The 57,554-nt window shown below is 63.6% G+C and carries 48 protein-coding genes, 2 tRNA genes, 2 rRNA genes and 1 riboswitch (2 of these 53 running past the window's edge); of the genes, 28 read left to right on the top strand and 24 right to left on the bottom strand.

Annotated elements, in window-relative coordinates:
• A protein-coding gene (gene lysA, locus CO675_RS21925; RefSeq protein ID WP_097673945.1) for a diaminopimelate decarboxylase crosses the window boundary here: on the top strand, positions 1–1,189 show its 3' portion. It extends 77 nt beyond the left edge of the window; 1,189 of the gene's 1,266 nt are visible here — the last part of the coding sequence; the start codon falls outside the window, past its left edge; it ends in the stop codon at positions 1,187–1,189.
• Positions 1,190–1,373: 184 nt separating this feature from the next.
• Here lysA and CO675_RS21920 read toward each other — a convergent pair whose 3' ends face one another.
• Positions 1,374–2,285 (bottom strand): NAD(P)-dependent oxidoreductase, encoded by a 912-nt coding sequence (locus CO675_RS21920; RefSeq protein ID WP_097673944.1) that lies wholly within the window; start codon positions 2,283–2,285, stop codon positions 1,374–1,376.
• 190 nt (positions 2,286–2,475) lie between these two features.
• Positions 2,476–2,859, bottom strand: a complete 384-nt coding sequence (locus CO675_RS21915) for a carboxymuconolactone decarboxylase family protein (RefSeq protein WP_018268955.1) — start codon at positions 2,857–2,859, stop codon at positions 2,476–2,478.
• Between the two features lie 185 nt (positions 2,860–3,044).
• On the opposite strand from CO675_RS21915, the gene CO675_RS21910 reads away from it, so the two are divergent.
• Complete coding sequence (locus CO675_RS21910) at positions 3,045–5,663, top strand: TIGR02302 family protein (protein WP_198964698.1); 2,619 nt, start codon at positions 3,045–3,047, stop codon at positions 5,661–5,663.
• A 145-nt stretch (positions 5,664–5,808) separates the two neighbouring features.
• Here the strand turns inward: CO675_RS21910 and CO675_RS21905 are convergent, their stop codons facing one another.
• Both CO675_RS21905 and CO675_RS21900 read right to left on the bottom strand, forming a co-directional pair.
• Positions 5,809–6,186, bottom strand: a complete 378-nt coding sequence (locus CO675_RS21905) for a response regulator (protein WP_097674090.1) — start codon at positions 6,184–6,186, stop codon at positions 5,809–5,811.
• Positions 6,187–6,223: 37 nt separating this feature from the next.
• Positions 6,224–7,090, bottom strand: a complete 867-nt coding sequence (locus tag CO675_RS21900) for an MJ0042-type zinc finger domain-containing protein (protein WP_097673943.1) — start codon at positions 7,088–7,090, stop codon at positions 6,224–6,226.
• A gap of 166 nt (positions 7,091–7,256) precedes the next feature.
• Here CO675_RS21900 and ftsE point away from each other — a divergent pair, with 166 nt between their 5' ends.
• The 5 genes from ftsE (at position 7,257) to CO675_RS21875 (ending at position 11,374) form a co-directional block, all read left to right on the top strand.
• Positions 7,257–7,916 (top strand): cell division ATP-binding protein FtsE, encoded by a 660-nt coding sequence (ftsE, locus tag CO675_RS21895; RefSeq protein WP_063695512.1) that lies wholly within the window; start codon positions 7,257–7,259, stop codon positions 7,914–7,916.
• Positions 7,909–8,880: a cell division protein FtsX gene (locus CO675_RS21890; RefSeq protein WP_097673942.1), complete on the top strand. Its 972-nt coding sequence runs from the start codon at positions 7,909–7,911 to the stop codon at positions 8,878–8,880. The genes ftsE and CO675_RS21890 overlap by 8 nt, the downstream gene beginning before the upstream one ends.
• A 159-nt stretch (positions 8,881–9,039) precedes the next feature.
• The gene (locus CO675_RS21885; protein ID WP_097673941.1) at positions 9,040–9,759 is read left to right on the top strand and encodes a YdcF family protein; all 720 of its coding nucleotides are present in this window, start codon (positions 9,040–9,042) and stop codon (positions 9,757–9,759) included.
• A 1-nt stretch (position 9,760) separates the two neighbouring features.
• Positions 9,761–10,519, top strand: coding sequence for a lysophospholipid acyltransferase family protein (locus tag CO675_RS21880; RefSeq protein WP_097673940.1), 759 nt, complete (start codon positions 9,761–9,763; stop codon positions 10,517–10,519).
• 285 nt (positions 10,520–10,804) lie between these two features.
• Positions 10,805–11,374, top strand: a complete 570-nt coding sequence (locus CO675_RS21875; RefSeq protein ID WP_158231288.1) for a MarR family winged helix-turn-helix transcriptional regulator — start codon at positions 10,805–10,807, stop codon at positions 11,372–11,374.
• Here the strand turns inward: CO675_RS21875 and CO675_RS21870 are convergent.
• Positions 11,367–12,014 carry a c-type cytochrome gene (locus CO675_RS21870; protein WP_097673938.1) on the bottom strand — a complete coding sequence of 216 codons (648 nt, stop codon included), beginning with the start codon at positions 12,012–12,014 and terminating at the stop codon, positions 11,367–11,369. The two genes, CO675_RS21875 and CO675_RS21870, sit on opposite strands and share 8 nt — an antisense overlap.
• 337 nt (positions 12,015–12,351) lie before the next feature.
• On the opposite strand from CO675_RS21870, the gene CO675_RS21865 reads away from it, so the two are divergent.
• From CO675_RS21865 to CO675_RS21850, 4 genes are read left to right on the top strand one after another with little or no spacing between them, the layout of a single operon-like run.
• Positions 12,352–13,851 (top strand): cytochrome C, encoded by a 1,500-nt coding sequence (locus CO675_RS21865; RefSeq protein ID WP_245452851.1) that lies wholly within the window; start codon positions 12,352–12,354, stop codon positions 13,849–13,851.
• A 21-nt stretch (positions 13,852–13,872) separates the two neighbouring features.
• On the top strand, positions 13,873–14,676 hold the full coding sequence (locus CO675_RS21860; RefSeq protein WP_097673937.1) for an outer membrane protein: 804 nt from the start codon (positions 13,873–13,875) through the stop codon (positions 14,674–14,676).
• Positions 14,677–14,695: 19 nt separating this feature from the next.
• Entirely contained in the window at positions 14,696–15,328 is a 633-nt protein-coding gene (locus CO675_RS21855) for a c-type cytochrome (protein WP_245452850.1), read from the top strand.
• Positions 15,325–15,933, top strand: a complete 609-nt coding sequence (locus CO675_RS21850; protein WP_245452849.1) for a c-type cytochrome — start codon at positions 15,325–15,327, stop codon at positions 15,931–15,933. Before CO675_RS21855 ends, CO675_RS21850 begins: the two co-directional genes overlap by 4 nt.
• 67 nt (positions 15,934–16,000) lie before the next feature.
• Here the strand turns inward: CO675_RS21850 and CO675_RS21845 are convergent, their stop codons facing one another.
• Together CO675_RS21845 and CO675_RS21840 are read right to left on the bottom strand one after the other, a co-directional pair.
• Entirely contained in the window at positions 16,001–17,482 is a 1,482-nt protein-coding gene (locus CO675_RS21845; protein ID WP_097673936.1) for an aldehyde dehydrogenase, read from the bottom strand.
• A 109-nt stretch (positions 17,483–17,591) separates the two neighbouring features.
• Positions 17,592–18,059, bottom strand: coding sequence for a peroxiredoxin family protein (locus CO675_RS21840; protein WP_097673935.1), 468 nt, complete (start codon positions 18,057–18,059; stop codon positions 17,592–17,594).
• A gap of 390 nt (positions 18,060–18,449) precedes the next feature.
• On the opposite strand from CO675_RS21840, the gene CO675_RS21835 reads away from it, so the two are divergent.
• Positions 18,450–18,854, top strand: a complete 405-nt coding sequence (locus CO675_RS21835; protein WP_097673934.1) for a carboxymuconolactone decarboxylase family protein — start codon at positions 18,450–18,452, stop codon at positions 18,852–18,854.
• Positions 18,855–18,969: 115 nt separating this feature from the next.
• On the opposite strand, the gene CO675_RS21830 is transcribed toward CO675_RS21835, so the two are convergent.
• The 3 genes from CO675_RS21830 to CO675_RS21820 form a co-directional block, all read right to left on the bottom strand.
• Positions 18,970–22,263, bottom strand: coding sequence for an efflux RND transporter permease subunit (locus tag CO675_RS21830; protein ID WP_097673933.1), 3,294 nt, complete (start codon positions 22,261–22,263; stop codon positions 18,970–18,972).
• 167 nt (positions 22,264–22,430) lie between these two features.
• Complete coding sequence (locus CO675_RS21825) at positions 22,431–24,242, bottom strand: caspase family protein (RefSeq protein WP_158231287.1); 1,812 nt, start codon at positions 24,240–24,242, stop codon at positions 22,431–22,433.
• Positions 24,243–24,359: 117 nt separating this feature from the next.
• On the bottom strand, positions 24,360–24,968 hold the full coding sequence (locus CO675_RS21820; protein ID WP_097673931.1) for a gamma-glutamylcyclotransferase: 609 nt from the start codon (positions 24,966–24,968) through the stop codon (positions 24,360–24,362).
• A 176-nt stretch (positions 24,969–25,144) separates the two neighbouring features.
• Between CO675_RS21820 and CO675_RS21815 the strand changes: the two genes are divergently transcribed.
• Positions 25,145–26,332: a DUF2125 domain-containing protein gene (locus tag CO675_RS21815; protein ID WP_097673930.1), complete on the top strand. Its 1,188-nt coding sequence runs from the start codon at positions 25,145–25,147 to the stop codon at positions 26,330–26,332.
• A gap of 19 nt (positions 26,333–26,351) precedes the next feature.
• Here the strand turns inward: CO675_RS21815 and CO675_RS21810 are convergent, their stop codons facing one another.
• Positions 26,352–27,398 (bottom strand): FRG domain-containing protein, encoded by a 1,047-nt coding sequence (locus CO675_RS21810; protein WP_158231286.1) that lies wholly within the window; start codon positions 27,396–27,398, stop codon positions 26,352–26,354.
• A 131-nt stretch (positions 27,399–27,529) separates the two neighbouring features.
• On the opposite strand from CO675_RS21810, the gene CO675_RS21805 reads away from it, so the two are divergent.
• Together CO675_RS21805 and CO675_RS41060 are read left to right on the top strand one after the other, a co-directional pair.
• Entirely contained in the window at positions 27,530–28,069 is a 540-nt protein-coding gene (locus CO675_RS21805; protein ID WP_097673928.1) for a hypothetical protein, read from the top strand.
• Positions 27,984–28,184 carry a DUF2125 domain-containing protein gene (locus CO675_RS41060; RefSeq protein WP_198964697.1) on the top strand — a complete coding sequence of 67 codons (201 nt, stop codon included), beginning with the start codon at positions 27,984–27,986 and terminating at the stop codon, positions 28,182–28,184. The genes CO675_RS21805 and CO675_RS41060 overlap by 86 nt, the downstream gene beginning before the upstream one ends.
• Positions 28,185–28,293: 109 nt before the next feature.
• On the opposite strand, the gene CO675_RS21800 is transcribed toward CO675_RS41060, so the two are convergent.
• Positions 28,294–28,611 (bottom strand): antibiotic biosynthesis monooxygenase family protein, encoded by a 318-nt coding sequence (locus CO675_RS21800; RefSeq protein ID WP_097674086.1) that lies wholly within the window; start codon positions 28,609–28,611, stop codon positions 28,294–28,296.
• Positions 28,612–28,930: 319 nt separating this feature from the next.
• On the opposite strand from CO675_RS21800, the gene CO675_RS21795 reads away from it, so the two are divergent.
• The 3 genes from CO675_RS21795 (at position 28,931) to CO675_RS21780 (ending at position 32,381) form a co-directional block, all read left to right on the top strand.
• The gene (locus CO675_RS21795; protein ID WP_245452848.1) at positions 28,931–30,499 is read left to right on the top strand and encodes a hypothetical protein; all 1,569 of its coding nucleotides are present in this window, start codon (positions 28,931–28,933) and stop codon (positions 30,497–30,499) included.
• 322 nt (positions 30,500–30,821) lie between these two features.
• Positions 30,822–31,301, top strand: coding sequence for a hypothetical protein (locus CO675_RS21785; RefSeq protein WP_245452847.1), 480 nt, complete (start codon positions 30,822–30,824; stop codon positions 31,299–31,301).
• A gap of 90 nt (positions 31,302–31,391) precedes the next feature.
• Entirely contained in the window at positions 31,392–32,381 is a 990-nt protein-coding gene (locus tag CO675_RS21780; RefSeq protein ID WP_097673926.1) for a Bug family tripartite tricarboxylate transporter substrate binding protein, read from the top strand.
• Positions 32,382–32,461: 80 nt separating this feature from the next.
• On the opposite strand, the gene CO675_RS21775 is transcribed toward CO675_RS21780, so the two are convergent.
• The 4 genes from CO675_RS21775 to CO675_RS21760 form a co-directional block, all read right to left on the bottom strand.
• A complete protein-coding gene (locus tag CO675_RS21775) occupies positions 32,462–32,896 on the bottom strand; it encodes a VOC family protein (RefSeq protein ID WP_097673925.1) in 435 nt (144 codons plus the stop codon).
• A gap of 256 nt (positions 32,897–33,152) precedes the next feature.
• The gene (locus CO675_RS21770) at positions 33,153–34,085 is read right to left on the bottom strand and encodes a prephenate/arogenate dehydrogenase family protein (protein ID WP_097674084.1); all 933 of its coding nucleotides are present in this window, start codon (positions 34,083–34,085) and stop codon (positions 33,153–33,155) included.
• A gap of 8 nt (positions 34,086–34,093) precedes the next feature.
• Positions 34,094–35,191 carry a histidinol-phosphate transaminase gene (gene hisC, locus CO675_RS21765; protein ID WP_097674083.1) on the bottom strand — a complete coding sequence of 366 codons (1,098 nt, stop codon included), beginning with the start codon at positions 35,189–35,191 and terminating at the stop codon, positions 34,094–34,096.
• A gap of 24 nt (positions 35,192–35,215) precedes the next feature.
• On the bottom strand, positions 35,216–36,064 hold the full coding sequence (locus CO675_RS21760; RefSeq protein ID WP_097673924.1) for a chorismate mutase: 849 nt from the start codon (positions 36,062–36,064) through the stop codon (positions 35,216–35,218).
• Positions 36,065–36,250: 186 nt separating this feature from the next.
• Positions 36,251–36,330, top strand: a riboswitch (SAM riboswitch).
• A gap of 83 nt (positions 36,331–36,413) precedes the next feature.
• On the opposite strand from CO675_RS21760, the gene metX reads away from it, so the two are divergent.
• The 3 genes from metX to CO675_RS21745 all read left to right on the top strand — a co-directional run bounded on the left by metX (position 36,414) and on the right by CO675_RS21745 (position 41,265).
• Positions 36,414–37,619, top strand: a complete 1,206-nt coding sequence (gene metX, locus CO675_RS21755) for a homoserine O-acetyltransferase MetX (protein ID WP_097673923.1) — start codon at positions 36,414–36,416, stop codon at positions 37,617–37,619.
• A complete protein-coding gene (gene metW / locus CO675_RS21750) occupies positions 37,616–38,281 on the top strand; it encodes a methionine biosynthesis protein MetW (RefSeq protein ID WP_097673922.1) in 666 nt (221 codons plus the stop codon). Before metX ends, metW begins: the two co-directional genes overlap by 4 nt.
• Positions 38,282–38,457: 176 nt before the next feature.
• Entirely contained in the window at positions 38,458–41,265 is a 2,808-nt protein-coding gene (locus CO675_RS21745; RefSeq protein WP_097673921.1) for a G8 domain-containing protein, read from the top strand.
• 69 nt (positions 41,266–41,334) lie between these two features.
• On the opposite strand, the gene CO675_RS21740 is transcribed toward CO675_RS21745, so the two are convergent.
• The gene (locus CO675_RS21740) at positions 41,335–42,816 is read right to left on the bottom strand and encodes a hypothetical protein (RefSeq protein WP_143279059.1); all 1,482 of its coding nucleotides are present in this window, start codon (positions 42,814–42,816) and stop codon (positions 41,335–41,337) included.
• Between the two features lie 130 nt (positions 42,817–42,946).
• Entirely contained in the window at positions 42,947–43,813 is an 867-nt protein-coding gene (locus CO675_RS21735; RefSeq protein ID WP_097673919.1) for an alpha/beta fold hydrolase, read from the bottom strand.
• A 231-nt stretch (positions 43,814–44,044) separates the two neighbouring features.
• On the opposite strand from CO675_RS21735, the gene CO675_RS21730 reads away from it, so the two are divergent.
• Positions 44,045–44,707, top strand: coding sequence for a TIGR02594 family protein (locus tag CO675_RS21730; RefSeq protein ID WP_097673918.1), 663 nt, complete (start codon positions 44,045–44,047; stop codon positions 44,705–44,707).
• Between the two features lie 81 nt (positions 44,708–44,788).
• Here CO675_RS21730 and CO675_RS21725 read toward each other — a convergent pair whose 3' ends face one another.
• The 3 genes from CO675_RS21725 to CO675_RS21715 all read right to left on the bottom strand — a co-directional run bounded on the left by CO675_RS21725 (position 44,789) and on the right by CO675_RS21715 (position 47,210).
• Positions 44,789–45,721 carry a YARHG domain-containing protein gene (locus CO675_RS21725; RefSeq protein WP_097673917.1) on the bottom strand — a complete coding sequence of 311 codons (933 nt, stop codon included), beginning with the start codon at positions 45,719–45,721 and terminating at the stop codon, positions 44,789–44,791.
• A gap of 134 nt (positions 45,722–45,855) precedes the next feature.
• The gene (locus CO675_RS21720; protein ID WP_097673916.1) at positions 45,856–46,638 is read right to left on the bottom strand and encodes an MOSC domain-containing protein; all 783 of its coding nucleotides are present in this window, start codon (positions 46,636–46,638) and stop codon (positions 45,856–45,858) included.
• 56 nt (positions 46,639–46,694) lie between these two features.
• Positions 46,695–47,210, bottom strand: a complete 516-nt coding sequence (locus CO675_RS21715) for a GNAT family N-acetyltransferase (RefSeq protein ID WP_097673915.1) — start codon at positions 47,208–47,210, stop codon at positions 46,695–46,697.
• A 56-nt stretch (positions 47,211–47,266) separates the two neighbouring features.
• On the opposite strand from CO675_RS21715, the gene CO675_RS21710 reads away from it, so the two are divergent.
• Together CO675_RS21710 and clpB are read left to right on the top strand one after the other, a co-directional pair.
• Positions 47,267–47,830 (top strand): helix-turn-helix domain-containing protein, encoded by a 564-nt coding sequence (locus CO675_RS21710; protein ID WP_097673914.1) that lies wholly within the window; start codon positions 47,267–47,269, stop codon positions 47,828–47,830.
• A gap of 192 nt (positions 47,831–48,022) precedes the next feature.
• Entirely contained in the window at positions 48,023–50,674 is a 2,652-nt protein-coding gene (gene clpB / locus CO675_RS21705) for an ATP-dependent chaperone ClpB (protein WP_097673913.1), read from the top strand.
• Positions 50,675–50,726: 52 nt separating this feature from the next.
• Here clpB and CO675_RS21700 read toward each other — a convergent pair whose 3' ends face one another.
• The 3 genes from CO675_RS21700 to CO675_RS21690 all read right to left on the bottom strand — a co-directional run bounded on the left by CO675_RS21700 (position 50,727) and on the right by CO675_RS21690 (position 53,699).
• Positions 50,727–50,993, bottom strand: coding sequence for a hypothetical protein (locus CO675_RS21700; protein WP_097673912.1), 267 nt, complete (start codon positions 50,991–50,993; stop codon positions 50,727–50,729).
• A 96-nt stretch (positions 50,994–51,089) separates the two neighbouring features.
• Positions 51,090–51,452, bottom strand: coding sequence for an SPW repeat protein (locus tag CO675_RS21695; RefSeq protein WP_097673911.1), 363 nt, complete (start codon positions 51,450–51,452; stop codon positions 51,090–51,092).
• Positions 51,453–51,635: 183 nt separating this feature from the next.
• A complete protein-coding gene (locus CO675_RS21690) occupies positions 51,636–53,699 on the bottom strand; it encodes a M23 family metallopeptidase (protein ID WP_097673910.1) in 2,064 nt (687 codons plus the stop codon).
• 1,006 nt (positions 53,700–54,705) lie between these two features.
• Between CO675_RS21690 and CO675_RS21685 the strand changes: the two genes are divergently transcribed.
• The 4 genes from CO675_RS21685 to CO675_RS21670 all read left to right on the top strand — a co-directional run.
• A 16S ribosomal RNA gene (locus tag CO675_RS21685) occupies positions 54,706–56,196 on the top strand.
• A gap of 209 nt (positions 56,197–56,405) precedes the next feature.
• Positions 56,406–56,482: transfer RNA gene (locus CO675_RS21680), tRNA-Ile, on the top strand.
• A 35-nt stretch (positions 56,483–56,517) separates the two neighbouring features.
• A tRNA-Ala gene (locus tag CO675_RS21675) sits at positions 56,518–56,593 on the top strand.
• Between the two features lie 420 nt (positions 56,594–57,013).
• Positions 57,014–57,554, top strand: a 23S ribosomal RNA gene (locus CO675_RS21670) (it continues 2,305 nt past the right edge of the window).
• The 16S and 23S rRNA genes sit together here with 2 tRNA genes alongside, the layout of an rRNA operon.

Here is a 57,554-nt window from a genome sequence, read left to right as displayed (position 1 = left end):
CACGCCGTTCTATTGCTACTCGACCGCGACGCTGGAGCGGCACTACCGCGTCTTCACCGAGGCCTTTGCCGGCGAGAAGGCGCTGATCTGCTACGCGATGAAGGCCAACTCCAACCAGTCCGTGCTGCGCACGCTGGCCAAGCTCGGCGCCGGCGCCGACGTGGTGTCCGGCGGCGAGTTGAAGCGGGCGCTCGCGGCCGGCATCCCGCCGTCGAAGATCCTGTTCTCCGGCGTCGGCAAGACCGAAGGCGAACTGCGTGCCGCGCTCGCCGCCGACATCCTGTGCATCAATATCGAGTCCGAGCCTGAGCTCGAGATGCTGTCGCGCCTTGCGGTCGAGATGAAGACGACCGCGCGCATCTCGGTGCGGGTCAATCCCGACGTCGATGCCGGCACCCACGCCAAGATCTCGACCGGCAAGTCGGAGAACAAGTTCGGCATTCCGATCGCGCGCGCTCGCGAAGTCTATGCCCGCGCGGCGAAGCTGCCGGGCATCAAGGTCACCGGCACCGACGTGCATATCGGCAGCCAGATCACCGATCTCGGTCCGCTGGAGGCCGCGTTCCGGCTGCTCGCCGAATTCGTGCAGACGCTGCGCGCCGATGGCCACGACATCTCGCATGTCGATTTCGGCGGCGGCCTCGGCATTCCCTACTACATGGACCGCGCCGCGCCGCCGGCGCCGGCCGCCTATGCTGCAATGGTCAAGCGCGTCACGCACAATCTCGGCTGCACGCTGATGTTCGAGCCGGGCCGCCTGATCGTCGGCAATGCCGGCATCCTCGTCACCCGCGTGATCCATGTGAAGCCGGGCGATGCCAAGAACTTCGTGATCATCGACGCTGCGATGAACGACCTGATCCGTCCGACGCTGTATGAGGCGCATCATGACATCTTAGCCGTGCGCCAGCCTGTGCCTGATACACCGACCATGGTCGCCGACGTGGTCGGCCCGGTCTGCGAGACCGGCGACTATCTCGCGCTCGACCGTTCGCTGCCGCAGCCGAAGGCCGGCGATCTCCTGGCGATCATGACCGCTGGCGCCTATGGCGCGGTGCAGGCCGGCACCTACAACACCCGGCCGCTGGTGCCGGAAGTGCTGGTCAAGGACGACCAGTACGCCGTGGTCCGCCCGCGCATCGACGTCGACGCGCTGATCGCGATGGACAAGCCCGCGCCGTGGCTGTGAGGCGCTGAGCGCGCCGCATCAATGGTGCCGTCCTGGCGAAGGCCAGGACCCATAACCACCGCTCGTAGTCGTTGCAGTTGGCTGGGGCCCCAGCTCAGCCAAGCCAAGCCACGAACCCCTGTGGTTATGGATCCCGGGTCGCGCTTCGCTTGCCCGGGACGACAGCGTTTATTTCGGCGAGAGCTTACTTCGCGGCGTGACTGCCTTTCCCGCCACCGCCGACGATGACGCCCGCGGCCTTCTCGATCGGCTTGATCGCCGCGGTGAAGTCCGACTCCGGTCCCTCGTCGCGGATGATGACTTCCCAGAGCCGGCCGACCGCTTCGGCAACTTCCATCGACAGCCCGAGCGAGCGCATCTCCTCGACGGCGAGGCGCACGTCCTTCACCATCAGGCCGGTGGCGAAGCCGAAGTCGAAACTGCGCGGCAGCACCGAACGCGGAAACTTGTCGCGGCTCGCGGTGTTCAGCCCCGAGCCCGCGTTGATGACGTCGATCATCACGGCGGGATCGAGCCCGGACTTCACGCCCATCACGACAGCTTCCGAGGTTGCGACCATCGCGGTCGCCGACAGGAAGTTGTTGGCGAGCTTCATGGTCTGGCCGGAGCCCGGCTTGGTGCCGATGAAGAAGACCTTGCCGATGACGTCGAGCGCGCTTTTCACCAACTCGAAATCGGCGCGCGGGCCCGACACCATCACCGCCAGCGTGCCCTTCTCGGCGCCGGAGACGCCGCCGGAGACCGGGCTGTCGATCTGCACGATGTTCTTCTTCGCCAGCAAATCGTGGATCTTCACCGCCATCTGCGAGCCGACGGTGGAGAGATCAATGAAGCGCTTGACGCGCGAGCCCTCGATCACGCCGCCGGCGCCGGTCGCGACCTCGAGCGAGGCCTGCAGCGAGGGCAGGCTCGCCATCACGGTCTCGACGCGGTCGGCGATGTCCTTGGGCGATGTCGCAGCCACGGCGCCGAGCGCAACCAGCTTGTCGAGCGCGGCCTTGCTTGTGTCGAACACGGTGAGCTTGTGGCCGGCCTCGATCAGCCGGCGCGCCATCGGGAAGCCCATCTTCCCAAGGCCGATGAATCCGATTTCCATGGTGTTGTTTTTCTCCCTGGTCGCAGTGTGGGCGATGCCGCGTGCCCACATTCAGTGTCGTCCTGGCGAAGGCCAGGACCCATAACCACCGCTCTTGATTGTTGTGCGAAGCTGGGGCTCCAGCATCTCCAGCCACGAAGGCCTGTGGTTATGGGTCCCTGCTTTCGCAGGGACGACGGTTAGAGGCGCCTCACGCCTTGTTGTCGAGCTCGGCGAACACCTCGCGCGCGATGCGGAAGCTGTCGACGCCGGCCGGGATGCCGGCATAGATCGAGACCTGCATGAAGATCTCGCGGATCTCGTCGCGCGACACGCCGTTGGTCAGCGCGCCCTTGATGTGCGCCTTCAGTTCGTGCGGGCGGTTCAGGATCGAGATCATGGCGAGGTTGAGCATGCTGCGGGTCTTGCGCGGCAATTCCTCGCGGCCCCAGACCGCGCCCCAGCAATATTCCGTGACCAGTTCCTGGAACGGCTTGTTGAAGCTGTCCGAGTTCTTCAGCGCATTGTTGACATAGGCCTCGCCGAGCACCGCCTTGCGGATTTCGAGCCCCTTGTCGTGCGTCTTCTGGTCCATGTCGTTTCCTCATGCGTTAAGGCTTAGGCGTCAAGATTTGGGTTCGGCCGGGACGTTACGGGGTCGAACCGCCGCAGTCACGCCTTCGTGTTATGCGTATTTCCCGGTGTGGGTTACGTCCCGGAACGGGTGCCTCAAAGCCGCCGCTGTGCTAGGGTGACCTGCCGGCTGCCCCGGAGATTTTATTGAGCGGAGCCAACATCGACCCGTCCGACACCCCGTCACGCGCTGCCCACGACAGCGATGCGGACGCGCGGCTGAAGTTGACGCAGCTGAAGCTGACCGAGGCTCTGCAGCGGGCGAAATTCGCGATTGCGTGGGAACGGGCGTGGCCACATCTGGCGCGATTCCTGACGGTCGCCGGTCTGTTCCTGGTCGCCTCCTGGGCCGGACTGTGGCTGGTGCTGCCGTTTGCCGCACGCGTAGCCGGCGCCGGCCTGTTCGGCATAGCTGCGCTCGCGGCGCTGTTGCCATTGCTGCGCTTCCGCTGGCCGAGCCGCGAGGAGGGCCTGAGCCGGCTCGACCGCGGCGCCGGCGTCCGCCATCGCCCGGCGACCACGCTCTCCGACACCCTCACCAACAAGGACCCGTTCGCACTGGCGCTGTGGCAGGCGCAGCGCGAGCGTACGCTGGCCTCGATCAAGCGGATCCGCGCCGGGCTGCCGCGGCCGCGGGTCTCGCTGCACGATCCCTGGGCGCTGCGCGCGCTGGTCATCGTGATGCTGGCCGCGACCTACGTCGCCGCCGGCGACGAGCGCGGTTTGCGCGTCGCCTCGGCGTTCGACTGGAACGGCATCATGGCGCCGGCCAATGTCCGGGTCGATGCCTGGGTGACGCCGCCGAACTACACCGGCAAGCCGCCGATCATCCTGTCCAACGCCAACAAGGACGCCAACGCGGCCGACACCAGCCCGCTCGCGGTTCCGGCCGGCAGCACGCTGCTGGTGCGCTCCAGCGGCGGCACCATCGACGTCGTGGTCGGTGGCGGCGTCGCCGAGGTCGCGCCGGAGGGGCAGGCGCCCAAGGGCACCAATGAGCGGCATTTCAAGATCACCGGCGACGGCACCGCGCATGTCCGCGCCCCGGCCGGCCAGCCGCAGTGGAAGTTCACCGCGACGCCGGACCGCCCGCCGTCGATTGCGCTCGCCAAGGATCCGGAGCGGCAGGCGCGTGGCGCCTTGCAGATGTCCTACAGGCTCGAGGACGACTACGGCGTCACCGAAGCCCACGCGCAGTTCGCGGCGCGGCCGGCCGATGCGCCGAAAGATGCCGACGGCAAGGCGGCGCAGCCGCGGCCATTGTTCGAGCCGCCGCAATTTCCGCTGGTGCTGCCGAATGCGCGCACCCGCAACGGCGTCGGCCAGACCGTCAAGGACCTCAGCGAGGATCCTTACGCCGGCGCCGACGTGACCCTGACGCTGACCGCCAAGGACGAGGCCGGCAATGAGGGCAAGAGCGAGCCGTTCAACATGCGGCTACCCGAGCGGCTGTTCACCAAGCCGCTGGCGCGCGCGCTGATCGAGCAGCGCCGCATCCTGGCGCTCGATGCCAACCAGAACGGCCAGGTCTACGCTGCGCTCGACGCGCTGATGATCGCGCCCGAAATGTTCATGCCGGAGACCGGCTATTATCTCGGCCTCCACACCGTGAGCCGCCAGCTCGAGGCGGCGCGCACCGACGACCAGCTGCGCGAGGTCGTCGCCAGCCTGTGGGCGCTCGCCGTCACCATCGAGGACGGCAACATCACCGACGTCGACAAGGCGCTGCGCGCGGCGCAGGACGCGCTCAAGCAGGCGCTTGAGCGCGGCGCGAGCGACGAGGAGATCAAGAAGCTCACCGACAATCTGCGCGCGGCGCTGGACAATTTCCTGCGCCAGATGGTCGAGCAGTTCCGCAACAATCCGCAGCAGCTTGCGCGCCCGCTCGATCCCAACGCCAAGGTCCTGAGCCAGCAGGATCTCAAGAACATGCTCGACCGCATGGAGCGGCTGTCGCGCTCCGGCGACAAGGATGCGGCGCGGCAGTTGCTGGAACAGATGCAGCAGATGCTGGAAAACCTGCAGATGGCGCAGCCCAATCAGGGCGACGACGACATGCAGCAGTCGCTCAACGAGCTCGGCGACATGATCCGCAAGCAGCAGCAGTTGCGCGACAAGACCTTCAAGCAGGGCCAGGATTCCCGCCGCGACCGCATGCGCGGCAAGCAGGGCGACCAGTCGATGGGCGACCTGCAGCAGGATCAGCAGGCGCTGCGCGACCGCCTGAAGAAGCTGCAGGAAGAGCTCGCCAAGCGCGGGATGGGTCCGGAGCAGCGCGGCCAGAAGGGCCAGAAGGGGCAAGGCCAGAAGGGTGATCAGGCCCAGCAGGGCGACCAGGGCGGCGATCAGGGTGATGACGACGGCGACGGGCTCGACCAGGCCGATTCCGCGATGGGCGATGCCTCGGGGCGACTTGGCGAGGGCAATGCCGACGGTGCGGTGGATTCGCAAGGCCGCGCGCTGGATGCGCTGCGCAAGGGCGCCCAGAGCCTCGCCGACGCGATGCAGCAGGGCGACGGCGACCAGCCGGGCGACGGCCCCGGCAACCGCGCCGGCCGCCAGCAGAGCGGCGGCAACCAGACCGATCCGCTCGGCCGGCCGTTGCACGGCCGCGAGTTCGGTGACGACTACACGGTCAAGATCCCCGGCGAGATCGACGTCCAGCGCGTCCGCCGCATCCTCGAAGAACTGCGCCGTCGCCTCGCCGATCCGTCACGGCCGCAGATCGAGCTCGACTACATCGAGCGGCTGCTGAAGGATTACTGACCTAACCGCACATTCCACTGACGTCGCCCGGCTCGACCGGGCGATCCAGTATTCCAGAGACGCCAGCGATCGAATCGAGAGGCCGCGGCGTACTGGATGCCCCGCTTTCGCGGGGCATGACGAGCAGTGTGTGGATACGTCGAGACTAGCTCGCCTTCCGTGCCGCCAGCGCATCCGCGACTGCCGTGCGGATGTCGGCGACCGAGAACGGTTTCGTCACCACGTCATGCACGATCGCCTCGAGGCCGGAGGCGCGCTCGCGCTGATGGGCGAAGCCGGTCATTAGCAGGATCTTCAGCGCCGGGAAATCGCGTGCCGCGGTCAGCGCCAGCGCGATGCCGTCCATCACTGGCATCTGGATGTCGGTGAGCAGGAGGTCGAACGCGCCTTCATCGCGCGTCAGCATCTCCAGCGCCTCGGCGCCGTCCTGCGCGGTGACGGTCTCGTGGCCGTCCATGGCGATGGCGCGGGCCACCAGCGAGCGCATCGAGTCTTCGTCGTCGGCGATCAGAACACGCGTCATGGTGATGGTCGGTTTCCGAAAGTGGTGGCCGTCAGCCTCAGGCGCGGCCGCCGGTGAGATCATGCTTGTTGAAGAAGCGTACGTCGATATTGCGGCCTTCGGGCGGCGGCGAGGCGAGGCGCGACTTGAAGAAGGCGCGCTCGCCGGGATTGAGCACCGGCTGCTCCAGCACGGCGTTCCAGGCATAGATCTCGGCGCCCTGGGCGTCGCGGACCGAGAAGCGCAGCCGCGGCAGTTCGACCGGCTTCCGGGTCTGGCCGACGATCATGCCCTCGATCACCAGCACCGGCTTGCCGTCCGCGGTCTCGTTGGTGATCTTGAGGTCCTTGAAGGCGAGGCCGCGCAAATTCACGTCGAGCCCGACCATCTTGTAGAACAGCGCAGTCTGCGGCAGCAGCCGCACCACGTCGTTGCGCCAGACGAACAACGCAATGATCAGCGCGCCCATCGCGGCGCAGGTGGTCGGCAGGGCGCCGATCACCGGCATGAAGGGAATCCGCGGCAGGGAGGGCAGGCGGAACAGGCGAGGAAGTCGCGGCAGGCGGAAGCGGCGCTTTCCGGGGGCATCCTCGACGTCGGCATGAGCGGCGGCATCGGCCGCGGCCACCGCCGGCCATTCCGTGGCCGCGGCGTCCTCGTCGGCCGGTAAATCGGCCGAAATCGAGGGGCTTTCGACCATCGGGGTCGTGTCGGCCTCGTCGCGGCCCATCGCGTCCCATTCGGCGGCGAGGTTGGAGCCGGCGGCCTCATAGGCCAGAGTGGGCGCGGTCGCCCCGATCGCGTCCTCCGGGCGGGCCAGCCAGACCTCGCGGCAGCGGGAACAACGGACCGTGCGTCCGGCCTCGCCCAGGGTGGCCGGATTGATGGCGTAGGATGTTGTACAATGCGGGCAAACGATATGCATATGGAGCCGAATCTCCACGGTGTGGTATGCCCGGATGCTACCGAGCGACCGTTAACGAATCGGAAACCATAACCGACGCACAAGCTTTCTGTGCGGTTCGCGGCCGCTCGGCGGGCCGCCAGTATTGGGTATTGGGCCACAGGCCCTCTCGAACGGAGCTAGCGCATTGGTTCGGTTCGAAAATGTCGGTCTGCGTTACGGGCTCGGCCCGGAGATTTTGCGCGACCTCTCTTTCATGATCCCGGCGCATTCGTTCCAGTTCCTCACCGGGCCGTCCGGCGCCGGCAAGACCTCGCTGCTGCGGCTGCTGTTCCTGTCGCTGCGGCCGACCCGCGGGCTGGTCAATCTGTTCGGCAAGGACGTCTCCCTGCTGGGCAAGGACCAGGTCGCCGACCTGCGCAAGCGGATCGGCATCGTGCTGCAGGATTTCCGCCTGCTCGACCACATGACGACCTATGAGAACGTCGCGCTGCCATTCCGCGTGATGGGCCGCGAGGAATCGACTTATCGCCGCGAGGTGATCGACCTCCTGAAATGGGTCGGCCTCGGCGAGCGTATGGATGCGCTGCCGCCGATCCTGTCGGGCGGCGAGAAGCAGCGCGCGGCGATCGCGCGCGCCGTGATCTCGCGGCCGCAATTGCTGCTGGCGGACGAGCCGACCGGCAGCGTCGATCCGACGCTCGGGCGCCGCCTGTTGCGGCTGTTCATCGAGCTCAACAAATCCGGCACCGCGGTTATCATCGCGACCCACGACATTACATTGATGGATCAGTACGAGGCGCGACGGCTGGTGCTGCATCAGGGACGGCTGCACATCTATGAGTAGGAGCGGCGACGAGAAAGTGTCGTTGGTCGATCTCGGGCGCGAACGCCCGCAGGTCCCGGCCACCGCGCGCAACATGTCGCCGATCGTGCCGCGTGCCTCGATCTCGGGCCGCGCGCTGGTCGCGGTGGTCGCGATCATGACCTTCCTCGCCTCGCTGACGACAGGCACCGTGTTGCTGGTGAGCGCGTCGGCGGCCGAGTGGCAGTCCGAAGTATCGAGCGAGATCACCATCCAGGTGCGTCCCTCACCTAGCCGCGACCTCGACCGCGACGCGCAGGCCGCGGTGGAAGCGATGCGGGCGCAGTCCGGCATTCTCGAGGTCCGTCCGTTCAGCAAGGAGGAATCCGCCAAGCTGCTGGAGCCCTGGCTCGGCAGCGGGCTTTCGATCGACGAACTGCCGGTGCCGCGTGTGATCGTGGCGCGGGTGCAGCCCGGCACCACGCTCGATCTCGCCGCGTTGCGCGCGCGGGTGACGCAGGTGGCGCCGACCGCCAGCGTCGACGATCACCGCGCCTGGATCGAGCGGATGCGCTCGATGACCGGCGCCACGGTGTTTGCCGGCGTCGGCATCCTGATCCTCGTGATCATCGCCACCATCATCTCGGTGTCGTTCGCCACCCGCGGCGCGATGGCGTCCAACCGCCCGATCGTCGAGGTGCTGCATTTCGTCGGCGCCGGCGACAGCTTCATCGCCAACCGCTTTCTGCGGCATTTCCTCCGGCTCGGCCTCGAGGGCGGGTTGATCGGCGGTGGCGCGGCGATGCTGGCGTTCGGCTTCTCCGAGTCGATCGCCAACTGGTTCTCCGGCACGCCGGTGGGCGACCAGTTCGCGGCCCTGCTCGGCACGTTCTCGCTGCGTCCGTCCGGTTACCTCGTCCTGGCGTTGCAGGCGGTGCTGATCGCGGCGATCACCGCATGGGCGTCGCGGCGCACCCTGTTCGCCACGCTCGACGACATCGACTGACCGCCCGCGGCGTCGCAATCATGGGGGCGGTTTCGTGATCGCGGGGCGTCGCCAGAGTGTGATTTCGCGCGCATCCGCACGGCCCTGGCCGGGCAAAACCGGTTTCCACTTTTCCGGATCATGCTCTAAAATCCCCGGGGGGAAGGATATCCGCATCACATGAGTTTGCAGCCCGACGATACGTCGCCGAAAGGCCATGCCGCGCAGGCGCGCGGCTGGCTGCGCGTCGTCATCGTCGTGCCGCTGGCGCTTGCCTTCGTTGCCGCCGCGGTCGGTTTCATCGGCTTCCTGTCGCAATTGCGCGGTGTCGAGACCGATCCGCCGCACAATGCCGACGGCATCGTGGTGCTGACCGGCGGCTCGTCGCGGGTGTCCGACGCCATGGAGCTGTTGGCGGCGGGCTACGGCAAGCGGTTGTTGATCTCGGGCGTGCATCCGACCAACGACGCCAATGACATTTCCCGCTCGGTGCCGGACAGCCAGGGGCTGATGCGGTGCTGCGTCGATCTCGACCGCTCGGCGGTCAACACCCGCAGCAATGCGGCGGAGACGCGGCGCTGGGCGCACGAGCGCGGCTTCAAGTCGCTGATCGTGGTGACCTCGAACTACCACATGCCGCGGGCGATCGTGGAACTGTCACACGCGATGCCGGATATCACGCTGATCCCGTTCGCGGTCGTCGGCGACAAATGGCGTGATGAGCCGTGGTGGACGAGTGGCGGAACGTTCCGTCTCTTGCTATCGGAATACGCCAAATATGTCGCTGCAGAAATGCGGGTGCGGTTGGCCGATATCGGCCTCGACCTGACCTCCGATCTCGCCGAGCAGCCGGCAGCTACGCCGCGCCGCCCGGCAACGGCGCAGGCGAACAAGGACTGAAATGATCTTCCTGCGCTCGCTGATCTTCAACGTGCTGTTCTATCTGGTGCTGGTGCTGCTCTGCATCGTCGCGCTGCCGGCGCTGCTGTTGCCGCGCGGCGCGATGATGGCGATCGAGGCCGCGTGGGCCAACACCAGCCTGTTCCTGATGCGCGTAATCTGCAACATCCGGATCGAGTTCCGCGGCGTCGAGAAAATTCCGCAGGGGCCGCTGATCGTCGCTTCCAAGCACCAGTCGTTCTGGGAGACGTTCGCGCTGGTGCGCTTCTTCGAGCATCCGCTGTTCATCCTCAAGCGCGAGCTGATGATGATCCCGGTGTTCGGCTGGTACCTGAAGAAGGTCGGCATGATCTCGGTCGAGCGCGGCGGCGGCCCGCGCTCGCTGATCAAGACGTTGAAGCGTGCGGCGGCCGAAGTGAAGCTCGGCCGGCAGCTCGTGATCTTTCCCGAGGGCACGCGCACCGCGCCCGGCGCTGCGCCGAACTACAAGGCCGGCGTCGCGCAGATCTACGCCGAGAGCGGCGTGCCGTGCCTGCCGATCGCGCTCAATTCCGGGCTGTTCTGGCCGCGCCGCACCTTCATGCGCTATCCCGGCACGCTGGTGGTCGAATTCCTCGATCCATTGCCGCCGGGCCTGCCGCGCGACGAGTTCATGAACCGCCTGCGCGAGGCGATCGAAACCGCCACCGCCCGCATCGTCGACGCGGGCCGCGCCGAACAGGCCCAATTGTTCGGTGGTGTGCCGGGTGCGAAGGGGTAGGGCGAGTGCTCGACGACGCTCGGTGGTCGCGGGACGATTGCGAAGCGCCTCGGACCGGTCACCGATCGAGCCGTCATTCGGGGCGATTGGCCTGAGAACAAGCCGATGCCGACGTTGCAGCCTTTACATCGAGCGAGTGCAGTTCACCGCGGAATGGGGCCGATCGAACGTGACGTTCGCGGCGCTCCAGCCAGTTTGCATCACAGGTCGTGGGCATTCCCCGATGTCGCCCTCCACAGTTGCGAGCGAGTCGCGCCTGTAACTCCGGGCGAGAGCCGGTCATTTTTGATCTATCTCAATCATCACCGCGGCGAACCGACGCAGGTTTCAGACAGAAGCTTGGCGGAGGCGCTGATGCGAAAAGTCGGGGGTAAGTCAGCTCTGAACAATGGCCTGATCACGCGGATGGGTGACAGCCTCTTCATGAGGGCCTGCTACGTTTCCAGGTCCGTCACGGAGCTCTTCGACAAGCCGCTTCGGCCGTTCGGCATCAGCTCGGCACAATTCGTCCTGCTTTCGATGATCGATCAAGCCGGCTCCATCACCCGCGCCGAGATCGCTCGCCTGCAGCATCTCGAGCGCTCGACGCTCACCCGAAATCTGAAATTGATCCTTTGCGAAGGGTGGGTCGAAGAAGTGCGCGACAACGCCGACGGCCGGAGCAGACCGATCGCGTTGACCAACGCAGGAAAGGATTTGCTGTTCAGCGCCCAATCGGCATGGCTGGCGGCACAAGACGAGGCCAAGGCGCTGCTCGGCAAAGATGGTACGATGGCGCTGATCAGCATCGCAGACCGCATCACGCATCCGATCGAGGGATCTTCCGAGCCGCCATCCTCGGCGCTGGTCAATTAAGCTGACTGACATAGGCGGCGACGGCCTTCACTTGGGCTTCGGTCAGATCGTGCGCTATCGGCTGCATGATCGATGAGTTGTCGGGTTGATCCTTCTTCTGGCCACGCTCCTTGTCCCAATTGGCCAGCTTGCGCTGGACATAGTCGGGAAGCTGACCGGCAAGCCGCGGAAACGCGTCGGCGCCTTTGCCGTCCGTGCCGTGACAGGACGCGCAAGGTGGAATGTTGGCGCTCGGTACGCCTTCCTCGTAGATCTTCTGACCGTCGGACGATAGCGATTTGGCCCCGCCTCCGAGCGGCTTTGGATTGAGATCTTTGAAATAGGTCGCGAGCGCCTTGACCATCTCCGGGTCGAGCACGTGTGCGACGTTGTTCATCACGGGATTGGTCCGCCTGCGGTCGATGAATGCCTGCAATTGGCTTGCGAGATATTCCGGCTGCTGGCCCGCAAGCCGTGGCATGGGGGCCGATCCACGAAATCCTTGCCCGTCGAGCCCGTGACAGGTCTTACAGTAATCCGTCTTTGCTTTGAGAACCTGCGCCGAAATGTTTTCTGCTGCGGCACCGTATGCACCGATAGCCATTGAAGCGAGCGCAAGGACAGTGACGAGGGCGGCATGCCGGTTCAATCGCAGGTTCATTGAGTGTCCCCTTCAGATGCGCGTGCAAGCTACGCTGCGCCGCGCGCATCGGTCCACTTCAAAATTTTCGAATCGACCTTCGTGCACGCTATCTCGTTGTACATGCAACATTCATTGTTGCAGATGCAGCGCTCGTTGCTGAAATGGCGCGCGTCGTATGGAAATGCAATCGCTTTCGACGAAGCTGCTTCACAGCGTGCGCAACCATTGCATTATCTCAACTGCGGCGCGCGTCGTTCTCTGTTCTGAAAAGGAGTCGCGCCGGAAGACGGAATGAGATGCGATGCGGGATAGACGTTCCGATCCAATGTGGACCAAAGGCGGGGTTGCCGCCGCAATGGCCATTTTCGCCGCCGTCGTTCAGCTCGTGATGATCGGTGGGTCGACGCCGGCAAGCGCATTGCCGAGTTTCGCGCGCCAGACCGGACAGCCTTGCGGCACCTGTCATACCAGCTTCCCCGGGCTGACGCCGTTCGGCCGGCGCTTCAAGCTTCTCGGTTATACGACGGGCGGCGGCCTCTACAAGACGACGCCGTTCGGCAACAATAACGGACCGCAAGAGGCTTATGCGGCGCTGCGCAGCTACGCCAACCGCATGGACAGCGGCGGTGACACGCAGCCCGCCGCATCGAGCGGCGAGCGAGGTTGGGTGCCTCCGATCTCCATGATGGCAATTGCGGGCTTTACCCATACGCAGGCTGACATCCCGGCGCCGAGCGATCCCTATCGACCTAACGACAATGCTGTGCTGACGCCCTTCAGCGGCTTCTGGGGCGGCGCGATCACCAGCAACATCGGCGCGTTCGCTCAAGTCACCTACAACGCACCCGATCCGGTGTCCGGATTGAGCGGCACTCCTGCGGACAAGTTCCTGCACACATGGACCTGGGACAACACCGACGTGCGTTTTGCGAGCACGACCAGAATCGGGCCGCTCGATATCATTTACGGAATTACGGCAAACAACAATCCGACCGTTCAGGACCTCTGGAATACGACGCCGGCCTGGACGTTTCCTTATGCAGTTTCGAACCTTGGTTCGACGCCCGGCGCCAGCACGATGATCGAAGGCGCGTTCGCGGCGCATGTCGTGGGTGTTGGCGCCTATACGATGATCAATGACATGCTGTATCTCGAAGCGACCGGCTACCAGACGCTTCGCTTCACCCAGCAGAACTCGCTGGGTGTGGATCCGTTCGGGGCACCGGGTCAGTTCAGCGCCGTCGCGCCCTATTGGCGCGTGGCGCTTGAACCGCACTGGGGTCCGCACACGTTCATGTTCGGCACCTACGGCATGATCTTCAACGTCAACCCATGGATCGATTCGACCTTCGTGCAGGGAACGACCGGCGTGCTCGGCATCGCGGACAGGTTCACCGACGTCGGTTTCGACTCACAATATCAGTACCAGGGCTCCAACTACTGGATTACGCTTCGCGCCAATTATCTGCGTGAATTCCAGCAGCTCAATGCGAGCTTCCCGACCGGTGCGTCCGCCAACCCGAACAATTTGCTCAACACGCTTCGCCTCACGGGTGAGGTCACCTTCGGCGGGGACGATCGCTTCGCGCTAACCGGCCAGTACTTCAAGGTCTGGGGAACGCCGGACGCCAATCTTTATTCGGTAGGCGGCGGTTTCGCGAACAACAGCCCGAACAGCAGCGGATGGATGGCGGAGCTCGACTACATTCCGTTTGGAATGGGCAAGGCACCGGGTTGGCCGTGGTTCAACGCCAAGATCGGTCTGCAGTACGTCTATTACAACAAGTTCAACGGCACCACGCTTGGCGCCCAGGACAACAACACTGTTTTCCTTCACGCATGGTTTGCGATGTAGCGGCGCAACGGAGATCGATTCATGAGCAGATTTTCCTCGTTGGGAATGGCAGGACTGGCCATCATGGCCACCGCGCCGGCGTTCGCCGCTGATCTGCCGATCCAGATGCCGGTCAAGGCGACGTTCGTGCAGAGGTTCACCTGGACGAGTTGCTATATCGGCATGCATGGCGGCGGGTCCTGGATGAGCAACACCATCACCGACCCGGTATTGCTGGTGCAGGACAACGTCAATCTGGGTGGACCGGGCTTCACGACGGGTGGTCCTACCACCATCGGTCTCGATCAGCATGGCGCGGTCGTCGGCGGCCAGCTCGGTTGTGACTACCAAGCCCCCTCGAATTTCGTGATCGGCATAGAGGGCGCGGCGTCCGGTTCCACGATGAAGGGAGAGCGGCTGCTGGCACTTCCAGACAGTGCGCCCGACACGGCGTTGCTGACCATCAAGACCGACTTCATCCCGACGGTGACCGGCAGGGTCGGTTATGCGGCCGATCACTGGCTGTTCTATGCGAAGGGTGGTGTCGCTTGGGCAAACAGCAAGTACAGCCTCACCGGAAACTTCACCGCGGCCGGCGCTGTCGTGCCAGCGATCCCCTTTGATTTTGAAGGGCTGGGTGACCGCTTCGGCTGGACCCTGGGCGCTGGCGTTGAATGGGCGTTCGCTGACGATTGGTCGGCGCGGCTCGAGTACGACTATTACGATTTTGGCACCCATACAGCGACGATGAACGACGTCAACAACGGGTTGGGCCCGCTGAGCTTCAAGACGACCATGCAGACGGTGAAGCTCGGCGTGAATTTTCACGTGTGGAATTGGCAGTAGATCGCATCGAAAGCGGACGATGAGCAGCTTTGGCTCCTGTTTGACGATGATACGAGCGGCGATCCTTGCCGCAGCACTGTCGATGAGTCTCCCGGTCGCAAGCCGAGCGGGCGAGCTGCAAGCCAAGCTTGACTATTGCAAGACTTGCCACGGCCTATCGGGTCAGGGCTACCGCGGCTACTTCCCGATGCCGCGATTGGCGGGCCAACAGCAGGAATACTTAGAGAACCAGCTGCGCGCATTCGTGGAACGCCGGCGTATCAATCCGATCATGGCCAATGTCGCACATGCGCTGAGCCCCTCGATGGTTTCCGGATTGTCGTCGCATTTCCAACATCTCAATCCGAAGCCGATCGGGGGCGCGCCGTCACATTCGTCTCCTGCGGGTAGACAGATTTTCAATGAAGGATTGCCGGAAGCCAACGTGCCGGCCTGTTCTGCTTGTCATGGCAGCGACGGACACGGCCAGAACGAGATCCCGCGGCTTGCCGGACAGCTTTACGAATACATGGTCGGCCAGCTGACTGGATGGTCGAAGGTGCGCGGCCAGGGTACTTCAGTCGACACTTCCGCGGTCATGGCGCCGACCGCACACAACATGTCGCGATCGCAGATCGAAGCCGTCGCTGCCTATGTGAGCACGCTGCCATGAACCTCACGCGCTCTGCCTGGATGGCCGCGCTGTTGACAGCGCTCATCGCCCCGGTTGCCACGGCCGTGGCCGGTGAGCAGATCGTGCCGGTTCAGAACTGCACCTGGTGTCACGGCACATCGGCACAGGGGTATGCGATGGCGCCCCGGCTGGCCGGTCAGCGCCCGGCCTATCTGGAAACGCAACTCAACAGCTTTCGCGAGCACTTCCGAGACGCTCCGCTCTCGAAGCAATATATGTGGAGCGCGACCGCAGCTCTCGGACCGCAAGCCGCTCGCGATCTTGCTGCCTATTTTTCGACGATTCCGCCGAGAGCCGCCAATGACGGCAACACGAACCTCGCGACGATGGGCCGCACAATCTACATGAACGGAATTCCGGATGCGAACATCGCGGCCTGCTACGCATGCCATGGCCCGAATGCCGAGGGCATCAGGGATATTCCCCGCCTCGGGGGGCTCTCACGCTTCTATCTGAAAGCGCGTCTGGAGCAGTGGGGCCAAGGATACCACTCCGTCCCGGGATCCCCGATGCCTCTCGTGGCCCGCCCGTTGGCATCTGCCGAAATCGAGGCCTTGGCATCCTACCTCAGCTTCGTCAAGTAGCCGATGTGGCGCTACCGGACAGCTGCCCGAATGGAGCGAGCAGGCAGGCGCCGGCCGGATTGCGTCCTTACCGCATCACGAACGGATTCGCCGGCACGTCCGTCGCGGTTGAGATCCAGACGCTCTTGGTCTCCTGATATTCGCGCACCGCGTCGATGCCGCTCTCGCGGCCGACGCCGGAGAACTTCATGCCGCCGAACGGCATCATGTAGCTGATGGCGCGGTAGGTGTTGACCCACACGGTGCCGGCGCGCAGCTGCTTCGGTACGCGGATGGCGCGGGCGAGATCCTTGGTCCAGATGCCGGCGGCGAGGCCGTAGATCGTGTCGTTGGCGATGCGGATGGCGTCTTCCTCGGTGTCGAAGGAGATGATCGACAGCACCGGGCCGAACACCTCCTCGCGCGCGATCCGCATGGTGTTGTCGACATCGGTGAAAATCGTCGGCTCGACGAACTGGCCGCCCTTGATGCCGTCGCCGGTGGCCGGCCTGCCGCCGAGCAGGCAGCGCGCGCCTTCGGCCTTCGCGATATCGATGTAGTCGAGCACCTTCTTGTACTGCGCGGGTGTCGTGATCGGGCCGACATTGGTGTCGGCTTGCATGGGATCGCCGATCTTGGCGGATTTCGCCAGCTCCAGCACGCGCGCGACGAACTTCTCCTTGATCGAGCTCTGCACCAGCAGGCGCGAACCGGCGATGCAGGTCTGGCCGGTGGCGGCGAAGATGCCGGAGATCGCGCCGGCCGCGGCCGCCGTGAGGTCGGCATCCTCGAACACGATGTTGGGCGACTTGCCGCCGAGCTCGAGCGAGACGCGTTTGAGGCTCTTGGCCGCGGTCTCGTAGACCTTTGCGCCGGTCGTATCCGATCCGGTGAAGGTAATTTTCGCAACGCCGGGATGCGAGATCAGCGCGGAGCCCGCCTCGGGTCCGAAGCCGGTCACCACGTTGAAGATGCCGTCGGGAATGCCGGCCTCTTTCGTCAGTGCCGCGAATTCCAGCGTGCTGGCCGAGGTGAATTCCGAGGGCTTCACGACCACCGCGCAGCCGGCCGCGAGCGCGGCGGCGCATTTCCAGGCGACGAACAGCAACGGTGAATTCCAGGCGGTCAGCGCCGCGACGACGCCGACCGGTTCATGCGTCGTGTAGGCGAAGGTGTCGGCCTTGTCGATCGGCACCAGGCCGCCCTCGAGCTTGTCGACGAGGCCGCCGAAATACCACCACCACTCCGGATGATAGCGCAGCTGGCCCAGCATCTCGGCCATCAGCTTGCCGTTGTCGCGCACCTCGATCTCGGCGAGACGCTCGGCATTGGCGGCGACGAGGTCGCCGAGCTTGCGCATCACCTTGCCGCGCGCGGACGCCGTCATCTTCGCCCACGGGCCGCGCCACATCGCCTCATTGGCGGCCTTTACCGCCTTGTCGGCGTCGGCCGCCGTGCCGCGCGGGATTTTGGCCCAGGCCTCGCCGCGATAGGGATCGATGCTGTCGAACCACTCGCCATTGGCGGGGTCGACATACTGGCCGTTGATGTAGAGCTGATAGGTCTTCATGACATCCTCCCGCAAGGCGACGGTTCTGCTTGGCGAAACCGTATCACGCCTTGCGCGACGCCGTCATAACGCAGCCGCGGGAATGGGTTGCAGGCCGCGTGGACCGGCATCAGCCGTGCGGCGCGGCCAGCTCGGCTGCGATGATGGCGCCGAGCGCCATGTCGCTCTGCTGCCCAAAACCATGATGCACGATGTTGCCGTCGCGTCCGATCAGGATGCTGGTCGGGGTTCCCTGCATGCCGTAGCGCTGCATGGTGACCGGGATCGGCGTGCCGTCGCCGGCTTCGTCGACGCCGATCGGGAAGGTCAGCCGGTATTCGTGGATGAAGGCTTCCAACGCGACCTCCGTCATCGCCGCGTGGTGCTCGAACACGGTGTGCAGCCCGATCACCTGCAGGTCGGAATGCTTGAACAGCTCGAACGCGCGCTGTGTCTGCGGCGTGCCGTGCGAGACGCAGCCGGGACACAGCATCTGGAAGGCGTGCAGCAGCACCGGGCGGCCGCGCAGCGCGGCCAGGGTCAGGGGCTCGCCGGTGTTGAACCAGCGCGATGCCGCGATTTCCGGTGCTGGAGTCACAATATCAGTTCCTTGCGCTGGGCCTTTCAGCAAATTGGCAAGGTGGGACAAGGTCTGTCAACGACCCCAAAGCACGATCCGGCAACGTGCGAAGCCGTCGTCCCTCGCGACAAACGCGGAGCGTGCTTGCGCGGACATCACTTCGGACAAGAAGCCAAAGCGCGATGACACTTCAATCTGATCTCAGGTGACCCGGCGACTCCCAATTGCTGCTGCGCAAAATAGACCATCGAGCATATTTCGCCGATCGCATTTCCCTGCTGTAATCAGGGTCGCCGCAAGCCGCCGGCGTGGTTTCGAGCCACAGCGAGGCGATGCGGCGACTTTCATTGCAGGAGACCATGGTTGCACGCTGATTTTTTGTCGGCGTCCCCTTAAGGGAGATCAGTCATGAGAACCTTACTGGCGAATGCTGGTTTGGCGCTGTTGTTTGCCTTGGCAACGGGACCGGGTGTCAGCGCTCAGGAGGCCCCTGAATATTTCAAACAGACATTTCCTGACCAGGTACTGAAGCCGCATTGGGACGAACAGCTGGCCGTGATGAATCCCAAGGGAGCTTTGGACGCGAAGACCAAGCAGCTCATTGCCCTCGGTGTGGCAGCACAGATTCCGTGCGTCTATTGCGTTTACGGTCACACCAAACTGGCAAAAGCCGCTGGTGCGACCGATGCGCAAATAAAGGAGGCCGTCGCAACCGCCGCGCTGGTCCGTTTCAACAGCACGATGCTGCAAGGTGCGGGTTACGACATGCAGAAATTCCAGCAGGAAGTTGATAGACTGTCCGCACCGAAATAGCCTTGGTGCAAGTTTTGTTGCATCTGCTCACGAATCGCCGACGCCCGCTATTCAGGCGTAACGCGGAGCTCGCTACTCTGCGCGCGCGCTTCGGATTTGCGCGTACGCGGCCTGGTCAGGACGCGCGTGCCGTGGCCCGCCGTGCCCGTCGCGCAGCGCGGCGGCGCTGGGTCCAGAGCCTGGCGCGGTCGAGATAGAGATAGACCACCGGTGTGGTGTAGAGCGTCAGGATCTGGCTCAGGATCAGCCCGCCGAAGATCGCGATGCCGAGCGGCTGGCGCAGCTCGCTGCCCTCGCCGAGGCCGATCATCAGCGGTACCGCGCCGAACAGCGCGGCAAGCGTCGTCATCATGATCGGGCGGAACCGCATCATGCAGGCTTCGTAGATCGCATCGCGCGACGACAGTCCGCGCTGGCGCTCGGCATCGAGCGCGAAGTCGATCATCATGATGGCGTTCTTCTTCACGATGCCGACCAGCAGGATCACCCCGATCATGCCGATGATGTCGAAATCGGTGTGCGACAGCATCAGCGCCGCCACCGCGCCGACGCCGGCCGAGGGCAGGGTGGAGAGGATGGTCAGCGGGTGGATGTAACTCTCGTAGAGCATGCCGAGCGAGATGTAGATCGTCGCGAGTGCCGCGAGAATCAAAAACAGCTCGTTCGCCAGCGCCTGCTGGAAGATCTTCGCGGAGCCCGCGAACCCGCCGGAAATGCCCGCCGGCATGCCGAGCGCATGCATCGCGTTCTCGATCGTGGTGGTCGCGGTGCTGAGCGAGACGCCGGGCGGCAGATTGAACGAGATGGTGCTGGCGACCAGCAAATCCTGGTGGTTGACTGCAAGCGGCGTCTCGCCGTGCTCGAAGCGGGCGACGCTCGACAGCGGGATCATCGTCTCCGCGCTGGTCGAGACCGCGGTCCCGGTCGAGGCGACGCCCTTGCCGGTGGCGCCGATCGAGTTGGTGGCCTGATTGCGCACCACACTGGCGGCGACCGAGCTGATCGAGCTCTTCTGCGAGGACGAGGCCACCGTTCCGGCCACCGCATTGGTGCTCTGCGTGCCGCTCGCTGATCCGCCCGAGGTCGAGATGTAGACCTCCTTTAGGATCTGCGGGTCCTGCGAGAAGCGCGGCGCGACCTCCATGATGACGTGATACTGGTTGCGCGCGACGAAGATGGTCGAGACCTGGCGCTGCCCGAACGCGTCATAGAGCGTGTTGTCGAGCTGGCTGACGCTGATCCCGAGCCGCGAGGCGGCATCGCGATCGATCACTAGGTTGGCTTGCAGCGCCTTGTTCTGCTGGTCGGTGTTGACGTCGGCGAGCGTCGGCTCCTTCTGCAAGGCGGCGACGAGCTTGGGCGTCCACTCGTTCAGCTGCTCGAAGGTCGAGCCCTTCAGCGTGTATTGATAGGCCGCATTGCCCGAGCGGCCGCCGGCGCCGAGATCGCCGATCGATTGCAGGAACAGGGTGGCGCCCGCGACCTGAGCCAGCGGATCGCGCAGCCGCTCGATCACCTTGTCGGCGCGCAGCTTGCGTTCATTCATCGGCTTCAGCGAGGCGAACACGGTGCCGGTGTTGGTGCCGCCCGGGCCGACGCCGCCGCCGCCGGTGAAGCCGACCGCGGTGTCGACCGCCGGATCTGACTTCACGATGTCGATGAACTGGGTCAGCTTCTGCTGCATCAGCTGGAACGAGGTGCTCTGATCGGCCTGGATCGAGCCGATCAGCAGCCCGGTATCCTGTTGCGGCACGAAGCCCTTCGGCACCACCGTGTAGAGATGGACATTCAGGTAAAGCGTGCAGCCGAGGATCAGCATCACCAGCAGCGGATGGCGCAGCGCGAGGCCGAGCGTCGCGCGGTAGCCGCTCAGCATCAGCTCGAAGGCGCGTTCGTTGATCCGGTAGATCCAGCCATGCGGCTGGCCTTCCTCCTTGCGCAGCAGCACCGCGCACATCATCGGCGTCGTCGTCAGCGAGACCACCAGCGAGATCACGATCGCGATGGTGATCGTCATGGCGAATTCGCGGAACAGGCGGCCGACCAGCCCGCCCATCAGCAGGATCGGCACGAACACCGCGATCAGCGACACACTCATCGACAGCACGGTGAAGCCGACCTCGCGGGTGCCGACCAGCGTCGCCTCCAGCCGCGACATCCCGGCATCCATGTGGCGGGCGATGTTCTCCAGCACCACGATGGCGTCGTCGACCACGAAGCCGGTTGCCACCGTCAGCGCCATCAGCGAGAAGATGTCGAGGGTGTAGCCGAGCAAATACATCACGGCGAAGGTCGCGATCAACGACACGCCGACCGCGACCACAGGCACCAGCGTGGCGCGGGCGTTGCGCAGGAACGCGAACACGACGAGGATCACCAGCGCGACGGCGATCAGCAGCGTGATCTCGACGTCGTGCAGCGAGGCCCGGATCGTCTTCGAGCGGTCCATCGCCAGCGTGATGTCGATCGCCGGCGAGACCGAGGCCCTGAGCTGCGGCATCAGCCCCTTCACGCTGTCGACCATCTTGATGATGTTGGCGCCCGACTGCCGGTACACGATCATCACGACGGCCGGCTTGCCGTTGGAAAGGCCGAGCGTGCGCACATTCTCGACGGAATCGATGACGTCGCCGACATCGGTCAGGCGCACCGCCGCGCCGTTGCGGTAGGCGACGACCAGCGGCTTGTAGTCCGCGGCCTTGCGGGCCTGGTCGTTGGCGTAGATCTGGTAGCGCTGGTCGCCGACGTCGATGCCGCCCTTCGGGCTGTGCGCATTGGCGCTCGACAGCGCGGCACGGACGTCCTCGAGCCCGATGCCGTATTTGTACAGCGCCGGCGGGATCAGCTCGACCCGCACCGCGGGCAGCGAGCCGCCGCCGACCGAGACTTCGCCGACGCCTTCGACCTGCGACAGCTTCTGGGCCAGCACGGTCGAGGCGGCATCATAAAGCTCGGCCGGCGTCAGCGTGTCCGAGGTCAGGGTGTAGATCAGGATCGGCGCCGAGGCCGGGTTGAACTTGCGGTAGGTGGGGTTGGCGCGGAGGTTGGTCGGCAGGTCGGCGCGCGCCGCGTTGATGGCCGCCTGCACGTCGCGCGCGGCGCCGTTGATGTCACGGTCGATGTCGAACTGCAGCGTGATGCGGGCGGAGCCGAGCGAAGACGTTGACGTCATTTCGGTGACGCTGGCGATCTGGCCGAGGTGGCGCTCCAGCGGGCTCGCCACGGTGGAAGCGACGTCGGCCGGGCTGGCGCCGGGCAGGGTCGCCTGTACCATGATGGTCGGGATGTCGACGTCGGGCAGCGGCGACACCGGCAGCTTGAAGAACGCAATGATGCCCGCCACCACCAGTCCAAGGGACAGCAGCGTGGTGCCGACCGGCCGGCGGATGAAGGGGGCGGAGAGGTTCATTGCATCAGTGTCGATGTTCGCGGATGAGCTTCTATCCGTCTGCGCTGCGATGCAAAAGCCTAAATGTCACAGGCCGCCGCCATACACCCGCCGCGATTTGTCTTGCCGCAACAAATGCCGGACGGCGGCCACATTCTCGAACGCATCATCTCGACCGCGGACACGGATTACTTCGCCGCATTCTGGCTCGCGCCGACGAAGTAGAAATCCTCAGCTCCCGGCACCGAACCGTAGCTGAAGGGCTGCTGCCGCCGGTCCGTCGCCGCCATGACGTCGTCGCGCACGAGGTCGAACAGCTTGCGGATCTCGATCCGCGGCGTCTGCATGCGCTTGATCAGGGCGGTCACGAACGGGCTGTGACCGCCGTCGCCGTCGAGCGCGACCTGACCGTGCTTGGCGGCGTAGACGACCAGCGTGCCGCTGTCGGGTTCGACCTGGGCCAATCCCCTGCCGATCGAGCGTGACGCGACGGTGCGCTTGATCTGGTTGGCGAAGGGGTTGTCGCGGCAGGCATCGAGAATGACGAGATGCAGCTTGCGCGCCCCCTCGGTGGCGCCCATCACCTGGGTCAGGGCGACGGCCTCGAACGACACGTCGCGATCGGTCGCGAGTTTGGCATCGACCGGCACCAGATAGTTCTCACCTGCCATCTCCATGCCGTGCCCGGCATAGTAGATCACGGCCCAGTCGGCGCCGTCGGCCGCGTTGGCGAATGATTTGAGGGCTTCGACCAGGCTATCCCGCGTCGCGTCGGTGACGAGGCGGACATCCTGAAAGCCGACCGCGCGCAGCGTATCGGCAATCGCCGCGGCGTCCTGGCCGGGGTTCGGCAGTGCCGGGACCGAGCGGTATTTCGAGTTGCCTACGACCAGGGCGATGCGCCGTTCGGCCGTTGTTGCCTTTGGACTCGGGCCGAGCGGCGGGACCGGAACGGCCGCGGCGAGCGCGGGCGCGGGACTGGCCGTGCCAGGCTTGGCCGCGCCGTGATCCGCGACCACGCTCTTCTCCGTGGCGGCGACCTGATCCAGCCGGCGCAAACCTTCCCTGGCGACGCGCTGGCCCTGGGTGCGGTCGAGCTGATCGAGGCCGATGACGTCGAGCGCGTGCCGGAAGTCGGCGCGCGCGCCATCGATATCGCCTTTCTTCTCGTCGGCGAGGCCCCGCCGCGCGTAATTCAGCGCGCCCTGCGCATTCAGTTGCGTGGCGTGGTCGTAGTCGCGCATCGCCTGGTCGAGCTCGCCTCTGCTCGCGAGCGTCAGGCCGCGTAGCGAGTAGAACTCGGATTGCCCATCCTGGATGCCGATCGCGCGCTCGATGTCGCGCGCGGCATTGTCGAGATCGCCGGCGCTGATCTCGACCACGGCCTTGCAATAATAGGGGCCGGCTGCGCGCGGCGCGAGCTTGATCGCATCCTGGCAATGCAGCGCCGCGAGCCGGTCCTTGCCGCTGAAATCATAGACCAGCGCGCGATTGACATAGGCGTACCACGAGTTGGGATCGAGCTCGATGGACTTGCCGTAATCGACCAGCGCGCGATCATAGTCTCCAGTGGCGACGAACAGCTCGGCGCGATTGTTGAACCAGCCGGCGCTGAACGGACCGGCAGGCTTGAGCCGGATCGCCTGATCGAAGTCGCTCAGCGCGCGGTCATAGTCCTGGTTCTGCAGATAGACCTTGGCCCGCTGACCATAGGATGGCGCAAACGTCGGATTGATCGCGATCGACTGATCGTAGTCCGCCTTGGCTTTCGCCAGATCGCCCTTGTTGTGCCAGGCGAGCGCCCGGTTGTAATAGGTGATCGAAAGGTCGCGCCCCCTCGGATTGGCCGCGATCAGGCGGGTGCAGGCGGGGATCGCGAGCTCCGGGTGCGGATCCTTGGCATCGCACGCCGCGCCATCCTCTCGCAGGCCGGCATGAGATGGTGAGTTCAGCAGCAACAGCAGGCCGAGTGCGGCGAGCTTGGGCAATGAGGGGCGCATTCCGGTCATTCCATTCCAGCGACCGGAAATTGAGACCACAATATTGTTCGCGCCGTGGCAAAATTCCGCGAACGGGTTCCTCGACGCATGCGATCGACGCCAACGGAGCATCAGCACTCAGGCCTGGTCGAGCCCGTCCGCCGCACGCGCATCGCGATGCAGCGTCATGCCCGAATCATGCAGCATCACCGCCAGCTGGTGCAGCGGCTGATCGCGAAAACCCTGCTTCTCGATCGATGCGACGGTCGAGAGCACATAGTCGCGGTTGTTGCCGGAGCGGCCATGGCCCTGCTGCACCAGGCGCAGCTGCTCGGCGAGCGACAGCCGCCCGGCATATTGCACATGGCCGCGATCGACCACATAGGCCAGCGCGGAGACGCGATCGCGCGCCGCATTCTCCAGCCACACCGAGCGCATCACCTCGCGGTAGACGTTGGTGGTCTGCTCGCGCGCCCGCAAATAGGCGATGGTGTCGTGGCGCAGGCGGGCGGCGACGCGGAACGCGATGCCGCGGCATGCGCCGCCACGGTCGAGGCCGAGCACCAGGCCCGGCTTCTCCGGCGTGCCGCGGTGGTCGAACGAATAGACGCAGAGCGCGCGATGCTCGCCGATCAGCCGCGCCGGCACCTGCTCCAGGAACTCGAAGCCGGGCTTCCACATCAGCGAGCCGTAGCCGAACACCCAGAGGTCGCCGTCGGTTTCGGAATCGGGAGGATTTGCTGACATCGCGCAGATGGGCTAGCAGAACACGCCGTCGAAGCGAAGCAGATTCCGTGATGTTTCCAAGGGTTACCTAAGGGTTACGCAAAGGTTGCGCGAGGATTGCGCAAGAGGTGCGTAAGGGTTGCCCGCGGCCTGCTGCCGCTTCGATTTTGACAAATTCGACCGCCAAAGGACGCCGCATGTCCGATTTGAACTCAGCCCCCCGCCGTCGCTCGCGCCTCGGCCTCTATGCCGTCCCCGTCGTGGTCCTGATCGCCGCGGTGCTGTGGAGCGGCTTCTGGTTCTTCGCCGCCTCGCAGGTTGGCGTGCAGGCCGATGCCTGGCGCGCGCAGGAGGCGACGGCGGGCCGGGTCTATGATTGCGACAAGCGCTCGGTGGCGGGTTACCCGTTCCGGCTCGAAATCCGCTGCGAGCAGCCCAGCGTGATGCTGGTGTCGCAGACCGCCTCGCCGCAAATGTCGTTCGTGGCGCGGCTGGTCGAGATCCTGGTCGTGGCGCAGATCTACGATCCCAAGCTCGTGATCGCGGAGTTCAAGGGCCCGGCCACGATCGCCGAGCGCAACGCGCAGCCGACGCTACAGGTCAACTGGAGTCTCGGACGCTCCAGCGTGGTCGGCCTGCCGGCGGTGCCGCAGCGCGCTTCGCTGGTGTTCGACAATCTCGCGATCGATCGCACCGGCGGTCCCGCGCCGACGCCGCTGATGCGCGTCAATCATATCGAGCTGCACGGCAGGCAGGTCGAAGGCTCGGCGCCGGACAGCCCGGCGATCGAGACCGTGCTGCAGATTGCCGGCGGCACTCTGCAGGAGGTGCATCCGCTGCTCACCCAGCCGTTCAACGCCGACATCCATGCGCGGCTGAACGGCCTGAAGGATTTCTCGCCGAAACCGTGGCCGGATCGCTTCCGCGAGATCCAGGCGGCCGGCGGCAGCGTCGAGATCCAGCAGTCGCGGATCGAGCAGGGCGATGTGCTATCGGTCGCGGCCGGCACGCTGCGCCTCAACGCGCAAGGCCGCATCGAGGGCGAGCTGCAGATGACGGTCGCCGGCCTCGAGCGCGTCATCCCCGCGCTCGGCATCGACAAGATGCTCGAGGAGGGCGTGCCGCAGTCGACGCTCGATCGCGTCGCCCCTGGTGTGAAGAGCCAGGATCTCAGCAATCTCTTTGGCGCGCTGGACCGCGCGATCCCCGGCCTCGGCAAGGTGATCAAGCAGAACGCCAATGCCGGCATCTCCGCCGGCATCAATTCGCTCGGCACCGAGGCGACGCTCGAAGGCAAGAAAGCGCGCAGCTTCCCGCTGCGCTTCGCCGACGGCGCGGTGTTCCTGGGCCCGCTGAAGGTCGCGCAGATTCCGCCGCTGTTCTGACGCGCTGCCTAGTCGATGCTCAGAAGTTGAAGTTCTTCTCCCTCAACTGCTCGCATGCACCATCGAGGCCCGGAAATATCGACCCTGCGGTGATACCCATCAAACCTAACTCTTGGATGATCCGCGGCCGCTCGGAAAAGGGCAAGTCGATTACTTCGAGATAGGTTTTACGATGGTCACGCTCATTAAACGCGATGAATTCCTCGATGTCATCGACGTTCGCAATGGTGGAAAGTGCCTGCTGCGGTACCATTCGGGGGTTATTGATGGCTAAGGGACTGAGAAGAGAAAAATGAGGCAAAGTGCCGGTCACCAGCGGTGATCTTGGAATGTCCCTAACCCACTCTCGCTGATCGAACACGAATATGCGCGCACACTCTCCGTCAGCTCGCCTCTTACGGAATGCGAAATATGCGGCAATGAAGGGTGAGTACGTCCAGTCCAAAAGGGGTGTCGGATAGCCGTGGTGCTGTGCTAGGCTATAGAAAGCCCCATTCTCTAACTCATCTCTCAGATTAAAATGGTGTCGTGTTAAGCTGCTAAGGTGAGCGTGCAGCTGTGAGATGTCTTGATTCACGAATTTGTAGAGATTGGCTCGGCCTGATCGATGGAAGAACGTGCGTAGTCGCCACTCGCAGCTTTCCTGTCCTCTAAAGACATAGCGATTAGGCTCCAAGGCAAGTGCATACTCCTTAAACGCGCTCCAGCCATCGATTTTCGCAATCGGTTTCCGGTCCGGTGGTCTGCTCGCGTCCGATCGCCTAAGGTGTGCCTTTCCTGATCCCCCCGAAGCACTGGTGAAATCAACAGCGAGGACGTTATTCGTCTCGTCGCACGACCACGTAGTGTCGATCGCCGGATCGAGCGTAACATTAGGATAATACTGTCTCGCCGCGCTCCATGGAACGAGGACACCATGTTGCAGGTCGATGACGTCCGTCATGATCCGCAAAGTGAAGTTATCCGATTTGTCGACCGACCTCACGGCGCCGGCGATCGGCGGGTAGCTCCGGTCGCTAGGAAAGACGTAGGCCATTCCTTCATAATGGTCGCCGAGATCGTCCACTTCGATTGTGACCGCGCCCTCTGTTGTACCTCGATATGACCCTAGCCACTGTCCTCGCATCGCGGTTATTCCAATTGTTCGGTTGTCAGTGCAACTTGAGGTAACATAATCGCGGATTGGGAGGTATCCAAATGGCCAAAGCGATTGTGGACGAAGCGGCCGAGATGGCTAGGCTCGTCAATATCGATCTTTCGAGCATCAAAGGGTCTACTGCATTGTCACTCGCAATCAACAAGATGGTTATTGCTGAGGTCGTGATGCAATATACGTTGATAGACGAGATGCTCGCCGAGATTATTGTCCGATATTTCTTCAATATCGATGCCGACGTGCTCCATTTTGAGCAGGCTTGGAACACGGATAAATTCAGAATCTTTGTCCATCACGTGCTCGATGAGACCTTCCTCCTAAAGAAACTTAGTATTGTCCAAGCGATCTCGCCGGTGCCGTCTGAGATCACGAAGATAATCAATCGCATTAACGCAGTGCGCAACGGCTTCGCGCATAGTTTCTTTCCGGAAAATAGAAAGGAGAATAGGGGCTCAGGAAATGTGCTCTATGGCGGCGCCGATATTCGTTCGCTAGATGGTATGCGCCAATTCAAAGGCGAGGCCGATCAAGCTTACCGGTACCTCTACGACCGAGTATACGCGCCAGAACCTGGGGCATAGACGTGGAGCGTATGCAAAGAAGCGAGACCGAGCGCGCAGCTTCCCGCTGCGCTTCGCCGACGGCGCGGTGTTTTTGGGGCCGCTGAAGGTCGCGCAGATTCCGCCGCTGTTCTGACGGTGTTTCGCAGGGCGGGTTAGGCGAAACCGTAACCCGTCGTTCTTCACCGCCCCCCGCTGTGCGGCGGATTACGCTACGCTGATCCGTCCTACGCACCTGCGCATCGTCAGGAATGCTCAAACGGGCCGACTTCGCGGATCACCTTGCAGATCTGCAGGAAGCCGCTGGCGTAGAATTCGGCATGTCCGCGCCGCATGGTTTCGACATGGTCCGGATGATGGCGCCAGGCCTCAAGCGCCTCCTCCGAGGCAAAGCGAAACAGCGTGATCTCCTCGCCATCCGCCGCCTTGAACGACTTTACCGACAGGAATCCCGGAAGGCGGCTGACGATGTCGTACATGCGTTCGCCCAGCCGGCTGTATTCGTCGAGCGAGGCGTCCTCCCGCAACTTCAGGTCACCGACCACAATGACTTCACCGATCATGTTGCTGTCCTTCGTCCTTCGAATGTCCATGGCAGCCTGAAGCAGGGCGCCGAACGACAATTCGATCTCGCGACCGGTGTTGTTACACGTCCGCCGTCGTTCTCCGCGGGCTGAGACGCGGATTGTGCTGCGCAAAATCCACCCTCCGCACCGCGCGGACTCCTTAATCCCTCGCGCGCGATATCGTCCGTCGCGGCAAAACATTCCCGCGGCCGCGATGAGAAAAACGTGACCGGAATATTGCGGGCCGCCGCGAATATCAGTCCCCGAATACCGCTCTCTCTGGCCTGAGGAAGCAACCTCGCGTGGGAGAGAAGCGATGCGAATTCTCGGGGGAATTCTGCTCGGCAGCATGCTGCTGTCGACTGGTTCTGCGTTTGCGGAAGACGATGCGTCCGAACTGAAGGCGCTGAAGGCACGGCTCAAGCAGCTCGAACAGAAAATGGAAGTGCAGGCGCGCAAGGAGGAGGCGCTGGCGGCGAGACAGAGCGCAATGCAGAACACGCGGATGGCGGCCAAGGCGCCGGTGCCGTTCGATCCCTGCGCATCGGGCAAGCTCTGCTACAAGGGCGTCACCTTCACCTTCGGCGGCTGGGTCGATCTCACCGGCATCTATCGCACCCGCAATCTCGCTTCCGACACCGGCTCGGTCTACGCCTTCATTCCGTTCCCGCAGAGCAAGAACTTCAACACCGGCGAGTCGCGCTTCTCGGCGCGGCAGACCCGCTTCTCGGTGCTTGCCGAAGCCGAAGTGTTCGCCAACACCCGCGTCGCCGGCTACGGCGAAATGGACTTCGAAGGCGCCGCGCAGACCGCGAACTCGGTCGCCACCAACTCGTTCAACCCGCGGCTGCGGCAGGCCAGCGTCGAGGTCACGCGCACCGATCTCGGCCTGCACGTGCTGGCCGGCCAGAGCTGGTCGCTGAATGCGCCGAGCAAGGCCGGCATCGATCCGCGCTCGGTCGACGCGCCTGGCGTGATCGATTTCGAATCGGTGCCCGGCTTCCTCGCGGCGCGGCAGCCCGGCATTCGCGTCTGGCAGGATATCGGGCCCGAATTCAAGCTCGCGGTCTCGGCGGAAAATCCGCAGACGTCGTTCTTCGGCGGCAACACGCCGCTGGTCGGCACGCCCGCGGCCGGCCCGCAGGGCGTGCTCAATCCGAACCTCCTGGTCAACCTCACCGGGCCGGGCGGCAGCTTCTTCAACAACGCCAACAATGTCAGCCTCAATCACGTGCCTGACTTCACCGTGAAGGGCGCATGGGATCCGCGGCTCGGGCCCTACAAGCTGCATGTCGAGGGCTGGGCGATGTATCGCGACTTCTACGATCGCTTCAACTTCGCCAATCACGACGTCAACACGGTGAGCTTCGGCGGGCATTTCTCGGCGGAGATCGTGCCGAAGCTGCTGGAGCTGCAGGGCTCCGCGTCGCACGGTGCGCTCGGCCGCTTCACCGCCGCGCCGTTCCCGGATGCGACGGTGCGCCAGGACGGCTCGATCCAGCCGCTGCCGATCACCGCGTTCCTGCTCGGCACGGTCTGGCACACGACGCCGTCGCTCGATCTCTATGCCTATGCCGGCCTCGAGAAGACCAAGGCGACGTTCTCCAATGTCGGCACGGTGCCGTTCGGCTACGGCAATCCGCTCTACAACAATCTCGGCTGCAACATCGAGAGCTCGCCGGCGGCGACGTGTAACGGCAACACCTCCGAAGTCAGGCAATACACCGCCGGCTTCTACGACACGATCTTCAAGGGCGACTACGGAGCGATCAAGGCCGGCGTCCAGTACTCCTACAACCAGCGCTTCGCCTTCCAAGGTGTCGGCGGCGCGCCGAAGACCGACGACCACATCGTCATGACCCAGATCCGCTACTACCCGTTCTAGGGCGTGATGTGGCTTTACTCCTGGATGAGCCGCGGATGCCGTTCCACCCCGCCCCGCGCGCGGGGAGAGGTCGGATCGCATCGGAGATGCAATCCGGGTGAGGGGGAGCCTCCGCGGCGCAATGCTCACCGCATGTGCGGAGACGGCCCCTCACCCCGACCCTCTCCCCGTAAGAACGGGGAGAGGGAGAGCAGCGTCGTCGCGCCTTAGAGCGGTCTTTGAGCGTCAAGCGGACATTGCGTACTCGGTTCTGATTCCGATCAGAGCCGAAGCTCTGGAAAGGAACATGCAGATGAGGATCGTGAGCCGAAAGGAGAGGGCCGTGCTCGCGCGTGAACTGATGATGGTCAGCCGCGCTGCGCATGTGTTGCAACGAACCGGTCTGGCGATGGCCGGTGCCATGGGCGGCACCTTCGTCGCCGCCCAGCTCGCGAAGGGGCACATCGCCTTCTTCGGCACGCTTGCCTTCATCGTGACCGCGATCGTGATCGGCGCCGTCGGCTTCTATCTCGGCATCGATATTCCAAGGCCGGCCTTGCGCGCGACGGGGCGGATCGATGCCGTCGAGCTCATGAGCGCGGGCGGCATCTTCCTCGCCGCGCTGGCTGCGCTGGTGTCGGTTTATGGCATCGTGTTCGACGAGATTCCGCCGCGTGCCTGGGAGTTCGTGATCGGCTCGTGGTGGTTCGGCGGCGACGTCATGCTGGCAACCGCCGGCCTCGTCGGCCGTCAGCGGCCGATCCGGAAGGTCGCGCCGATCTCGGCAGCAGGGGCGATCCGGGATCAACGAATGCGACGATGAACGCCGACGCTGACTAGTTGCTGCGCCAATCTGTCCCGTAGCTGAGCCTGCCCGATGCGCTACCCTCGCTGAAAAATCGGGGGGACTTCCATGCCAGCAGAATTCAGCCGTCGTCACGTCATCGCTGCCGGAGCTGCTTCGCTCGCGATGCCCTTGCTGTCGCGCGGCGCCTCGGCGCAGGCTGCGTGGCCGTCGCGGCAAATCCGCATGATCTGCAGCTACCCGGCCGGCGGGCAGACCGACCTGTTGGCGCGCGCCTTCGGCGAATTCATCGCAAGGCAGGTGGGACAAACCGTCGTCATCGAGAACAAGGCGGGCGCCTCGGGCTCGATCGGCGCCGCCGAGGTGGCGCGCGCCGCGCCTGACGGACACACCATCCTGTGCTCGATCTCGACCACTTACGTGATGAACCGGGCGATGATGAAGAACCCCGGCTACGACATGGACAAGGATTTGACGCTGGTCAGCGTCATTCCGGGCGCCGGGCTGCTGCTGGTCGCGAGCCCCAAGCTCGGCGTCAAGACGCTGGCGGAATTCGTCGCCCATGCGCGCAGCAGCGGCAAGGTGAATTTCGGCACCTACAGCGCGGGCTCCGCCCCGCACATGACGATCAACGAGCTCAACAAGCAGTACGGCCTCAATATCGAGCCGATCCACTACCGCGGCGAGGCACCGATGTGGACCGGCCTGGCGGAAGGCACGCTCGACGTTGCGATGGGCAGCTTCACCGCGGCGCAGAGCGTCCTGCAGGGCAACCGCGGCGTCGTGTTCGGAGTGCACTCCAAGAAGGTCGATGCGATCCCCGGGATTGCGACCCTGCCCGAACAGGGCGCGACCTCGAAATTCTTCACCGTGAGCGGCTTCTCGGGCTGGGCGCTGCCGAAGGCGACACCGCAGCCGATCGTCGACCGGCTCTCCGAACTCTGCGTCGCCGCCAACAACGATACCAAGGTGAAGGAGGTGCTCGCGACCTTCGTGCTGGAACCCGCGATCGGCTTCAAGGAGAGCAATGCGCTATATCAGCGCGAGCTGCCGGTCTGGATGGAGGCCGCCCAGTCGCTCGGCCTGCCGCCGGCGTAGGCATCTCCTTGTCATTTCCTGGTGCGCAATTGCGCACCGGGAATGACGAGGGATGGAATTGGAGAAAGCGTGGCAGAGTCTCAGTCGTCCCGCTGCACCAACTCGAAGGTGATGCCCTCGGGGCCCTCGAACAGCCGGAGCTTTCGGCTGATGTAGTCCATCTCCTCGCTCAGCATGGTCACACCGTTGGCCACGAGGTGCGCGGTGGCCGCCTCGATGTCGTCGACGCGGAAGGCGAGGTGATTGAAGCCGAGTTTTCGCAGATTGGTCGGGTGCACCCCCGGATCGGTCCCCGGGGGCGGGTCGAACGCGAGCAGCTGGATCTCAAAATCCGCTCCGTCGAGTGCGAGCGTGATGTGCTGCGCTTTCATCGCCGGCATGCCCATGTACTGCGCGGGAACGCCGCCATCGATGGTCGCGATGTGAGTCTTTTTGAAACCAAGCAGCGCGAAGAATGCGATCGCCGGGCCGGCGTCTGCCACCGCGATCGTCACATGATCGGGACTGAGTATCATCTGATGGCTCCCTGTCATCGATGCCGCGCCAGCTTACAGCGCTTCGGGCTGCGGCGGAATGACGGCAGGAACTGCGAAAAAGCAACCCGATGGGTAGCTCAGAGCGGCATATTCGGAGTCGTCCCGGCGAAGGCCGGGACCCATAACCACGAATGGTCATTGTTGCGCGACGCTGCAACGCCGAGTCCCGTTTACGACATCTGCTGCGGCGTATGGGTCCCGGCTTCCGCCGGGACGACGAATGGAGAGAGCTCGCCTACTTCTTCAAATTCGCATGCGGGCGGCCGAAGTCGGGCGCGGCCGAATCCTGGCCGATCTCGACGATGCCGCGGCGGATGGCGCGGGTGCGGGTGAAGTGGTCGAACAGCGCCTCGCCGTCGCCGCGCCGGATCGCGCGGGTCAGTTTCGACAGATCCTCGGTGAAGGTGCCGAGCATCTCGAGCACGGCGTCCTTGTTGGCAAGGAACACGTCGCGCCACATCGTCGGGTCCGACGCCGCGATGCGGGTGAAGTCGCGGAAGCCACCGGCAGAGAACTTGATGACCTCGGATTCCGTGACCTGCGCCAACTCGTCGGCGGTGCCGACGATGGTGTAGGCGATCAGATGCGGCAGATGGCTGGTAATCGCGAGCACGAGGTCATGATGATCCGGCGTCATGACCTCGACCTTGGCGCCGAGCGCGGCCCAGAAGGCGCGCAGCCGGTCGGTCGCCGCGGGATCGGTGCCTTCGGGCGGCGTCAGGATGCACCAGCGGTTGATGAAGAGTTCGGCGAAGCCGGAATCCGGGCCCGAGTGTTCGGTGCCGGCCACCGGATGCGCCGGGACGAAGTGCACGCCGTCAGGCAGATGCGGCGCCATGTCCTTGACGACGGCGCCCTTCACCGAGCCGACGTCGGAGATGATGGCGCCGGGCTTCAAATGGGCGGCAATCTCGGCCGCGACTGGACCGCAGGCGCCCACCGGGATGCAGAGGATGACGAGATCGGCATCCTTCACCGCCTCGATATTGGTCTCGACGACGCGATCGACGATGCCGAGCTCGGCGACCCGCGCGCGCGTCTTCTCCGAGCGCGCGGTGGTCACGATCTCGCCGACCAGGCCCTGCGCGCGCGCGCCGCGCGCGATCGAGCCGCCGATCAGGCCGAAGCCGATCAAGGCGATGCGGTTGAAGAGCGGAGCCGTGGTCACGTCGGTGCTCACTTTCCACCCAAGAAGTCGCGCAGGCCCTCGACCACGAGGCGGTTGGCTTCCTCGGTGCCAACGGTCATGCGCAGCGCATGCGGCAGCTTGTAATTGTTGAGCGCGCGCAGCACGAGGCCGCGCCGCGTGAGATAGGCATCGGCTTCCGCGGCGGTCTTGCCCTTGTCGGCCGGGAAGTGGATCAGCACGAAATTGGCGACGCTCGGCGTCACCTTGAGCCCGAGCTTGCCGATCTCCTCGGTCAGCCAGTTGCGCCACTGTTCGGTGTGGGTCCGCGACATCTGCACATGCGCCGAGTCCTCGATCGCCGCCACCGCCGCCAGCATCGCCGGCGTCGTGACATTGAACGGACCGCGGATGCGGTTGCAAGCATCGACGATATGCGCCGGGCCGAACATCCAGCCGATCCGCAGCGCGGCAAGGCCGTGGATCTTCGAGAAGGTGTGCGTCACCACCGTGTTGTCAGTGGTCGCGACCAGCTCGATGCCGAGCTCGTAGTCGTTGCGCGAGACATAGTCGGCGTAAGCAGCATCGAGCACCAGCAGCACGTGCGAGGGGAGTTCGGCGCGCAGCCGCTTGACCTCGTCGAACGGGATATAGGTGCCCGTCGGATTGTTCGGGTTGGCGAGCCAGACCAGTTTCGTGCGCGGCGTCACCACCTTGAGGATGGCGTCGACATCGGCGGTGAAATTGGTCTCGGCCGCGATCACGTTCTTGGCGCCGTTCGCCATGGTGGCGATCGGGTAGACCAGGAAGCCGTGGGTGGTCGAGATCGCCTCGTCGCCGGGCGCCAGATAGGTGTGCGCCAAGAGATTGAGGATCTCGTCGGAGCCGGCGCCACAGATGATGCGGTCGGGATCGAGCCCGTAGGCTCGGCCGATCGCCTCGCGCAGCACCCGCGAGGTGCCTTCCGGATAGTCCTCGAGATGGTCGGCCGCGCCCTTGTAGGCCGCGATCGCCTTCGGAGACGGACCGAACGGCGTCTCGTTGGCGGACAGCTTGAACACCTTGCGGCCCGGTTCCGGCACCGGGCTCTTGCCGGGCGTGTAGGGCGCAATATCGAGGATGCCGGGATTCGGCACGGGGCGGGACATCATCAACTCCGGATATACAGGCGGCTAGCTTCTGGCCGACCCGTTAGAGGGCACCGTATAGCGCGTTGCGTGGCTGCCGACGAGGGCCGAAGAGCGCACCGAGGCGCCGGCCTCGATCAAGGCAAGCTTGATCTTCTCGAAGTCTTGCCCGGTGACCGAGACCAGCAGGGCGGCACCGTCGAAGGCGGTGTCGGGGACCGCCACGATCTCGGCGAGCGGGGCCAGCGCACGGGCGACATCGGCGTTCCAGCCGGAGACGCGCACGCTCCACATCTCGACCTCCGTCACCATGGCGTCGTCGGCGACCCGCGAGATCAGGAACACCGGCAGCGCCGCGGGATGGTCGGCGCGTTCGAGGAACGGCAGCCGCGCGATGATCTTCGGCGCGCCATCGGTCTCGAGCGCATTCCACCACGGCGTACGGCTCGCGATCGCGGAGACCAGCGCGAGGTCACCCTTCGATTTGGCCACCGCCTCGATCGCGGCCTGGGCGCTGAAATGCGACACGTAGGGCACCACGAAGCCGAAGTGAAACCGCGCCGAGTCGCGCATTGCCGACTCGCCCACGGAAACGTCGGCATGCACCGCGAACGGCGCCTGCACGTAAGTGAAGGTCGAAATGATGACGCGCCAGATGCTCTCGATGGTGTCGAGCGGCAGGATGCCACGATGGCGCCGCACCAGCTCGCGCATCATGCTGGCCTCGCGCGCCGGGCGGAACGCCGAGCCGACCTCCTGGGTCTTCTTGACCTGGATCAGGCGGTCGATGATGTCGCCGCGCGCCATCAGCAGGCGGTGAACCTGCTCGTCGATCGCATCGATCTCCTTGCGCAGCTCCTGCAGCGAGGGCGGCGACGGGGGTGGGTTGGACATGCTCTCAAACCTTGTCGTCCGGGCGGCCCGATGCCGTGCCAGACAGGATCCCTGATTAGGAAAGACGGGCAGCGAAAGCAAAGAGAAACGTCGCAGCCGTGCCTTGCGCATTCGGTTAACCATCGGGGCCGGGCAAGGGGACGTTCGCTGGCCGCCTTGACGACGGGGGGCCCGAGGACTAGGTTCGTTCCACTCCGTGGTCATTTGAGCCGGCCGGCTTGCAGCCACGTTAAACAACTCGCTAAACAGGCCGGGGACAGATCAGCTCCCGGCCGAACCTTGTTCAGGCCGGGTTTTTTATGGCCTGATTTCTGTTCGAGCCCTCCCGTGCGAGGGCAGGGTCGCCTAGATGAGCAACGTGCGTCCGATACCGAGCCCGCAAACCCAAAGCGATGATCGCGCCCATGAGGCCGATCATCCGTCGTCATTGGTGGCGAAGTTCGGCATGGATCAGCCGCTGAAGCTGGATTGCGGCATTGATCTCGCGCCGTTCCAGATCGCCTATCAGACCTATGGCGAGCTCAATGCCGACAGGTCCAACGCGATCCTGATCTGCCACGCGCTGACCGGCGATCAGCACGTCAACAACACCCATCCCGTCACCGGCAAGCCCGGCTGGTGGGACACCATGGTCGGCGCCGGCAAGCCGATCGATCCCGAAAAATACTTCATCATCTGCTCCAACGTGATCGGCGGCTGCATGGGCTCGACCGGGCCCGCGTCACTCAACCCTGCGACCGGCAAGGTGTGGGGGCTCGATTTCCCGATCATCACGATCCCTGACATGGTGCGCGCGCAGGCGATGCTGATCGATCGCCTCGGCATTGCGACGCTGTTCTGCGTGGTCGGCGGCTCGATGGGCGGCATGCAGGTGCTGCAATGGACCGCGGCCTATCCCGAGCGCGTGTTCTCGACGCTCGCGATCGCCTGCTCGACGCGGCACTCGGCGCAGAACATCGCGTTCCATGAGCTCGGCCGTCAGGCGGTGATGGCCGATCCCGACTGGCGCGGCGGCCGCTATGTCGACGAGGACACCCATCCGCATCGCGGACTGGCGGTGGCGCGGATGGCCGCGCACATCACCTATCTGTCGGACGCCGCGCTGCATCGCAAGTTCGGCCGCCGGATGCAGGACCGCGAGCTGCCGACCTTCTCGTTCGACGCGGATTTCCAGGTCGAAAGCTATCTGCGCTACCAGGGCTCGTCCTTTGTCGAGCGCTTCGACGCCAACAGCTATCTGTATCTCACGCGCGCGATGGACTATTTCGACATCGCCGCCGACCATAATGGTGTGCTCGCAAAGGCGTTCGCCGGCATCAAGACGCGGTTCTGCGTGGTGTCGTTCACCAGCGACTGGCTGTTTCCGACCTCGGAATCGCGCGCGCTGGTGCATGCGCTGAACGCGTCGAGCGCACGGGTGTCGTTCGCCGAGATCGAGACCGATCGCGGCCATGACGCGTTCCTGCTCGACGTGCCGGAATTCCTGGAGATCTCCCGCGCCTTCCTGCAGGCCGCAGGCAAGGCGCGCGGACTGAAAGACGGCGGCCAGTCATGAGCATGCAGCAGACACTGCCCTTGCCGGGCGTCGCGCCGGAGCGGACCGGCGGCTATCGCACCGATCATCTGCTGGTCGCCGACATGGTGCGGCCGGGCTCGCGCGTGCTCGACGTCGGCTGTGGCGATGGCGAGTTGCTGCAGCTCTTGGAGAGCCGCGGCATCGACGGCCGCGGCATCGAGCTGTCGCGCGAGGGCGTCAATGGCTGCGTCGCCAAGGGCCTCGCGGTGGTGCAGGGCGACGCCGACACCGACCTCGTCAACTATCCCGATGACGCGTTCGACTATGTCATCTTGTCGCAGACCCTGCAGGCGACGCGGCAGCCCAAGGTGGTGCTGGAGAATCTGCTGCGGATCGGCCAGCGCGCGATCGTCTCGTTCCCGAATTTCGGGTTCTGGAAGATGCGGCTGCAGCTGCTGATCGGCGGCCACATGCCGCGCACCGAGAATCTGCCGGCGAGCTGGTATGACACCTCGAACATTCATTTCTGCACCATCAAGGATTTCGTGCAGCTCTGCGAGGAGATCAACGTCAAGATGGAGCGCGCGGTGGCGCTCGATCTCTACGGCCGCCCGGTGCCGCTCAACCTGCCCTGGTGGGTGTGGAACATGTTCGGCGAGCAGGGCGTGTTCCTGCTCAGCCGGGGCGGCAAGGCGAAGTAATCGATGCGCGGCGCGCACGGTCCCGTTGCATCGCGCCGGATACTCGCCGTCTAGCTTTCCAGATCGGCATTGCCGTGCGACAATGCAGCGGGCTGCCTCAGGGGCGATGCAAATCGATCACGGGCTGACGGCAGTCGATCCGGGCTGACGCCGACGGGTAATTGCTGGGGAAGGTAATGCGAACAGGTTTCTCGATTGCGCTCGCCGTCGTTGCGGCAGTGGCCGCAGCTGCTTGGGCTGTCGATATCATCGAACCCGCTGGGCATCAGCATCATCTCGCGCGATCGCAAGGCGCCTGCAACCCGAACGGGTCCGAACATGCTGCGGGGCACGCGTCCAATCTGGCACGCCATCGCGAGCATGCCGCGGCACTCGAACTTGTCGCCTTGTGCTCGGAGACCGCTATCGCTGTGAAGTCGGGTGACTGGAGCGCTCCCGCCACCTGGGCTGAGGGCAAGCCGCCCGCCGCCGGCGCAAGGGTCCGCATTCCATCCGGATTGACCGTCAAGGTCGATCCGGAGGTTCCTGCCAGGATCGACTGGATCCGCGTCGATGGAGCCCTGGTCTGGAGCACCGATCGCGCAGCCTCCGTCAATGCCGGGACGATTGTCGTCACGCCTGAAGGGGCGCTTGAGATCGGGACCGAAGATCATCCTGTGCCGAAGTCCGTCGTCGCAAAGCTGACCTTCGCCGCGCGAACGTTCCGGGACCGAGAGCATGATCCGTTCGACATGGCGGGCGGGCTGATTTCCATGGGCGCGATCCGGATTCACGGCGCCGAAAAGACCGCCTGGAAGATACCGCAGAGCCAACTCCTGTCCGGAGCGAGAGAATTCAAGTTCGATCAGCCGCCGTCGAACTGGGCCGTCGGGGATGAATTGATCGTGCCCGGGACCAGCGACACGAGCAATGAGGACGAGACGCCGATCATTGCCGGCGTCGATGGCGACCAAATCCGGCTCGATCGGCCGCTCAGATATGCGCATCTGACACCGGACGGCAGCTCCGTTCCGATGGGCAACCTCACGAGGAACGTCCGTATTGCTTCCGAAGCTGCAGCGCCCTTGTCGGCGCGCGGCCATATCATGTTCCTGCATCAGCAGACCGGTGTGAACATCGACGGCGCCGAGTTCCGGGATCTCGGCCGTACCGATGCGAAGCGGGCCCAGACCGCACCCGATCTCGACGAGACAGGAAAACTGGTCCCCGGATCGGACGGCAACACCGTCGGTCGGTACGCGCTTCATTTCCACGTCGTCTCGGGCGCGCGCGTCGATGTCCCGCCTCATGTGGTGCGCAACAGCGTCGTGTGGGGAAGTCCGAAGCATGGGATCGTCAACCATGGCGGTCATCTCCTGGCAGAGAACAATGTGACGTTCGCGATCGCCGGTTCGCATTTCTTCGCGGAGAACGGCACGGAGATCGGATCATTTCGCGGGAATCTCGCCGTCCGATCGACCGGATCAGGCGATGATCTCGTCAGCCGAATGGGAATCTTCGACAACGGCCATCAGGGGCACGGCTTCTGGATGCAAAGCGCCGGCGTCCGCGTAACGGACAATTGGGCTTTTGGACACGCCGCGGGTGCGTATGTCGTGTTCGGTTATGCGTTCGCGGAAGGAGGAAGCACCCGCACCTATTTCGATGCGCGCAACACCGACAATCGCGTCAACGCCGATGCGGTAGGCCGCATTTCGACGTCGGACGTCGATTTGTACTTCGCACGCAACTACGCCGCCGGCTCGACCGATGGGGTCGAGATCTGGAATCACAAGCTGCTTGCGCCGCATCCTTCCCAGAGCCTGATCGAGGATGTCACGGTTTGGAACGTCAGCCGGCACGCGCTCTTCATCCCCTACGTCCGGGACACGCTGATCCGCAATGTCCACGCCTATGGCGGCGAACATCACATGGATACCGATTTCGCGATCGGCGGAAATTCCCAGACCGAGAACATTACGTTCCAGAACGTGACGGCCGAGCGGTTTCCCACCGGACTGGTGCTGCCCCGGCGCGGTATCAATACCGTCGATGGCGCGTTCCTGCGCAACCCAACAAACATCATGATCGAATCGGCGAACCGTCCGTTCCGCATGGTTACGCTCAAGAATATTCACGTTCCATCCGAGGGAGTGACAACGACGCTCGATCTGAAGGACATGGCCGTGCCGGCGAATGGCGACGTCGCCATGCTTTTCGAGGGCGACCGGATTTTCTGGAGCGATGCCGCCGGCGAGACTTTCCGGCTGTATTTCGGATCGCAGAACGAAAACTTCGTCCCCTTTGCGAACAGCGGGCCACCTGACCTCAAGGGGCTGACCAGCGGGGAAATCAAGGCCCGGTTTGGCGTCGCGTTCGGTGGCCAGCTGGCGCCGGGCGATGCGAAGCCGCTGCCGGGCAGCAACGCGACCATGGCCCTGGCCGATGCGGACGATCTGGCGCCGACTTCGAAGGAACTGGAATTTGCGCAGAATCCCTCGAATGAGCTCTATCCTTTGGCGGGACGGCATATCGTCAACACCGAGGACCAGGCCGCAAAAAGCCGCTGGACGTTCGCCGGCGCGGCTTCCGGTTCCGAGCCCGCCAACTTTGTGTTCGTCAAGAAGACCAGTCCAAAGCTGATCGTGCATCCCTTGTTGCGCAAGCTGGTGATTCACCCTGACGACGTGCGCTACGGCTATCGGCTGGAGGGGATCGTCGCCGATATGGTCGACAACCGCATCACCAAAATGGCGTTCATCCAGGACTTCCCGGCATTGCAGCCCGACGGGCAAGGCCATATCGCGCTCGATGTGAAGTTTCCCGATCCGGCCGGGGATATGACGTCGCTGCCGTTGTCGCTCACTGTGACGAAACAGGCGGTCAGGCGTGGAAGGAACTACGAATACTACAAGCAGGCGCAGTATTGCGGGAAATGCAATTTCGAACAGGAGATGGAAAGAGATATCCGCGCCACGTTCGCTCAGGCGACAGGCGGCGAATGAGATCGGCGGGCGCGTGCGAACCGTTCGCGCCTTCGTCGATCACTGCGCGTCTTCGAAGAGGCGCCGGCGCTACTCGAGGGAATAGCGCCACACAGTCAGGCGCTGGTTGTAGTTGAGTTGCGCCGGGTTGTACGTATTGCCCGCGTTGAAGAACTGAAGCTTGCCCACCGAATGCATGCCGTTCTTGTCGGGTTGCGCGACGAATATGCCGTATCCAGGACCGTAGGACGTCGGCAGATAGACCGGCTCGGAGAATGTCCGGAGATCCTTCGACCAAATGACGCCGATTTTTGAATAGGCCATTGCGGGGTCATCGTCGCGGGCATTGGCGAAGATGACGAACTCCCCATTGTCGAGACGGGTCATCGTCATGGCGTGGATGTGACACGCGCTCTGTGGGCTGTAGCAGGGATGCTGGGGGTCGGCAAAATATTGCGAGAAATAGACTGCAAGGTCGGGCACGATCAGGTTGCCGTCACGATAGAGCTTGAACGTCCGTGAGAAGCGGACGTTCGAGGCCACCTTGTGCGTGGCATCGACCTCGTCGAGGTCGGCGCTCCGTACGATCGAATAGATCGCATGTGACTGCTTGTCCCAGAAGTGAGCCAGCGGATAGCGGTCGGCCCCGAACAGGCAGCTGTCGCCGTGGTTTGCCGGATCGGTTACGGTATCCGGCGTAGCGTCGCTCCATCTCGCGACGAACGATCCGGCATACTTTCCCTCGAACGCGATGACGTTCTTGTAGACGGAATACGTCACTCCACTCTCTGAGCATGGCGTGTAGTTGGCGAGCACTGTCAAGATGCTGGTGCTGCCGTCGTCGCGAATGGCGACATGCGGATATTCCGGTGCGTAGGCCGGCGAGGGATATTCGGCGATGAGTTGCTTCGGCATCCAAGGCCCGGTGTATGGCGGAAGTATCTTTGTTATTTCGAGCCGGTGGCTTCGCGCAGGTCCTCCGGTGCCATATCCCGCGATCACGATTTCGCCGGCAGGGCCCATCGCTCCTCCGAGGTAACTGAGAAGCTCGTCACCACGGTTCTCGAACCTCGATAGCAACGTCCAAGGAGCCGGAGCTGACGCCTTCGGATCGAGCGAGAGCAGTTGGATGATGGAACGGTGGTCCTTGGCGCGGACCCAGTAGGCGACCAGCAGCCTGGCTCCGTCGGTAAACAACAGCGGGGGATGATAAGCGAGCTCGGCTTGAAAGCCGTCGGGCGCGAAGGTGTGCCCCAGATCCAGCGGCTCCGAGAACGTTGCGCCGTTTCTCAGGATTTCAACACAGTACAGACCTGGATTGGCAGGATCGCAAGGAGCGAAAATGGGCGCGTACTGATCGTCGCCGATGACGACGATCATTGGGCTCATCACGGCCCAGCCGATCGGGATCGAGGGCTGTGGCTTCCCTTCCAGGAGATAGGACGTGTTCGCCGCGGCGCCTGCGGCCTCCAGTTTCATTTCCTCAACGAGGCCTTCAGCGCGAACCGTCCTGGAGAAGGCCGCAAGCCCGATCGAAACAACGCAGAGCAGAAGAAGGTAACCTGCTCTCATCGTTCGCCCGGTGCCGTGGGAACGTTGATGGATTTCGTTTTTCCATATTCCGGAGGCAGACTGGGAGCGCTGTCCGCCCCTGCCGCCCAGGCTCTGGCCGCGTCCTGCGCGCGGCGACGACACCGGACAATCATCCCGCCACCAGCGATCGCGGATCGCGTGCCGGCCAGCGGCCCGCCTCGACCAGCGCGATGAAGCGCTCGACCATCTCATTGAATAGTGCGGGCTCCTCCAGATTGAGCACATGGCCCGACTTGGGGAAGAACGACAGGCCCGCGGCCGGCAGGTGCTGCTTCAGGAACATGCTGGGCACGATGCAATTGTCGTCCTCGTCGCCGCACAGGATCAGCGCCGGCGTCGCGGCGCGCTTGATGGCGTCGGTCATGGTGTAGATCGAGGGCCTGCCGCCCTGGAAGCTCCGCATCGTGTTGGCCGAGCCCTTGGCGTCATGGCGGGCGAGCGCGGCGTAGAAATCGGCGTGGCCGCGCGGGTCCTTGACCAGGAACGGAATCCGGCTCGGCGCCTCGCGGGTTACCTTGGCGACCTCGATCGAGCCGATTGCCTCGTACTGCTCGGCATTGGCGCGGCACTGCGCGCGGAAGGCATCGAGATTCTCGAGGTTCGAGCCGGAGCCGACGGCGGCGAGCGTCATCGACAGCGCGCGCTCCGGCGCGTTGAGCGCGACCTGCAACGACGAATAGGAGCCCATCGAGAGGCCGATGAAATGGGCCTTGGCGATGCCGAGATGGTCGAGCACCGCGAGCGCGTCGGTGTAGAAATGCGTGTAGGTGTAGACGTCGGCGTTCGCAGGCACGTCCGACGGCGTGTAGCCGCGCGCGGAATAGGCGATGCAGCGGTGTCCGCGCGAGAAATAGCGCATCTGCGGTTCCCAGTTGGTATGATCAGCGGCGAACTCGTGCAGGAAGATGATCGGGGTCCCGCTGCCCGCCTCTTCGAAATGCAGGCGGACATGATCTTTCGTGACGGCATGGGGCATTGAAATTCTCCTCTCGTTGGCCGGCCCCAGATTTGCAATTAATTTCCGCGGCTGCAATGCGGCAGTTCTGGCTATTTTCGTCATGAAATTTGCGCGGAATGACCCAGAAATCGTTTCCGCAACGCCGCATGAAATCTTCCTCGCGCCACATCCCGATTTTCAAAACCACCGCCGCATTCCCTTGGGAACGCGACGGGGAATCGGGGGACGTTTCAGAGGATCTCGTGAAGTATGGTTCAGTTGCTTGCGTATCGCCGGTCGCTTCGAGTTTTGGCGCTGGCCCTGTGTTCGCTCACGCTCGCCGTGATCTCCGCCGCTCCGGCGTCCGCCCGTCCGCACCATTCGCGTCACGCGCATTCGGCCCATGCCGGCCATCACGCGCGGCACTATTCCCATCATCATCACCGGCACACAGCGCGGCTGTCGCGCGCCGAGCGTCGCGCCCGGATGCAGGCGGGCGGCTTTGGCGAGGCCAATGCGGCCGTAATGCCCGGCGCTGAGGCTGCATCGAACACCGACGCGAGCGCGACCGGCGGCTTCGGCTCATCCGGCATCGTCGACACGGCCCGCCGTTATCTCGGCGGCGGCAACCCGACCGGCCGCTCCAGCCTGTGGTGCGCGCGCTTCATGAACATGGTGCTGCAGCAGACCGGCCATCGCGGCACCGGCTCCGACATGGCGAGCTCGTTCGCCAAATACGGCACGCGCGTTTCGGGGCCGCAGGTCGGCGCCATCGCCGTGATGGGCCGCCGTGGCGGCGGTCATGTCGGCATCATCACCGGCGTCGATGCCAAGGGCAATCCGATCATGATCTCGGGCAACAGCAGCCACCGCGTCCGCGAGGCGCCGGTCTCGCGCGGCCGGATCTATGCCTATGTGATGCCGACGAATTGATCGGGGACTGGCCACCTCTCCCCTGAGAATGGAGGAGGTGGTCACACGCGGTGCGAGGTCAACCGATACTGCCGGCTGGCCTCACTTCTCGTGCTCCTTCGCCTCGATCGTGTCGACGTTGGTCGTCTCGAGGTTGCTCAGGGGGACTTCGACCGCAGCGGGTTGATACCAGGCGAATTGCGAGAAGTAGTTCGCGAGCACCTGATCCTTGAAGAACCGGCCATGCCGCGCGAAAATCTCGTTTCGCGCGATGCGCAGCTCGATCGCCGACATGTCCTTGAGATCGGCCTCACTCAGAAATCGTCGATCGGAATCGGGAAAGAGAAAGCCGTCATGCGCCTTGGCGCGCTGCGTGACGGAGGCCGGAACGGCGGGCGGCGTCGTGCGTCCGACGGTGGTCTGATCGTCCTGTCCGCCTGACTTCACCACGGTATGTTCGAACGCGGGCCCGACGGTCCAGACGGCCAGCGCCAATGCCGCGGCGGCGAGTCCTGCGCCGTACTTCCAGTAGCGCTTGATCGGCGAAACTTCACGCACCGGCGATCGCCCGGCCTCACCCAGGACCTCGTTGATCGTATCGATCAGGCGGGTCATGTGCATGCGAAAATCCTGACCCGAGTCGACCCGGGCGGCGTTGCAGAAGTGCAGGAAGCGAAGCGATTCCGGCAACTCGGCGGCCTCCGGCATGGTTGCACCGTTCACCAGCAGCGGCAGCAGCGTCTTGTTGTGCTTCAGCGCCGTTTCGATCTCGAAGCGCACGGAATCTGCGGGATCCTCCAGACGCGCAGGTTTCCCATCGTCGGTCTTGCCGATCCAATGCGGACCGATCACCGCGATGACGATGTCGCAGGCGACGATGGCCTTGGCGATCCGGTCGACGAAGTTGGCGCCGGTGCGAATGCTGTTGACGTCGAAGAAGACGGATTTCTCACCGTACTTCTCGATCAGATGGTCGGCGATGCGGCCCGCTGTGTCCTGATCGACCCGCCGGTACGAAACCATGATCATGCTCATGGCAACCCCGTGCAATCAATTTCGACAAATTTGCTGCAATTCAAAATGTCGAGTGAAGTCTATTGCACGCAACCGAACATTGCAATGCGATGCACGTTTATGCCGTCTTCAAGGAATACGAAACCTGGCGTGACCTAGTGCGGTTCCGCAGCAATCGTGTCGCCGACGGCCGCGCCGCCGTCGCTGATGATCTCGGCGTAGATGCCACATTCGTTGTTGCCGAAGCGCTGCATCAGCGTGTTCGGGACCGAGAGATCGCGCGCGCCGGTGTCGGGATCGACATTGACCGCAGCACAACGTGTGATCCGCTTCACAACTTTTGCCCGCGCGCTGCCGATCGCAATGGTCTGGTCGAGCAGGCTGGCCTCATGCCATGCCGGCCAACCCTCGACATAGAGGTTGGCGCGAAAGCGCAAGGGATGCACCGGTGCATGCACCATCTGCTCGATCGCCCGCAGGCTCGCCAGATTGATGATCGAGACCACTTTGCGCGGCACGTCGGAAAAACTGTGCCCGGCGCTCACCAGCACCTTGGGCGGCCCCTTGATCTGGCCGGCGTGGCGATCGGCGAAATAGCGCTCGATCGCCGCGCGCCCGGCTTCCGTATCGAGATCGCCCTGCGCCACCATCGCGCCGTCCCGGCGTAACGTCAGCACGTGGCTGTCGTCGTCGAATTGGGCGCGCAGCGGCGCCAGCCACTCGTCCCGCTGCAGCATCAGGAAATGCGGCTTCGGCAGCCACTTCGGCGTCGCCGGATCGAAACCGCTTGGGCCGTTCTCGATCGCATAACGGCGATCCGAGCGCAGCGTCTCGCCGACCTTGAGCTCGGCGTGGGACAGGGCCTCGGGCGTCAGACCCTTGACGGGATAGCGGTAGATGCCGGTGATCCGGGCGGAAGAAGTGTGCATCGTGTCCATCTGCTCGCTCTAGCCTGTTTGGTGCGCGAGGAGAACCGTCGCCAATGCCAAGGCAGCTAGTCGGGCCGCGCCGCGCCCGGGGCGTCCAGCCCGCGCTGCATGAACACGAGATCGAGCCAGCGGCCGAACTTGCGCCCGACCTCCGGCATCCGCGCGACCTCGACAAAGCCGGCCTGCGCGTGCAGCCGGAGCGAGGCGGGATTGCCGCCGTCGATGCCGGCGATCATGACGTGCTTGCCGAGCGCGGTGGCCGCGGCGATGAGCTCGTCGACAATGACGCGCCCGAGGCCGCGGCCGCGATGATCGGCGTGGATATAGACGCTATGCTCGACGCTGTAGCGGTAACCCGGGAAGGCCCGGAAATCGCCGAACGTGCCGTACCCGAGCACCACAGGCCCTTCGGCCGCGACCAGCACCGGGTAGCCCAGCGCCAGCCGCGCCTTCATCCAGGCCAGTCGCTCGGCGTCGGAATCCTGCTTCTCGGTCCAGATCGCGTTCGAGTTGGCGACCGCCTCATTGAAGATAGCGGTGATCGCGGGAATGTCCTGCTCGGTGGCGGGGCGGATAATCATGGTCGTTCCTCGACGGGCCTCTTGAATGCTCCCTACCGTCCACTATATAAGACGGTATGTCAATTATAGAAGACAAAGCCGATGAGGCTCTCGGGCGGCGGGTTCGCGCCGAGCGGGAAGGGCGCGGTTGGTCGCTGGCGGAACTCGCCGGGCGGGCCGGCGTGTCCAAGGCCATGCTGAGCAAGATCGAGCGGGCCGAGGCCAGCCCGACGGCGGCGACGCTGTCGCGGATTGCCACGGCCTATGGCCTGACCATGGCCGCGCTGTTCGAGATTGCCTCACACAGTTCCCGCCTGCAGCGGGCCAAGGATCAGCCGGTGTGGCGCGATCCGAAGGCAGCCTATCTGCGGCGGCAGGTGTTCCTGCATCCAGCCAATCCGCTGGAATTAGTGGAAGTCGAGCTGCCTGCCAGGCAGGAAGCCGGCTTCCCGGCCAGCGCCTATCACCTGGTCCGCCAGGTGGTGTGGGTGATCAGCGGCCGCCTCACCTTGATGGAAGGGGCGGAGCGCCATGAACTCGCTGCGGGTGACCGCGTCGAGCTCGGGCCGCCGTCGGACATCGTCTTCCGTAACGAAACTGCTCAGCCCTGCCGCTACCTTGTCGCCATCGTGCGGCGCTGAGCACCACCGGGCAAAATCGCAGACCGTGGCTCTTCCGTTTCGGAACCAAGTGCCCACATCTGCGGCAAGCCTGAAAAATGATGGCGACGACCAGAGGCTGGTTGAGGAACGTCAACGCGGCCCGCGGAAAACCCAATGAAGATGCCGTTGTCATGCCTGAATGGGTGACGATGGCAGGCCGAGGGAAAACGAATGAACATTGAGAAGTACACCGAGCGCTCGCGCGGATTCATCCAGTCTGCCCAATCGCTCGCCATGCGCGACGGTCACCAGCAGTTCTCGCCGTTGCATCTGTTGAAGGTGCTGCTGGACGACAATGAGGGGCTTGCCGGCGGTCTGATCGACCGTGCCGGCGGCAATTCCAGAGCAATCCTGAAAGCGACCGAAGAGGCGCTGAGCAAGCTGCCGAAGGTTTCGGGCAACGGTGCCGGGCAGGTCTACCTGTCGCCGGAGCTGGCGCGCGCCTTCGATGCGGCCGAAAAGGCCGCCGACAAGACCGGCGACAGCTATGTCACCGTCGAGCGGCTGCTGCTCGGGCTCACGCTCGAGAAGGGCAGCGAGGCAGCCTCCATCCTGAGCAAGGGCGACGTCACGGCGCAGAACCTGAATGTGGCGATCGAAGCGCTGCGCAAGGGTCGCACCGCTGACAGCGCGACCGCCGAGAACGCCTACGACGCGCTGAAGAAATATGCCCGCGACCTGACCCAGGCTGCGCGCGACGGCAAGCTCGACCCGGTGATCGGCCGTGACGAGGAGATTCGCCGCACCATCCAGGTGCTGTCGCGGCGGACCAAGAACAATCCGGTCCTGATCGGTGAGCCCGGCGTCGGCAAGACCGCAATCGTCGAGGGCCTGGCGCTGCGCATCCTCAATGGCGACGTGCCGGAGAGCCTGAAGGACAAGAAGCTGCTGTCGCTCGACATGGGCGCCTTGATCGCCGGAGCGAAATATCGCGGCGAGTTCGAGGAGCGGCTGAAGTCCGTCCTGCAGGAGGTCTCGTCCGCCGAGGGCGGCATCATCTTGTTCATCGACGAGATGCACACCCTGATCGGCGCCGGTAAGGCCGATGGCGCGATGGACGCGTCCAACCTCCTGAAGCCTGCGCTCGCGCGCGGTGAGCTGCACTGTATCGGTGCGACCACGCTCGACGAATACCGCAAGCATGTCGAGAAGGATGCCGCGCTGGCCCGCCGCTTCCAGCCGATCTATGTCAGCGAGCCGACGGTCGAGGACACCATCTCGATCCTGCGCGGCCTGAAGGACAAATACGAGCAGCACCACGGCGTGCGCATCACCGACTCCGCGTTGGTGGCCGCGACCACGCTATCGAACCGCTACATCACCGACCGCTTCCTGCCCGACAAGGCCATCGATTTGATGGACGAGGCGGCGGCGCGGCTGAAGATGCAGGTCGATTCCAAGCCGGAAGAGCTCGATTCGCTGGATCGCGACATCATCCGGCTGAAGATCGAGCAAGAGGCGCTGAAGAAGGAGAGCGATGCCGGCTCGAAGAGCCGCTTGCAGACGCTGGAGAAGGAGCTCGCCGGGCTGGAGGAGAGGTCGGCGGCGCTTACGGCGCGCTGGAGCGCGGAGAAGAACAAGCTCTCCAACGCCCAGAAGCTGAAGAGCGAACTCGATGGGCTCCGTGTCGAGCTTGCCAATGCGCAGCGTCGCGGCGAATTCCAGAAGGCGGGCGAGCTGGCCTATGGCCGGATTCCCGAGCTGGAGCGCAAGCTTGCCGATATCGAAGCGCAGGAGAGCAGCAAGCCGAACGGCGGCGAGATGATGGAGGAGGCGGTCACCGCCAACCACATCGCGCAGGTCGTCTCGCGCTGGACCGGCGTGCCGGTCGACAAGATGCTCGAGGGCGAAAAGGACAAGCTCCTGAAAATGGAGGACGCGCTCGCCAAGCGCGTCGTCGGCCAGGCCGAAGCGGTGCATGCGGTGGCAACCGCCGTGCGCCGTGCCCGCGCAGGCCTGCAGGACCCGAACCGGCCGACCGGCTCGTTCATGTTCTTAGGCCCTACCGGCGTCGGCAAGACCGAGCTGACCAAGGCGCTCGCCGCTGACCTGTTCAACGATGAGACCGCGATGGTTCGCCTCGATATGTCCGAATACATGGAGAAGCACTCGGTCTCGCGGCTGATCGGCGCGCCTCCCGGCTATGTCGGCTATGACGAGGGTGGTGCACTGACCGAAGCCGTGCGGCGCCGGCCCTACCAGGTCGTGCTGTTCGACGAGATCGAGAAGGCGCATCCCGATGTCTTCAACGTGCTGCTGCAGGTGCTCGATGACGGCCGCCTGACCGATGGTCAGGGCCGCACCGTCGACTTCCGCAACACGCTGATCATCATGACCTCGAACCTCGGTTCGGAATTCCTGGTGAATCAGCCGGAAGGCGAGGACACCGCGGCGGTCCGCGATCAGGTGATGGGCGTCGTGCGGGCGCATTTCAGGCCGGAATTCCTGAACCGCATCGACGAGATCATCCTGTTCCATCGGCTGCAGCGCAACGAGATGGGCCGCATCGTCGAAATCCAGTTCGCGCGGCTGACCAAGCTGCTCGAGGATCGCAAGATCGAGCTCACGCTCGATCCGAAGGCGCGGAATTGGCTCGCGGAAAAGGGCTGGGATCCGGCTTACGGAGCCCGTCCGCTGAAGCGGGTGATCCAGCGCAGCGTGCAGGACCCGCTGGCCGAGATGATCCTCGCCGGCGAGGTCAAGGACGGCGATCGCGTGGTGATCTCGGAGAAGGGCAACGTGCTGACCTTCAACGGTCAGGTGCCCAAGACCGCCGAGATCGTGCAGTTCGATGCCCCGGCCTCGAAGCGCAAGCTGAACTGATACGCGTGCAGAGGCCCTCCCCGCGGTCGCGGGGAGGGCTTCGTCGTCCAGGCTAGTCCTGCGGGACGGTCGGTGGACTGAGCTGACCGGGCTCGTCGTCATCGGCGGGTTCGAGTTCGGACAGGATATCGACCAGCTCGCGAGCGCGGCCTGTGGCCAGCGGCCTGCCGGCGTTCATCAGCGGCTCGTCATTGGCAAGCCAGGCCTGGGCTTCGGCGAGCTCGGTGATCGTGGCGCCGGATGCGATGATCCTGGCGATCGTGACATCGTCGGCGTGGCCGACGGCCTTCAGCACATCGTCGCGGGTGAGCCCGGTCATGGCGCAAATCCTTTTGGATATCTTCGGTGAGCACGGCTAAACCCCCGCCCGCCGGCGATCCGCGCCAGCGGGGAGGGACGCATCGTTTCAAGGCCTTTAGCTGTGCGTTGTGAGCCGGGGCGGATGCTGGGACATCGCCCAGAGCTCGATCGCAGCAAGAACCGCGACGGCGATGCCGATCACCACGTGCACGGTCGTCGCGGTGGTCATTGCCTGGAATCCGAGGACCCAGGGCGAGACCAGCGCCCAAAGCCCGACGATGAGGTTCAGCCACTCCTCCCAGACCGCGAATGCCGCGAGCGCGGCGATCGCAAGGACCGCCATCACGAGGCCGACGATGTGGGCGTTGGTGGAAACCATTCCGGCGTCGAACTTGAATAGCCACGGCGACAGGAAAAGAATCGCGCCGAGGATCAGGTTTGCGACGTCGCACAACTTTGCGTTCGTCCAGTTCTCCATGACACCCTCCATTGGAGGTTTTACTGCTGAATCAACTGGATGATCGCCGTTCGGGTTCCCATCCCAGTGCGCGAAATTTATTGAAATTGGCGACGTCACGGCCCGGAAACGGCGTCGCATCTGACCTGGGTCGGCAGTGCTTCATGGGATCTGCGCGGCCGGACGAGCCGGCCTTTTGCATCATCAGCGGTTGCTGATGGACCGCGTCATCGGCGCGCTGCCGGTGGCATCAGAGACGATGCGCGAGCTGCCGCGGCTGGACATCTGGGCTTCGATCCCGTCGCGCGCCTTCTCGAAGTTCGCCAGCATCGGGCCTTCGAGGGAGCGGCCACGCGGCAGTTTCACGCGCATCGGGTCGACGAATCGGCCGTTGACCAGGATTTCGTAGTGGACGTGCGGTCCGGTCGACTGGCCGGTTGAGCCGACGAAGCCGATCACCTGGCCCTGCCGCACCTTCTTGCCGATCTCCATGCCCTTGGCGAAGGCCGACATGTGGCCGTAGGCCGTCTCGTAACCGTTGGAGTGCTTGATGCGGATATATTTGCCGTAACCGCCCTCGTACCCGACCTTCTCGAGCACGCCGTTGCCGGAGGCGAAGATCGGCGTGCCATAGGCGGTGGCCCAGTCGACGCCGGTGTGCATCTTCACATAGCCGAGGATCGGATGGCGGCGGCCGCCGAAGCCCGAACGCATGATCGCGTTGTTGACCGGCTTGCGAACCAGGAACTTCTTCGCGCTCTTGCCGGTCTCGTCATAGTAGTCGACGACGCCGTCGTCGGAGCTCTGGAAGCGGTAATACTTCTTGGTTTCGCCGCCGACGGTCAGCGCGGCGTAGAGCACTTCGGTCTTTTCGGTGCTGGTGACGCCCTCATCCTCGCCGGCATAGAACACGTCGAACGAGTCGCCGGGCTGCACCTTGCGCTGGAAATCGACGTCATAGGAGTAGATCTTGACCATGTCGTCGATGACGGTCGGCGGCACCTTGTTGCGCAGTGCGGTCTCGTAAATGCTCTGATAGAGCCGCACGCCGCTGCCATCATCCTCGTCATCGTCGCTGGAATTGTCGGCGGTATCGGTCGTGGTGTTCATGCTCTGCACGTCGACCGCAACGTATTTGCCGATATCGGACAGCGCGGCAACGGCTTCGACGACGGAGTCGTTGGCGACGATCACCCGATAGGGTTGCAGCCGGGCGCCCGGTGCTGACGGCGCCATCAGGATTCGCACCTTCTGACCTTCCTTCAACCCGCCGTCGCGGCCGCGCGGGCCGAGCGTTGCGGCGATCGCCTTCGCCTCGTCGGGCGTTGCGCCCTGATCGCGCAGGATCGAGCCGATGCTGTCGCCCTTCTTGACGAGGTGAACTCGTTCACCGACCGGATTGCCGCCGGTGACCTGCTCCTTGGTCTTCGGCAGCAGGGTGACGTTCTCCGGCACCACGCGGGTCTCGAAGCCTGCATAGGGATCGGAGGTGTTGCCCTCGGTAGCGTAGGCCATCCTGATGTCGGGGCCGGCGCCGGTGGCGTCGGCCGCGGCATTGGCGAGTGAAGCGTAGCGCACCGAACCGCCGGAGCCGCGCCAATTGGCGGCGTCGCGGACCCGCATCAGCACGTCGTCGAGCGCGACAACGGCGGCGAGCTTGGCTTTCGGCAACACGGATCCGAGATCCTTGGTGACGAAAGAGACCTCGGCGTCGGGCTCGGCGGCGTCGGCCGCATTCGGATCCTCGGCTGCCGCCGGCGTGTCGGATCCGACATCGGTCAGCAGACGCTGCGCGTTGAACGCCGGAATCTTGGACGACAGGTCGCTCGTGGTCATCGAGAGATTGCCGGAAATCCGGATGAAGGGCCGCACCCGCATCACGTCGCGATTGCCGACGCGGGTCACGGTCGACACGCGCACCAGGCTGCGGGAGGCGGAGGATTCGCTCGGCGGCGGCAGGCGGTCGCCCTTGTGCAGGCTGACGACGCGATCATTGCCGGTGAAGGCGCCGCGCAGCGCGCCCTCGACGCGCTCCGGCACCTTGGCGAAGGTCATCTCGCCATCGAGCGAGGCAAAAACGGCGCCGCCGATCAGGGCCGCGCCACATAGTCCGGTCAGAATGGTGCCGCTGAACCATTGGACGGAGACACGGCGGCGATCGATCACCGCAGCCTCGGTGCCGTCGACTGAAAGCGGCGGTTCGTGACCGAGATCGATCATCCCGGTCTCGCGCCCATTACCGCTTCCGCGTGACGCCCGTTGGCTCAACCCGATATCCCCCCAAATTCCAGCAACTGCGATCGACCTCTGCTCGTCCTCGTCCCCACCTTGATCCTCCGAAGAAGAATCTCGGCAGTGTGGCGAGCCACACGCATCGAAATCGAGAAGCCGATGGCCATTAGCTAGCCGCGATCTCGAACGTCAATGGTGTGCAGATCTCTCGATGTTGCTCGGCCGCGAAGGGAAGAGGCGACGGGTTCTTGGAGAAAATCGCCTGGTCCCCCTGAAAAACCACCCGTGCCCCCACAGGTTACGAGCGGTTCAATGCATCTCTTATAGCCAGAACGTCGCAGGATTGTGGCTCAAGTGCGGCGTTTGAAGTGGAAAAGCTTCCTGAAGCAGGTCGATGCCACCGCCCGGTCTGGGGCGCCGGGGAACCCGTTCCGGAGGGCCTCACGAGCCCCTCGACGACAAACTTTTTTTAAAGTTTTTTGCCGCGCGCGTCGGCTTGCGAATTTTTACCGCTCACCTAAGCCGTGGAAAATACGGGAATTTTTCCGCACTGCACACAGGATTTGGGCGTGCGACGATTTGTTGACAATGGCCGTTGACAATCCCGAGGGGTGGGGACTATAAACCAACCACTGAGCGCGGCGCCGCCGGGTCACTGACCAAGGCGAGCGAACGCGCCTCTGATGCTCCTCACTTAGATGAGTGACACAACAGCCGACATAAATCGGTTGAGGTTCACTGTCGGTCAGTGAAGGGTAGAACCACCCTCTAAGGGTGTGGGGTCATCGGATCCCGGGCTGTTTGACAAGTGAAGATGAAGAAAGAGAAACGTGGACGGCGGAGTCCTTGCGTCTCTCGGAATACTTGAAAGCTTCGGCTTTTGACTTTCTGAGGGTGGACGAAAGACTTCGGCGGTACACGTTTTAAAGGTTACACCATCGTTGCCAGCGATGTGAATCGCAGGCAGCTCGCAGACTTCGGTCGGCGAAGAATGGTGGGACCTCGTCAAACGTTGTGATCAGCCGGTTCAAAAGTTCAAGTCCAACTTGAGAGTTTGATCCTGGCTCAGAGCGAACGCTGGCGGCAGGCTTAACACATGCAAGTCGAGCGGGCATAGCAATATGTCAGCGGCAGACGGGTGAGTAACGCGTGGGAACGTACCTTTTGGTTCGGAACAACTGAGGGAAACTTCAGCTAATACCGGATAAGCCCTTACGGGGAAAGATTTATCGCCGAAAGATCGGCCCGCGTCTGATTAGCTAGTTGGTGAGGTAATGGCTCACCAAGGCGACGATCAGTAGCTGGTCTGAGAGGATGATCAGCCACATTGGGACTGAGACACGGCCCAAACTCCTACGGGAGGCAGCAGTGGGGAATATTGGACAATGGGCGCAAGCCTGATCCAGCCATGCCGCGTGAGTGATGAAGGCCCTAGGGTTGTAAAGCTCTTTTGTGCGGGAAGATAATGACGGTACCGCAAGAATAAGCCCCGGCTAACTTCGTGCCAGCAGCCGCGGTAATACGAAGGGGGCTAGCGTTGCTCGGAATCACTGGGCGTAAAGGGTGCGTAGGCGGGTCTTTAAGTCAGGGGTGAAATCCTGGAGCTCAACTCCAGAACTGCCTTTGATACTGAAGATCTTGAGTTCGGGAGAGGTGAGTGGAACTGCGAGTGTAGAGGTGAAATTCGTAGATATTCGCAAGAACACCAGTGGCGAAGGCGGCTCACTGGCCCGATACTGACGCTGAGGCACGAAAGCGTGGGGAGCAAACAGGATTAGATACCCTGGTAGTCCACGCCGTAAACGATGAATGCCAGCCGTTAGTGGGTTTACTCACTAGTGGCGCAGCTAACGCTTTAAGCATTCCGCCTGGGGAGTACGGTCGCAAGATTAAAACTCAAAGGAATTGACGGGGGCCCGCACAAGCGGTGGAGCATGTGGTTTAATTCGACGCAACGCGCAGAACCTTACCAGCCCTTGACATCCCGGTCGCGGACTCCAGAGACGGAGTTCTTCAGTTCGGCTGGACCGGAGACAGGTGCTGCATGGCTGTCGTCAGCTCGTGTCGTGAGATGTTGGGTTAAGTCCCGCAACGAGCGCAACCCCCGTCCTTAGTTGCTACCATTTAGTTGAGCACTCTAAGGAGACTGCCGGTGATAAGCCGCGAGGAAGGTGGGGATGACGTCAAGTCCTCATGGCCCTTACGGGCTGGGCTACACACGTGCTACAATGGCGGTGACAATGGGATGCTAAGGGGCGACCCTTCGCAAATCTCAAAAAGCCGTCTCAGTTCGGATTGGGCTCTGCAACTCGAGCCCATGAAGTTGGAATCGCTAGTAATCGTGGATCAGCACGCCACGGTGAATACGTTCCCGGGCCTTGTACACACCGCCCGTCACACCATGGGAGTTGGTTTTACCTGAAGACGGTGCGCTAACCCGCAAGGGAGGCAGCCGGCCACGGTAGGGTCAGCGACTGGGGTGAAGTCGTAACAAGGTAGCCGTAGGGGAACCTGCGGCTGGATCACCTCCTTTCTAAGGATGGTTCTTCAGCGAGCTCACGCTCACTATCGAACCGTTTTAGAAACATTCAGGGGCCAACAGTTTCAGGATTGTTGAGCTCCATTGGCGGGATTTCGCCGTCTTCGTTTCTCTTTCTTCGCGGACGAACACGCGCCAGGGCTGAGCGCTGTGCGACGCACCGACGTCACGTCGGGTGCGCGCCGGCATGTCCCTCGTGTTAGGGGCTTGTAGCTCAGTTGGTTAGAGCGCGCGCTTGATAAGCGTGAGGTCGGAAGTTCAAGTCTTCCCAGGCCCACCATTTTGATCGAGTGCGGAGCATTCGTCTTCTGGTACGGGGCCATAGCTCAGCTGGGAGAGCGCGTGCTTTGCAAGCATGAGGTCGTCGGTTCGATCCCGTCTGGCTCCACCAGATGGAATTGAAGCTCGACAGTGCGCCTTGCTTGAAAGGCCTTGTTCAAATCGTCCGCGAAACATCACTTCGCACTCATTGGTCCGGATGGACGGTGACGTGCGTGTTTTCTGACATCGTAAAGAGGAGATCGATCCGAGTTTGGATCTGCGAAGCAATTCGCGGGTACCATTCCTAATCTCCAGATCGTTTTCGGCGCTCGCGCATCGCAGCTCATCGCAAGATGAGTGAGATGAGCGAGTTGTAAAACGATCTTTGTAGCGAAGCTTGACCGCCTCGCTATCGGGCCGATCTTAAGAAGCAAGCTGGTCTTTCTAGTCAATGTCCGGCTGTGCAATCGCATTCATCGAGGATGCGCGCCTTCAGTGGCAATTGTGCAGACAACATTCTGCCGAGTGTGTGGACATTGATAATGAGAGCAATCAAGTGCCTTAAGGGTGTTCGGTGGATGCCTTGGCGCTGAGAGGCGATGAAGGACGTGCTACGCTGCGATAAGCCGTGGGGAGCTGCGAAGAAGCTTTGATCCACGGATTTCCGAATGGGGAAACCCACCTTCGATAGCCGGAACTCCAAGACCTTGTGTTTTGGGGTTCGACCAGAAATGGAAGAAATCAAACCGCGAGGTTTTGGATTTCCGGTTATCAAGAGAAGGTATGAGACTTCCGAATAAAATAGGAGGTTTTAAGCAAACCCAGGGAACTGAAACATCTAAGTACCTGGAGGAAAGGACATCAATCGAGACTCCGTTAGTAGTGGCGAGCGAACGCGGACCAGGCCAGTGATACATCAAAGACAATCGGAACCAGTCAGGAAAGCTGGGCCTCAGAGGGTGATAGCCCCGTACGAGTAATGCGATGATGTATCCACGAGTAAGGCGGGACACGTGTAATCCTGTCTGAACACGGGGGGACCACCCTCCAAGCCTAAGTACTCCTCAGCGACCGATAGTGAACCAGTACCG

The organism is Bradyrhizobium sp. C9, assembly GCF_002532045.1.
GTDB lineage: Bacteria > Pseudomonadota > Alphaproteobacteria > Rhizobiales > Xanthobacteraceae > Bradyrhizobium.
Note: the sequence above shows the minus strand (reverse complement) of the source record. Positions and strands in the feature narration are given on the sequence as shown.

Coding starts and splice junctions, on each gene's coding strand:
- CO675_RS21920 (WP_097673944.1), bottom strand. CDS start 2,285: ATGGAAATCGGATTCATCGGCCTTGGGAAGATGGGCTTCCCGATGGCG.
- CO675_RS21915 (WP_018268955.1), bottom strand. CDS start 2,859: ATGGACCAGAAGACGCACGACAAGGGGCTCGAAATCCGCAAGGCGGTG.
- CO675_RS21905 (WP_097674090.1), bottom strand. CDS start 6,186: ATGACGCGTGTTCTGATCGCCGACGACGAAGACTCGATGCGCTCGCTG.
- CO675_RS21900 (WP_097673943.1), bottom strand. CDS start 7,090: ATGCATATCGTTTGCCCGCATTGTACAACATCCTACGCCATCAATCCG.
- CO675_RS21890 (WP_097673942.1), top strand. CDS start 7,909: ATGAGTAGGAGCGGCGACGAGAAAGTGTCGTTGGTCGATCTCGGGCGC.
- CO675_RS21885 (WP_097673941.1), top strand. CDS start 9,040: ATGAGTTTGCAGCCCGACGATACGTCGCCGAAAGGCCATGCCGCGCAG.
- CO675_RS21880 (WP_097673940.1), top strand. CDS start 9,761: ATGATCTTCCTGCGCTCGCTGATCTTCAACGTGCTGTTCTATCTGGTG.
- CO675_RS21870 (WP_097673938.1), bottom strand. CDS start 12,014: ATGAACCTGCGATTGAACCGGCATGCCGCCCTCGTCACTGTCCTTGCG.
- CO675_RS21865 (WP_245452851.1), top strand. CDS start 12,352: ATGGCCATTTTCGCCGCCGTCGTTCAGCTCGTGATGATCGGTGGGTCG.
- CO675_RS21860 (WP_097673937.1), top strand. CDS start 13,873: ATGAGCAGATTTTCCTCGTTGGGAATGGCAGGACTGGCCATCATGGCC.
- CO675_RS21855 (WP_245452850.1), top strand. CDS start 14,696: ATGAGCAGCTTTGGCTCCTGTTTGACGATGATACGAGCGGCGATCCTT.
- CO675_RS21850 (WP_245452849.1), top strand. CDS start 15,325: ATGAACCTCACGCGCTCTGCCTGGATGGCCGCGCTGTTGACAGCGCTC.
- CO675_RS21845 (WP_097673936.1), bottom strand. CDS start 17,482: ATGAAGACCTATCAGCTCTACATCAACGGCCAGTATGTCGACCCCGCC.
- CO675_RS21835 (WP_097673934.1), top strand. CDS start 18,450: ATGAGAACCTTACTGGCGAATGCTGGTTTGGCGCTGTTGTTTGCCTTG.
- CO675_RS21830 (WP_097673933.1), bottom strand. CDS start 22,263: ATGAACCTCTCCGCCCCCTTCATCCGCCGGCCGGTCGGCACCACGCTG.
- CO675_RS21825 (WP_158231287.1), bottom strand. CDS start 24,242: ATGCGCCCCTCATTGCCCAAGCTCGCCGCACTCGGCCTGCTGTTGCTG.
- CO675_RS21820 (WP_097673931.1), bottom strand. CDS start 24,968: ATGTCAGCAAATCCTCCCGATTCCGAAACCGACGGCGACCTCTGGGTG.
- CO675_RS21815 (WP_097673930.1), top strand. CDS start 25,145: ATGTCCGATTTGAACTCAGCCCCCCGCCGTCGCTCGCGCCTCGGCCTC.
- CO675_RS21805 (WP_097673928.1), top strand. CDS start 27,530: ATGGCCAAAGCGATTGTGGACGAAGCGGCCGAGATGGCTAGGCTCGTC.
- CO675_RS41060 (WP_198964697.1), top strand. CDS start 27,984: ATGGTATGCGCCAATTCAAAGGCGAGGCCGATCAAGCTTACCGGTACC.
- CO675_RS21800 (WP_097674086.1), bottom strand. CDS start 28,611: ATGATCGGTGAAGTCATTGTGGTCGGTGACCTGAAGTTGCGGGAGGAC.
- CO675_RS21795 (WP_245452848.1), top strand. CDS start 28,931: ATGCGAATTCTCGGGGGAATTCTGCTCGGCAGCATGCTGCTGTCGACT.
- CO675_RS21780 (WP_097673926.1), top strand. CDS start 31,392: ATGCCAGCAGAATTCAGCCGTCGTCACGTCATCGCTGCCGGAGCTGCT.
- CO675_RS21775 (WP_097673925.1), bottom strand. CDS start 32,896: ATGATACTCAGTCCCGATCATGTGACGATCGCGGTGGCAGACGCCGGC.
- hisC (WP_097674083.1), bottom strand. CDS start 35,191: ATGTCCCGCCCCGTGCCGAATCCCGGCATCCTCGATATTGCGCCCTAC.
- CO675_RS21760 (WP_097673924.1), bottom strand. CDS start 36,064: ATGTCCAACCCACCCCCGTCGCCGCCCTCGCTGCAGGAGCTGCGCAAG.
- metX (WP_097673923.1), top strand. CDS start 36,414: ATGAGCAACGTGCGTCCGATACCGAGCCCGCAAACCCAAAGCGATGAT.
- metW (WP_097673922.1), top strand. CDS start 37,616: ATGAGCATGCAGCAGACACTGCCCTTGCCGGGCGTCGCGCCGGAGCGG.
- CO675_RS21745 (WP_097673921.1), top strand. CDS start 38,458: ATGCGAACAGGTTTCTCGATTGCGCTCGCCGTCGTTGCGGCAGTGGCC.
- CO675_RS21740 (WP_143279059.1), bottom strand. CDS start 42,816: ATGAGAGCAGGTTACCTTCTTCTGCTCTGCGTTGTTTCGATCGGGCTT.
- CO675_RS21735 (WP_097673919.1), bottom strand. CDS start 43,813: ATGCCCCATGCCGTCACGAAAGATCATGTCCGCCTGCATTTCGAAGAG.
- CO675_RS21730 (WP_097673918.1), top strand. CDS start 44,045: ATGGTTCAGTTGCTTGCGTATCGCCGGTCGCTTCGAGTTTTGGCGCTG.
- CO675_RS21725 (WP_097673917.1), bottom strand. CDS start 45,721: ATGAGCATGATCATGGTTTCGTACCGGCGGGTCGATCAGGACACAGCG.
- CO675_RS21720 (WP_097673916.1), bottom strand. CDS start 46,638: ATGGACACGATGCACACTTCTTCCGCCCGGATCACCGGCATCTACCGC.
- CO675_RS21715 (WP_097673915.1), bottom strand. CDS start 47,210: ATGATTATCCGCCCCGCCACCGAGCAGGACATTCCCGCGATCACCGCT.
- CO675_RS21710 (WP_097673914.1), top strand. CDS start 47,267: ATGTCAATTATAGAAGACAAAGCCGATGAGGCTCTCGGGCGGCGGGTT.
- clpB (WP_097673913.1), top strand. CDS start 48,023: ATGAACATTGAGAAGTACACCGAGCGCTCGCGCGGATTCATCCAGTCT.
- CO675_RS21700 (WP_097673912.1), bottom strand. CDS start 50,993: ATGACCGGGCTCACCCGCGACGATGTGCTGAAGGCCGTCGGCCACGCC.
- CO675_RS21695 (WP_097673911.1), bottom strand. CDS start 51,452: ATGGAGAACTGGACGAACGCAAAGTTGTGCGACGTCGCAAACCTGATC.